General features: G+C 70.2%; 56 protein-coding genes (2 of these 56 only partly in view). 31 read left to right on the top strand and 25 right to left on the bottom strand.

What is annotated here, in order from left to right; translation table 11 throughout:
- The 9 genes from infA to BCF74_RS06140 all read left to right on the top strand — a co-directional run.
- Positions 1–81: the 3' end of a translation initiation factor IF-1 gene (gene infA / locus BCF74_RS06180; protein ID WP_006946284.1), read on the top strand. Its footprint begins 141 nt before the window's first position; the window shows 81 of its 222 coding nt (coding positions 142–222); the start codon falls outside the window, past its left edge; it ends in the stop codon at positions 79–81.
- A gap of 137 nt (positions 82–218) precedes the next feature.
- Positions 219–332: a 50S ribosomal protein L36 gene (gene rpmJ, locus BCF74_RS06175; RefSeq protein ID WP_009775928.1), complete on the top strand. Its 114-nt coding sequence runs from the start codon at positions 219–221 to the stop codon at positions 330–332.
- A gap of 218 nt (positions 333–550) precedes the next feature.
- Entirely contained in the window at positions 551–928 is a 378-nt protein-coding gene (gene rpsM / locus BCF74_RS06170) for a 30S ribosomal protein S13 (RefSeq protein ID WP_106297080.1), read from the top strand.
- A complete protein-coding gene (gene rpsK / locus BCF74_RS06165; RefSeq protein WP_106297079.1) occupies positions 928–1335 on the top strand; it encodes a 30S ribosomal protein S11 in 408 nt (135 codons plus the stop codon). The genes rpsM and rpsK overlap by 1 nt, the downstream gene beginning before the upstream one ends.
- A 29-nt stretch (positions 1336–1364) precedes the next feature.
- Positions 1365–1973 (top strand): 30S ribosomal protein S4, encoded by a 609-nt coding sequence (rpsD, locus tag BCF74_RS06160; protein WP_106297078.1) that lies wholly within the window; start codon positions 1365–1367, stop codon positions 1971–1973.
- 208 nt (positions 1974–2181) lie between these two features.
- Positions 2182–3219, top strand: a complete 1038-nt coding sequence (locus BCF74_RS06155) for a DNA-directed RNA polymerase subunit alpha (RefSeq protein WP_106297077.1) — start codon at positions 2182–2184, stop codon at positions 3217–3219.
- Positions 3220–3248: 29 nt separating this feature from the next.
- Positions 3249–4031 (top strand): 50S ribosomal protein L17, sunset domain variant, encoded by a 783-nt coding sequence (gene rplQ, locus BCF74_RS06150; protein ID WP_106297076.1) that lies wholly within the window; start codon positions 3249–3251, stop codon positions 4029–4031.
- A 241-nt stretch (positions 4032–4272) separates the two neighbouring features.
- A complete protein-coding gene (locus BCF74_RS06145) occupies positions 4273–4986 on the top strand; it encodes an HAD family hydrolase (protein WP_106297075.1) in 714 nt (237 codons plus the stop codon).
- A complete protein-coding gene (locus BCF74_RS06140) occupies positions 4983–7625 on the top strand; it encodes a glycoside hydrolase family 65 protein (protein ID WP_106297074.1) in 2643 nt (880 codons plus the stop codon). The genes BCF74_RS06145 and BCF74_RS06140 overlap by 4 nt, the downstream gene beginning before the upstream one ends.
- Positions 7626–7632: 7 nt before the next feature.
- On the opposite strand, the gene BCF74_RS06135 is transcribed toward BCF74_RS06140, so the two are convergent.
- Complete coding sequence (locus BCF74_RS06135) at positions 7633–7932, bottom strand: DUF2087 domain-containing protein (protein WP_106297073.1); 300 nt, start codon at positions 7930–7932, stop codon at positions 7633–7635.
- 67 nt (positions 7933–7999) lie between these two features.
- On the opposite strand from BCF74_RS06135, the gene BCF74_RS06130 reads away from it, so the two are divergent.
- Together BCF74_RS06130 and BCF74_RS06125 are read left to right on the top strand one after the other, a co-directional pair.
- Entirely contained in the window at positions 8000–8917 is a 918-nt protein-coding gene (locus BCF74_RS06130) for an SDR family NAD(P)-dependent oxidoreductase (RefSeq protein ID WP_106297072.1), read from the top strand.
- The gene (locus BCF74_RS06125; RefSeq protein WP_245889244.1) at positions 8914–9489 is read left to right on the top strand and encodes a carboxymuconolactone decarboxylase family protein; all 576 of its coding nucleotides are present in this window, start codon (positions 8914–8916) and stop codon (positions 9487–9489) included. The genes BCF74_RS06130 and BCF74_RS06125 overlap by 4 nt, the downstream gene beginning before the upstream one ends.
- Before the next feature lie 7 nt (positions 9490–9496).
- Here BCF74_RS06125 and BCF74_RS06120 read toward each other — a convergent pair whose 3' ends face one another.
- Positions 9497–10927: an amino acid permease gene (locus BCF74_RS06120; protein ID WP_106297070.1), complete on the bottom strand. Its 1431-nt coding sequence runs from the start codon at positions 10925–10927 to the stop codon at positions 9497–9499.
- A 37-nt stretch (positions 10928–10964) separates the two neighbouring features.
- Between BCF74_RS06120 and truA the strand changes: the two genes are divergently transcribed.
- Together truA and BCF74_RS06110 are read left to right on the top strand one after the other, a co-directional pair.
- Complete coding sequence (gene truA / locus BCF74_RS06115) at positions 10965–11804, top strand: tRNA pseudouridine(38-40) synthase TruA (protein WP_106297069.1); 840 nt, start codon at positions 10965–10967, stop codon at positions 11802–11804.
- A 203-nt stretch (positions 11805–12007) separates the two neighbouring features.
- The gene (locus BCF74_RS06110) at positions 12008–15106 is read left to right on the top strand and encodes a pullulanase X25 domain-containing protein (protein WP_106297068.1); all 3099 of its coding nucleotides are present in this window, start codon (positions 12008–12010) and stop codon (positions 15104–15106) included.
- Between the two features lie 63 nt (positions 15107–15169).
- Here BCF74_RS06110 and BCF74_RS06105 read toward each other — a convergent pair whose 3' ends face one another.
- Both BCF74_RS06105 and BCF74_RS06100 read right to left on the bottom strand, forming a co-directional pair.
- Complete coding sequence (locus BCF74_RS06105) at positions 15170–16456, bottom strand: MFS transporter (protein WP_106297067.1); 1287 nt, start codon at positions 16454–16456, stop codon at positions 15170–15172.
- Entirely contained in the window at positions 16453–17076 is a 624-nt protein-coding gene (locus BCF74_RS06100) for an ArsR/SmtB family transcription factor (RefSeq protein ID WP_106297066.1), read from the bottom strand. Before BCF74_RS06100 ends, BCF74_RS06105 begins: the two co-directional genes overlap by 4 nt.
- 238 nt (positions 17077–17314) lie before the next feature.
- Here BCF74_RS06100 and rplM point away from each other — a divergent pair, with 238 nt between their 5' ends.
- The 3 genes from rplM to glmM all read left to right on the top strand — a co-directional run bounded on the left by rplM (position 17315) and on the right by glmM (position 19988).
- On the top strand, positions 17315–17758 hold the full coding sequence (gene rplM / locus BCF74_RS06095; RefSeq protein WP_106297065.1) for a 50S ribosomal protein L13: 444 nt from the start codon (positions 17315–17317) through the stop codon (positions 17756–17758).
- A complete protein-coding gene (rpsI, locus tag BCF74_RS06090) occupies positions 17758–18276 on the top strand; it encodes a 30S ribosomal protein S9 (protein ID WP_106297064.1) in 519 nt (172 codons plus the stop codon). Before rplM ends, rpsI begins: the two co-directional genes overlap by 1 nt.
- Positions 18277–18641: 365 nt before the next feature.
- A complete protein-coding gene (gene glmM / locus BCF74_RS06085; protein ID WP_106297063.1) occupies positions 18642–19988 on the top strand; it encodes a phosphoglucosamine mutase in 1347 nt (448 codons plus the stop codon).
- 10 nt (positions 19989–19998) lie between these two features.
- On the opposite strand, the gene BCF74_RS06080 is transcribed toward glmM, so the two are convergent.
- From BCF74_RS06080 to BCF74_RS06065, 4 genes are all read right to left on the bottom strand, one after another.
- Positions 19999–20868 carry an amino acid ABC transporter ATP-binding protein gene (locus tag BCF74_RS06080; protein WP_106297062.1) on the bottom strand — a complete coding sequence of 290 codons (870 nt, stop codon included), beginning with the start codon at positions 20866–20868 and terminating at the stop codon, positions 19999–20001.
- 3 nt (positions 20869–20871) lie between these two features.
- A complete protein-coding gene (locus BCF74_RS06075; RefSeq protein ID WP_106297061.1) occupies positions 20872–21705 on the bottom strand; it encodes an amino acid ABC transporter permease in 834 nt (277 codons plus the stop codon).
- Between the two features lie 111 nt (positions 21706–21816).
- Complete coding sequence (locus tag BCF74_RS06070) at positions 21817–22650, bottom strand: transporter substrate-binding domain-containing protein (protein WP_106297060.1); 834 nt, start codon at positions 22648–22650, stop codon at positions 21817–21819.
- 138 nt (positions 22651–22788) lie between these two features.
- On the bottom strand, positions 22789–24165 hold the full coding sequence (locus BCF74_RS06065) for a GH1 family beta-glucosidase (protein WP_106297059.1): 1377 nt from the start codon (positions 24163–24165) through the stop codon (positions 22789–22791).
- 129 nt (positions 24166–24294) lie between these two features.
- On the opposite strand from BCF74_RS06065, the gene BCF74_RS06060 reads away from it, so the two are divergent.
- Entirely contained in the window at positions 24295–24723 is a 429-nt protein-coding gene (locus BCF74_RS06060) for an organic hydroperoxide resistance protein (protein ID WP_106297058.1), read from the top strand.
- Positions 24724–24785: 62 nt separating this feature from the next.
- A complete protein-coding gene (locus tag BCF74_RS06055) occupies positions 24786–25436 on the top strand; it encodes an SDR family oxidoreductase (RefSeq protein WP_106297057.1) in 651 nt (216 codons plus the stop codon).
- On the opposite strand, the gene BCF74_RS06050 is transcribed toward BCF74_RS06055, so the two are convergent.
- The 5 genes from BCF74_RS06050 to glpX all read right to left on the bottom strand — a co-directional run bounded on the left by BCF74_RS06050 (position 25423) and on the right by glpX (position 30661).
- Complete coding sequence (locus BCF74_RS06050) at positions 25423–26289, bottom strand: MOSC domain-containing protein (RefSeq protein ID WP_106297056.1); 867 nt, start codon at positions 26287–26289, stop codon at positions 25423–25425. The genes BCF74_RS06055 and BCF74_RS06050 overlap by 14 nt on opposite strands.
- A 160-nt stretch (positions 26290–26449) precedes the next feature.
- On the bottom strand, positions 26450–26983 hold the full coding sequence (locus BCF74_RS06045) for a beta-class carbonic anhydrase (protein ID WP_106297055.1): 534 nt from the start codon (positions 26981–26983) through the stop codon (positions 26450–26452).
- Complete coding sequence (locus BCF74_RS06040; protein WP_106297054.1) at positions 26980–28722, bottom strand: fumarate hydratase; 1743 nt, start codon at positions 28720–28722, stop codon at positions 26980–26982. The genes BCF74_RS06045 and BCF74_RS06040 overlap by 4 nt, the downstream gene beginning before the upstream one ends.
- A gap of 2 nt (positions 28723–28724) precedes the next feature.
- A complete protein-coding gene (locus BCF74_RS06035) occupies positions 28725–29663 on the bottom strand; it encodes a carbohydrate kinase family protein (protein ID WP_106297053.1) in 939 nt (312 codons plus the stop codon).
- Positions 29660–30661 carry a class II fructose-bisphosphatase gene (gene glpX, locus BCF74_RS06030; protein ID WP_106297052.1) on the bottom strand — a complete coding sequence of 334 codons (1002 nt, stop codon included), beginning with the start codon at positions 30659–30661 and terminating at the stop codon, positions 29660–29662. The genes BCF74_RS06035 and glpX overlap by 4 nt, the downstream gene beginning before the upstream one ends.
- A gap of 130 nt (positions 30662–30791) precedes the next feature.
- Between glpX and BCF74_RS06025 the strand changes: the two genes are divergently transcribed.
- Complete coding sequence (locus BCF74_RS06025) at positions 30792–31349, top strand: DUF4245 domain-containing protein (protein WP_245889243.1); 558 nt, start codon at positions 30792–30794, stop codon at positions 31347–31349.
- A 65-nt stretch (positions 31350–31414) separates the two neighbouring features.
- Here the strand turns inward: BCF74_RS06025 and BCF74_RS06020 are convergent, their stop codons facing one another.
- Together BCF74_RS06020 and xseA are read right to left on the bottom strand one after the other, a co-directional pair.
- A complete protein-coding gene (locus tag BCF74_RS06020; protein WP_106297050.1) occupies positions 31415–31678 on the bottom strand; it encodes an exodeoxyribonuclease VII small subunit in 264 nt (87 codons plus the stop codon).
- A 35-nt stretch (positions 31679–31713) separates the two neighbouring features.
- A complete protein-coding gene (gene xseA / locus BCF74_RS06015; protein ID WP_106297049.1) occupies positions 31714–32937 on the bottom strand; it encodes an exodeoxyribonuclease VII large subunit in 1224 nt (407 codons plus the stop codon).
- An 87-nt stretch (positions 32938–33024) separates the two neighbouring features.
- Here xseA and BCF74_RS06010 point away from each other — a divergent pair, with 87 nt between their 5' ends.
- Complete coding sequence (locus BCF74_RS06010) at positions 33025–34062, top strand: 4-hydroxy-3-methylbut-2-enyl diphosphate reductase (RefSeq protein WP_106297048.1); 1038 nt, start codon at positions 33025–33027, stop codon at positions 34060–34062.
- Between the two features lie 57 nt (positions 34063–34119).
- On the opposite strand, the gene BCF74_RS06005 is transcribed toward BCF74_RS06010, so the two are convergent.
- Positions 34120–36714, bottom strand: a complete 2595-nt coding sequence (locus BCF74_RS06005) for a glycoside hydrolase family 95 protein (RefSeq protein ID WP_218279204.1) — start codon at positions 36712–36714, stop codon at positions 34120–34122.
- 177 nt (positions 36715–36891) lie between these two features.
- Positions 36892–37596, bottom strand: coding sequence for a GntR family transcriptional regulator (locus BCF74_RS06000; protein ID WP_106297047.1), 705 nt, complete (start codon positions 37594–37596; stop codon positions 36892–36894).
- 138 nt (positions 37597–37734) lie between these two features.
- Between BCF74_RS06000 and BCF74_RS05995 the strand changes: the two genes are divergently transcribed.
- The 4 genes from BCF74_RS05995 to BCF74_RS05980 are packed head-to-tail and all read left to right on the top strand — an operon-like array spanning position 37735 to position 41367.
- On the top strand, positions 37735–39003 hold the full coding sequence (locus BCF74_RS05995; protein ID WP_106297046.1) for an NRAMP family divalent metal transporter: 1269 nt from the start codon (positions 37735–37737) through the stop codon (positions 39001–39003).
- The gene (locus tag BCF74_RS05990) at positions 39000–39797 is read left to right on the top strand and encodes a LamB/YcsF family protein (RefSeq protein WP_245889242.1); all 798 of its coding nucleotides are present in this window, start codon (positions 39000–39002) and stop codon (positions 39795–39797) included. Before BCF74_RS05995 ends, BCF74_RS05990 begins: the two co-directional genes overlap by 4 nt.
- The gene (locus tag BCF74_RS05985; protein WP_342747551.1) at positions 39794–40507 is read left to right on the top strand and encodes a 5-oxoprolinase subunit B family protein; all 714 of its coding nucleotides are present in this window, start codon (positions 39794–39796) and stop codon (positions 40505–40507) included. Before BCF74_RS05990 ends, BCF74_RS05985 begins: the two co-directional genes overlap by 4 nt.
- Entirely contained in the window at positions 40504–41367 is an 864-nt protein-coding gene (locus tag BCF74_RS05980; protein ID WP_106297044.1) for a 5-oxoprolinase subunit C family protein, read from the top strand. Before BCF74_RS05985 ends, BCF74_RS05980 begins: the two co-directional genes overlap by 4 nt.
- Before the next feature lie 355 nt (positions 41368–41722).
- Here the strand turns inward: BCF74_RS05980 and BCF74_RS05975 are convergent, their stop codons facing one another.
- Both BCF74_RS05975 and BCF74_RS05970 read right to left on the bottom strand, forming a co-directional pair.
- On the bottom strand, positions 41723–42916 hold the full coding sequence (locus tag BCF74_RS05975; RefSeq protein ID WP_170070149.1) for a DNA recombination protein RmuC: 1194 nt from the start codon (positions 42914–42916) through the stop codon (positions 41723–41725).
- Positions 42917–42957: 41 nt separating this feature from the next.
- Positions 42958–43893: a DUF389 domain-containing protein gene (locus BCF74_RS05970; RefSeq protein WP_106297043.1), complete on the bottom strand. Its 936-nt coding sequence runs from the start codon at positions 43891–43893 to the stop codon at positions 42958–42960.
- A 54-nt stretch (positions 43894–43947) separates the two neighbouring features.
- On the opposite strand from BCF74_RS05970, the gene BCF74_RS05965 reads away from it, so the two are divergent.
- The 7 genes from BCF74_RS05965 (at position 43948) to malQ (ending at position 50893) form a co-directional block, all read left to right on the top strand.
- Positions 43948–44496 (top strand): NUDIX domain-containing protein, encoded by a 549-nt coding sequence (locus tag BCF74_RS05965; RefSeq protein WP_106297042.1) that lies wholly within the window; start codon positions 43948–43950, stop codon positions 44494–44496.
- On the top strand, positions 44493–44729 hold the full coding sequence (locus tag BCF74_RS05960) for a hypothetical protein (protein WP_106297041.1): 237 nt from the start codon (positions 44493–44495) through the stop codon (positions 44727–44729). The genes BCF74_RS05965 and BCF74_RS05960 overlap by 4 nt, the downstream gene beginning before the upstream one ends.
- Before the next feature lie 12 nt (positions 44730–44741).
- On the top strand, positions 44742–45827 hold the full coding sequence (gene ychF / locus BCF74_RS05955) for a redox-regulated ATPase YchF (protein WP_106297040.1): 1086 nt from the start codon (positions 44742–44744) through the stop codon (positions 45825–45827).
- 96 nt (positions 45828–45923) lie between these two features.
- Positions 45924–46436 carry an HIT family protein gene (locus tag BCF74_RS05950; protein WP_106297039.1) on the top strand — a complete coding sequence of 171 codons (513 nt, stop codon included), beginning with the start codon at positions 45924–45926 and terminating at the stop codon, positions 46434–46436.
- Positions 46437–46568: 132 nt separating this feature from the next.
- The gene (locus BCF74_RS17690) at positions 46569–46982 is read left to right on the top strand and encodes a DUF3311 domain-containing protein (RefSeq protein ID WP_245889241.1); all 414 of its coding nucleotides are present in this window, start codon (positions 46569–46571) and stop codon (positions 46980–46982) included.
- Positions 46979–48628: a monocarboxylate uptake permease MctP gene (mctP, locus tag BCF74_RS05940; RefSeq protein ID WP_106297038.1), complete on the top strand. Its 1650-nt coding sequence runs from the start codon at positions 46979–46981 to the stop codon at positions 48626–48628. Before BCF74_RS17690 ends, mctP begins: the two co-directional genes overlap by 4 nt.
- Positions 48629–48760: 132 nt before the next feature.
- A complete protein-coding gene (malQ, locus tag BCF74_RS05935; RefSeq protein WP_106297037.1) occupies positions 48761–50893 on the top strand; it encodes a 4-alpha-glucanotransferase in 2133 nt (710 codons plus the stop codon).
- A gap of 166 nt (positions 50894–51059) precedes the next feature.
- On the opposite strand, the gene BCF74_RS05930 is transcribed toward malQ, so the two are convergent.
- From BCF74_RS05930 to BCF74_RS05905, 6 genes are all read right to left on the bottom strand, one after another.
- Positions 51060–51800, bottom strand: coding sequence for a VIT1/CCC1 transporter family protein (locus BCF74_RS05930; protein WP_106297036.1), 741 nt, complete (start codon positions 51798–51800; stop codon positions 51060–51062).
- Complete coding sequence (locus BCF74_RS05925) at positions 51793–52101, bottom strand: 4a-hydroxytetrahydrobiopterin dehydratase (protein ID WP_106297035.1); 309 nt, start codon at positions 52099–52101, stop codon at positions 51793–51795. Before BCF74_RS05925 ends, BCF74_RS05930 begins: the two co-directional genes overlap by 8 nt.
- A gap of 181 nt (positions 52102–52282) precedes the next feature.
- Entirely contained in the window at positions 52283–53527 is a 1245-nt protein-coding gene (locus BCF74_RS05920; protein ID WP_106297034.1) for an ABC transporter ATP-binding protein, read from the bottom strand.
- Positions 53524–54591 carry an ABC transporter ATP-binding protein gene (locus tag BCF74_RS05915; RefSeq protein ID WP_106297033.1) on the bottom strand — a complete coding sequence of 356 codons (1068 nt, stop codon included), beginning with the start codon at positions 54589–54591 and terminating at the stop codon, positions 53524–53526. Before BCF74_RS05915 ends, BCF74_RS05920 begins: the two co-directional genes overlap by 4 nt.
- 8 nt (positions 54592–54599) lie before the next feature.
- Positions 54600–55610 (bottom strand): ABC transporter permease, encoded by a 1011-nt coding sequence (locus BCF74_RS05910; protein WP_106297032.1) that lies wholly within the window; start codon positions 55608–55610, stop codon positions 54600–54602.
- A protein-coding gene (locus BCF74_RS05905; RefSeq protein ID WP_106297031.1) for an ABC transporter permease crosses the window boundary here: on the bottom strand, positions 55607–56022 show its 3' portion. It continues 595 nt past the right edge of the window; only the last 416 of its 1011 coding nucleotides appear in the window; its start codon lies off the right edge, out of view; it ends in the stop codon at positions 55607–55609. The genes BCF74_RS05910 and BCF74_RS05905 overlap by 4 nt, the downstream gene beginning before the upstream one ends.

Below are 56022 nucleotides of genomic sequence, written 5' to 3'. Positions count from 1 at the left end.
ATCCTCCCCGAGGACCGCGTGGTGGTGGAGCTCAGCCCCTACGACCTGACCCGCGGCCGCATCGTCTTCCGCTACCGCTGAGCGTCACGGCATACGGACCTCGTATGCCGCGAGCGCAGCTCGCGCGACCGGCTCGCCGCCGGGGAGCGCACCGCAAGAAACCGCAAGACCCGTGCCCCTCAAGGCCCGGGACGGATCGACACGACAGCAAAGGCGACATGAAGGTTCAGCCGAGCGTCAAGAAGATCTGTGACAAGTGCAAGGTGATCCGCCGCAACGGTCGGGTCATGGTCATCTGCGAGAACCCGCGCCACAAGCAGCGCCAGGGCTGACCGCAGTCTGACCGTCCCGAGAGATCGGGACCCGCACGAGGCACAGGCTTCGAGCACACGCACAAGTGAATGAGAACGCAGCGTCCGACCCCCGCGTGCGTCATCCGACAGGGATGAGCGCGGGACGTCACCCTCGGCCCGGAGGCCGAGGACCGGCACCAGTTCCGGACCGGCGTTGCACCAGACCTCCGGAAACACAGAACAGGAACCATCAACAGATGGCACGTCTCCAAGGAGTCGATCTGCCGCGCGAGAAGCGCGTCGAGATCGCACTGACCTACATCTTCGGTGTGGGCCGCTCCAGCTCCCAGAAGGCCCTCGCCGCCACCGGCGTGGACCCCAACACCCGCGTCAAGGACCTCACCGACGCCGACCTCGTCGCCCTGCGTGACTGGATCGACGAGAACCTCAAGGTCGAGGGTGACCTCCGCCGTGAGGTGCAGGCCGACATCCGCCGCAAGGTCGAGATCGGGTCCTACGAGGGCATCCGCCACCGTCGTGGCCTGCCCGTTCGCGGTCAGCGGACCAAGACCAACGCGCGCACCCGCAAGGGCCCGAAGCGCACCGTCGCCGGCAAGAAGAAGGTTGGTAAGTAATGCCCCCCAAGGGCCGTATGGCATCCGGCGCCAAGAAGGTGCGCCGCAAGGAGAAGAAGAACGTCGCCGTGGGCCAGGCCCACATCAAGAGCACGTTCAACAACACGATCATCTCGATCACCGACCCGACCGGTGCCGTCATCAGCTGGGCCTCGGCCGGGCAGGTCGGCTTCAAGGGCTCGCGCAAGTCGACCCCGTTCGCCGCGCAGACCGCCGCCGAGGCCGCTGCCCGTCGGGCGATGGACCACGGCATGCGCAAGGTCGACGTCTTCGTCAAGGGCCCGGGCTCCGGTCGTGAGACCGCGATCCGTTCCCTCACCGCTGCCGGTCTCGAGGTGGGGTCCATCCAGGACGTCACCCCGTCGCCGCACAACGGTGTCCGCCCGCCGAAGCGCCGCCGCGTCTGAGCGCCTGAGAACGAGAGAGAACTAGAACCATGGCTCGTTACACCGGCCCCATCACCAAGAAGTCGCGTCGCCTCAAGGTCGACCTCGTCGGCGGCGACAAGAACTTCGACCTTCGCCCGTTCCCGCCCGGCCAGCACGGCCGTCGCCGGATGCAGGAGAAGGAGTACCTCACCCAGCTGCAGGAGAAGCAGAAGGCCCGCTTCACCTACGGCGTCATGGAGAAGCAGTTCCGCCGCTACTACAAGGAGGCGGCCAACCGCCCCGGCAAGACCGGCGAGAACATCCTGACGATCCTCGAGTCCCGGCTCGACAACGTCATCTACCGCGCGGGCCTCGCCCGCACCCGCCGCGCCGCGCGTCAGCTCGTGACGCACGGCCACTTCGAGGTCAACGGCAAGCGCGTGGACGTCCCGTCCTACCGCGTGGAGCAGTACGACATCATCACGGTGCGCAAGCAGTCCGCCGAGTCGTTCCCGTTCCAGCTCGCCCGCGAGACCTTCGGTGAGCGCCCGACCCCGGCCTGGATGCAGGTCGTCCCGGGCTCGCTGCAGATCCTCATCCACCAGCTCCCGGTGCGTGCGCAGATCGACAGCCAGCTCACCGAGCAGCTCATCGTCGAGTTCTACTCCAAGAACTGACCGAGACCGACTGGTTGCGCGTTTCTCGCGGCGAGCGCCAGCGAGCTGCGAGAAACGCGCAACCAGTCGGAGCCGGACGTACCGAGGTGCGCACCCGGCATACAGCAAGGCTTGTCCTGGTCGCAGACAGAGGTGACCCGGGCGTCGGGGTCGACCCGGCAGTTTCACGAGGCGTCATATAGCGGTCGCCCGTGGGAAGGAAATCACCGTGCTCATCGCACAGCGTCCGATCCTCACCGAGGACGTCATCTCCGAGAACCGGAGCCGTTTCGTCATCGAGCCGCTGGAGCCGGGCTTCGGCTACACGCTCGGCAACAGCCTCCGCCGCACCCTGCTCTCGAGCATCCCGGGTGCCGCCGTGACGAGCATCCGCATCGACGGCGTGCTCCACGAGTTCTCCACGATCCCCGGGGTCAAGGAGGACGTCACCGAGATCATCCTCAACATCAAGGGCCTCGTCGTCTCCTCCGAGCACGACGAGCCGGTCGTCATGTACCTGCGCAAGCAGGGTGCGGGCGCCGTCACCGCCGCGGACATCGCGCCGCCGGCCGGTGTCGAGGTCATCAACCCCGACCTGCACATCGCGACGCTGAACGACAAGGGCTCCATCGAGATGGAGCTCACCGTCGAGCGCGGTCGTGGCTACGTCTCCGCGGCGCAGAACAAGTCCGGCGACCAGGAGATCGGCCGCATCCCGGTCGACTCGATCTACAGCCCGGTCCTCAACGTCACCTACAAGGTCGAGCTGACCCGAGTCGAGCAGCGCACCGACTTCAACAGCCTCGTCATCGACGTCGAGACCAAGCAGGCCGTCACCCCGCGTGACGCGCTCGCCTCCGCCGGCAAGACGCTCGTCGAGCTGTTCGGTCTCGCCCGCGAGCTCAACGTCGAGGCCGAGGGCATCGACATGGGCCCGTCGCCGACCGACGCCGCGCTCGCTGCGGACCTCGCCCTGCCGATCGAGGACCTCGACCTCACGGTCCGCTCCTACAACTGCCTCAAGCGCGAGGGCATCCACACCGTGGGTGAGCTCGTCGGTCGCAGCGAGGCGGACCTGCTCGACATCCGCAACTTCGGCCAGAAGTCCATCGACGAGGTCAAGGCCAAGCTGCACGGCATGGGTCTGGCGCTCAAGGACAGCCCGGCCGGCTTCGACCCGAGCCAGATCGCTTCCTACGACGACGAGTTCAGCTTCTCCGACGCGGACGCCGATGACGCGGCGTACGCCGAGGACGAGCAGCTCTGACGCGCTGACCCACATCTAGGAGAACTGACATGCCCACCCCCACCAAGGGTCCCCGCCTCGGAGGCGGCCCGGCTCACGAGCGCCTCATCCTGGCCAACCTCGCGACGTCGCTGTTCGAGCACGACTCGATCACGACCACCGAGGCCAAGGCCAAGCGGCTGCGCCCGCTCGCCGAGCGGCTCATCACCTTCGCCAAGCGCGGCGACCTGCACGCCCGTCGCCGGGTCATGACGGTCGTGCGTGACAAGGGTGTCGTCCACCGCCTCTTCGTCGAGGTCGCGCCGGACATGGCCGACCGCCAGGGCGGCTACACCCGCATCACGAAGGTCGGCCCCCGCAAGGGCGACAACGCCCCCATGGCGGTCATCGAGCTCGTCCGCGAGCCCGTCGCCAAGAAGGCCACCGTCAAGGAGGCCGAGGCTGCGACGAAGCGCGCCGCCAAGGACAAGAAGGCCGACGAGAAGGCCGAGGAGTCGAAGGCGACCGAGACCGCCGAGGCGACCGAGGCCGCCGACGCCGCTGCGCTGGCCGACGCCGGCGCTCCGACCGAGGCCGTCGACGCCGAGGGCAACGAGCTCGAGATCGCCGCCCTTCCGGAGGGTGCCGCCCCATCGAACGAGGACGGCTCCGCTCCCGAGGGCTACTCGGTCAAGGGCAACGCCGACTCGGGCAAGTACCACGTCCCCGGTTCGCAGTGGTACGACGCCACCGAGGCCGAGTTCTGGTTCAAGTCGGCCGACGACGCCAAGGCTGCCGGCTTCGAGCCGGCCGGTGGCGAGGCCAAGCAGCAGGTCGAGGGCGAAGACGCCTGAGGCGTCGACACCCCGACTGCCGGCCACCCGGCATACCGACTCAGGGCCGGTCACCTTCCCCGCGAAGGTGACCGGCCCTGAGTCGGTATGCCGTCCGCGCGCCTTCCCGAGTGAGTGTCACTCAGTGTCGGGCTGTGGCTGCCTCGGCGGGGGCTGAGCCAGCCACAACCCGACACTCGGCGCGGGGATCGGTGGGCGCGGGAGTTGGTGTCGGAAGGCCTGCGATCCGTAGGCTGAGGGGATGGACTGGAACGCCTACGACGCAGCGCTTTTCGACCTCGATGGCGTGCTCACTCCGACCGCCGAGGTGCACATGCGCGCCTGGGCCGAGATGTTCAACGCCTACCTGTCGGCGAAGGGCGTCGACGAGCCCTACACCGACCAGGACTACTTCGACCACGTCGACGGCAAGCCGCGCTACGACGGCGTCCGCGACTTCCTCGCCTCGCGCGGCATCGAGCTCCCCGAGGGCGACCCGTCCGACAGCCCGGACGCGGAGACGGTGAGCGGGCTGGGCAACCGCAAGAACGATGCCTTCAATGCGGTGCTCGAGCGTGACGGCGTCGAGCCGTATGCCGGGTCGGTGCGCCTCATCGAGGCGCTGCGCGAGCGCGGAACTGCCATGGCTGTCGTGTCGTCCTCCAACAACGCCCCGGCCGTCCTCGAGACCGCGGGCATCGCCGAGTTCTTCCCCGTCGTCGTCTCCGGTGCCGTCGCGACCGAGCAGGGCCTGCCGGGCAAACCGAAGCCGGACACCTTCCTGTATGCCGCGGAGCAGCTCGGGGTGCCCAAGGAGCGTGCCGTGGTCCTCGAGGACGCGGTGTCCGGGGTGCGCGCGGGTCGCGCGGGCGAGTTCGGCCTCGTCGTGGGAGTGGACCGCGGGGCGGGGGCCGAGGGCCTCACCGCCGCGGGTGCCGATGTCGTCGTGCGCGACCTCGAGGAGCTGCTGCCGTGAGCCTCGAGTACGGCAGCACCGACCCCATCGACAGGGAGCGCTTCCCCGTCGACGAGTGGCGGCTCGTCGAGACCTTCCCGAGCGACGGCGACCTCGGCCTCACCGAGACCCTCTTCGCCGTCGGCAACGGCTACCTCGGGATGCGCGGCACCCCGCCGGAGGGTCGGCCGAGCGAGGCGCACGGGACCTTCGTCAACGGCTTCCACGAGACGTGGGACATCCACCACGCCGAGCAGGCCTACGGGTTCGCGCACACCGGCCAGACGATCGTCAACGCGCCGGACAGCACGGTGATGAAGCTCTACGTCGACGACGAGCCGCTGCTCATCTCGATGGCCGACCTCGTCGAGTACGAGCGGGTGCTCGACATGCGCGACGGGGAGCTGCGTCGCCACCTCGTGTGGCGCACCCCGTCGGGCAAGGTCGTGCGCATCGACACGACGCGGATGATCTCCTTCACCGAGCGCCACCTCGCGATCATGACGATCGAGGTGACGATGCTCTCGGGCGATGCCCCCGTCGTCATCTCGAGCCAGATCCTCAACCGGCAGGACGGTGCCGACGAGTACCACGACCGGCACGCCCTGGCCCCGCACGTCGACCTGGCCTCGGACAGCGGCAAGGGCTCGGGTGACAAGGGCGGCTCGGGTGGTTCCGCAGGCAAGGGCGGCGAGGACGCCAAGGCCTGGGACCCGCGGCGCGCGGGTGCCTTCACGTCGAGGGTCCTTGTCCCGCAAGGGGACTGGCACAGCGAGCGCCGGATGATCCTCGGCTACCGCACCGCCCGGTCCGGCATGACGCTCGCCGTTGCGGCCGACCACTCCATCGAGACCGACGACGTCGTCGAGGAGCTCATCTCGACCGAGCCCGACCTCGGCAAGCGGGTCTACCGCATCGACGCGACCGAAGGCACGACGACCCGCATCACCAAGGTCGTGGCCTACCACACGTCCCGCGGCGTCCCGGCGCGTGAGCTCTTCGACCGCTGCCGTCGCACCCTCGACCGGGTGCGACGCGACGGCATCGCCCACTACGTCGAGGCCCAGCGCGACTGGCTGAGCACGTACTGGGACAACGCCGACGTCACCGTCGAGGACCAGCCGGCCATCCAGCAGGCGATCCGGTGGAACCTCTTCCAGATCGCCCAGGCCGCCTCACGTGCCGACCAGCTCGGGGTCGCCGCCAAGGGCGTGACCGGCAGCGGCTACGAGGGGCACTACTTCTGGGACACCGAGATCTACGTCGTCCCGTTCCTCTCCTACACCTTCCCGACGGCGGCGAAGAACCTGCTGCGCTTCCGGGTCAACCTGCTCGACCACGCCCGGCAGCGCGCCCGCGAGCTCGCCCAGCGCGGCGCGCTCTTCCCGTGGCGCACGATCAACGGTCTCGAGGCATCGGCGTACTACGCGGCCGGCACCGCGCAGTACCACATCGACGCCGACGTGGCCTTCGCCGTCGCGAAGTACTGCGACGCCACCGGCGACCGCGCGTTCCTCCGTCATGACGGCGTCGAGATCCTCGTCGAGACCGCGCGGCTGTGGGCCGACCTCGGGTTCTGGCGGGTGGACGGCGGCCGCACGTTCCACATCCATGGCGTCACCGGGCCGGACGAGTACACGACGGTCGTCAACAACAACCTCTTCACCAATGTCATGGCCCGCTTCAACCTCGAGCGTGCGGCCCAGGCGGTCCTGGACATTCGCGAAAACGACCCCACGGCATACGCGCGCCTGAAGAGTCGCCTGCACCTCAAGGACGATGAGCCGGCTGAGTGGGAGGCCTGTGCCGCGGCGATGGCGATCCCGTTCGACGAGGGGCTCGGCATCCACCCGCAGGACGAGAACTTCCTCGACCGCGAGCTGTGGGACCTCTCGCAGACGCCCGCCGACAAGCGGCCGCTGCTGCTCAACTACCACCCGCTCGTCATCTACCGCTTCCAGGTGCTCAAGCAGGCCGACGTCGTCCTCGCGCTGCTGCTCCAGGGGGACCGCTTCACCCACGAGCAGAAGCGCGCCAACTTCGAGTACTACGACCCGATCACGACGGGGGACTCGTCCCTGAGCGCCGTCGTGCAGTCGATCATCGCCGCCGAGGTCGGGCACCAGCAGCTCGCGATGCACTACTTCCTCTCCGGGCTCTACGTCGACCTCGGGGACCTGCACGGCAACACCGCCGACGGCGTGCACATCGCGTCCGCAGGTGGCGTGTGGAACTCCCTCGTCTACGGCTTCGCCGGGATGCGCGACGCCGGCGGCGACCTGTCGTTCGACCCGCGCCTGCCCGAGGCGTGGCAGCGGCTGTGCTTCAACCTGCGCGTGCGCGGGACGCGCTTCCGCGTCGAGCTCGAGGCCGAGAAGATGACCTTCGTCCACCTCGCGGGTGACGCGGTGAGCGTCACCGTGCGTGGCGAGTCGGTCGACATCACGGCGGGCGAGCCGGTGGAGGTGCCGCTGGACGGCCAAGGGCCGCGGCTCACCCACCTCGTGCCCCGGACGCCGAAGAAGATCGTCCGTCCGGACGGCACGGTCATCACGGCCGGGGTCCCGACCGACCCGGACGCCCTGGAGCGGGAGGACCGCCAGTCATCGCTCGCCACCGCCGAGCCGCCGACGGGCCCCGTCATGCCGCCGCCGAGCTGAGGCACGCTCAGACGTCGGTCGTGCCGCCGCTGCGCCAGTACGTGCCGTCGCGCCGCGTGAGGAAGCCCTCCTCGACGAGGTAGCGGCGCAGCGCGGCGAAGTCAGGGTGACGCTGCTTGAGCACCTCGTTGACGGTGCGCTCGTCGTAGATCTCGCCGAGCTCGAAATCCTGCGCGACGAGGTCGAGGACGACGAGGCGCTTGCCGATCTTCGTCGGGATCGACGCGAGCCGGCCGTCGGCGCCGACGAAGGCGCGCAGGACCGTCTCGCGGTGGCGCAGGGCGTCGGTGAGGCTGGGTCGGTCCATGCCTCCACCCTAGGGATCTCGTCGGACGCGGGCCGTGACCCCGTGCCCGGCACTACTCTCGGTATCCATGGTGACCGTCCCGGCCCTTGCTCCGCGCGCAGCCCTCACGCCGCACCTCGCCGGCAGGAGGGTCCTCATCACCGGCGCCGCCCGGGGCATCGGGCGCGGGCTCGCGCTCCTCCTCGCCGGTCACGGCGCACGCGTGGCCGTGCTCGGTCTCGAGCCCGACGGCCTGGCCGAGGTCGCCGCGAGCACCGGTGGCCCATGGCGCGAGTGCGACGTGTCCGACCCCGAGGCGGTGCGGGCCGCTGTCGCAGAGCTCGTCAACGAGCTCGGCGGTCTCGACGTCGTCGTCGCCAATGCCGGCATCGCCGCGCAGCTGCCGGTCGTCGGCGGTCGCGAGGGCGTCATGGAGAGGCACCTGGCGGTCAACCTGCTCGGGGTGTACTACACGCTGCGCGAGGCCGCGCCGCACATCGCGCACCCCGGTGGGTATGCGTTGCTCACGGCCAGTCTCGCTGCGGCCGTGCACCTTCCGCTGCTGGGCGCCTACTCGGTGAGCAAGGCCGGAGTCGAGGCACTCGGCAACACGGCGCGCCAGGAGCTGCGCGCGTCGGGCGCGCGGGTCGGGGTCGCCTACTACTCCGAGCTCGACACCGACATGACCGAACGGGGGTTCGGGACGCGGGCCGGTCAGGCACTGAGCGGGGGTCGCACCATCACCGGGGTGACGCCGGTCGAGAAGGCCCTGCGCGCCCTCGAGCGTGGCGTCGCCCGGCGCTCGCGCGTCGTCGCCGCCCCGGGATGGGTGCGGCCGGTGCTGCCGTTCCGGGCCGTGGCGCAGCGGGCGGTGGAGGCCTGGCCGCTGCCGTCGCTGTCCGAGGCGCTCGAGGTGGCGCGCACTGAGGAGGTCGACTTCACGACTCCGCAGCCGGAGCCCCTCCGCGGCGGTCGGCTCCGGCCCGGGGGCGGGAGCGAGCGGTGAGCGGGCGGCATACGCCCGAGGTGGGCGGCCGGCATACCGGACCACGGATCCCACCGGGCTCGCTGAGGGAGCTGGGGCCGTTCGGGTGGGCGTTCTCGCGGGCCGCGGGGCGAGTCATGGGGACCGAGCCGCCGGCGGTGTTCACCACGCTCGGGCGCGCGCGTGGGACGTTCACCGGATGGCTGCACTTCGCGGGCCGGCTCATGCCGTTCGGGTCGCTGTCGCGGCGCGAGGCCGAGGTCGTCATCCTCACCGTCGGGACGCGGCGTGAGTGCGAGTACGAGCTGTCGCACCATCGGCGGATCGGCCGACGGGCGGGACTCAGCGCTGACGAGGTGTCGTCGCTGACGCGCGGTGACGCGCCGCCGACCCTGAGCGAGCGGGAGGCCGTGCTGCGAGCGACAGCACTCGCGCTCGTCGAGGACCGCGATCTCGACGACGAGGCGTGGGCGCGGCTGCGGTCGGTGACGAGCGAGCGCGAGGCGGTCGAGCTGCTCCTGCTCGCCGGCAACTACGACATGCTCGCGACCGTCCTCACCACCTTGCGGGTGCAGCCGGACCCCGTGCGCTGACCCGGCCTCAGCGTGACGGGTCGCGCTCGAGGAGCGAGTGGCGGCGGGAGTAGGCGAAATAGATGAGCAGTCCGATGAGGAACCACACGGCGAACCGCAGCCACGTCTCCCAGGCGAGGAAGCTGATGAGCCACAGCGAGAAGATGACGCCGATCGCCGGGACGAACGGCACTGCGGGACAACGGAAGGTGCGCGGCAGGTCGGGCTGGGTGCGGCGTAGCACGATGACCGCGATGCACACGACGACGAACGCGAGCAGGATGCCGATGTTCGTCAGCTCGGCCGCCTCGGCGATCGGCATGAAGCCGGCAATGAGCGCGGAGAGGACGCCGGCGATCCACGTGACGCGGGTCGGGACGTGCTTCGTCGGGTGGGTCTTGGCGAACCACTGGGGGAGCAGGCCGTCGCGGCTCATCGCGAACCACACACGCGTCACCCCGAGCATGAAGGTGAACATCACCGTGAGGATGCCGATGATGGCGCCGACCGCGATGACCGTCGCGAGGCCGCTGAGGCCAACGCTCTCGAACGCCGCGGAGAAGCCCGCCTCGGGGTCGATCTCGCGGTAGTTCTGCATCCCGACGAGGGTGAGGCAGGCGAGGACGTAGAGCACCATCGAGATGGCGAGGCTGTAGATGATCGCCTTGGGCATGTGCCGGCGGGCGTCCTTGCTCTCCTCGGCCGCGGTCGACATCGCGTCGTAGCCGAAGACCGCGAAGAACACCGTCGCCGCACCGGTCATCGCACCGCCGAAGCCGAGTGGCGAGAACGGGGTGTAGTTCGCCGTCTTGATGTGGAAGAAGCCCACGACGATGACGAGCAGGACGACGGCGACCTTGAGGACGACGACGATCGTCTCGACGCGGGCGGCGTTCTTGATGCCCTGCGCGAGGAGGAAGGCGATGAGCAGGCACAGCAGCGCAGCGAAGAGGTCGACGCGGTGCCCGTCGCCCGTGCCGGGGGCGCCGAGCATCCACGCGGGCAGGTCGATGCCGAGCTGCTGCAGGAGGAAGCCGAAGTAGCCGCTGATGCCGATGGCCACGACGGCGACGATGGCGATGTACTCGAGAAGGAGGTCCCACCCGATGAGCCAGCCCACGATCTCGCCGAGGACGGCATACCCGTAGGTGTAGGCCGAGCCGGCCTTGGGGATGAGACCGGCGAACTCGGCATACGAGAAGGCCGCTGCGGCGCTCGCGATGCCGGCGATGAGGAAGCTGAAGATCACCGCCGGGCCGACGCCCTTGCCGCCCTCGGCGCCGCTCGCGACCGAGCCGGCGAGCGAGAAGATGCCAGCGCCGATGATGCCGCCGACACCGATGGCGGTGAGCTGCCACAGTCCGAGGCTGCGGCTGAGCCCGTGCTCGCCCTCGTCGGTGATGTCCTCGATGGGCTTGCGGCGGAAGATTCCCCGGGATGACGGCGTCGTCGTACTCACTCTTCTGACGGTAGACCCTGTGGCCTAGTCTCGCTCCATGGGCGAGCGGCGGATTCGGATCGACCTCGCCTACGACGGCACGGACTTCTCGGGGTGGGCGGCGCAGCCGGGGCTGCGGACGGTTGAGGGGGAGCTGTCCGCTGCGCTGACGACGCTGCTGCGCGCGCCGGAACCGGTGCGGCTCACCGTCGCCGGACGCACCGACGCAGGGGTGCACGCACGTGGCCAGGTGGTCCATGCCGACGTCGACGAGGCCGCGTATGCCGGCCTGCCGGGTCGCTCGTCCCGCTCACCGGAGGAGGCGGCCCGGTCGCGGCTCGCGGGGATCCTCCCGGGGGACGTCGCGGTGCGGTCGGTCGCTTTGGCGCCGGAGGGGTTCGACGCGCGGTTCTCGGCGCTGCGTCGACGTTATCGGTATCGGATCTGCGATGACCCGGGCGCGATGGATCCGCTGCGCCGTCGCGACACCGTGCTCGTCAAGGAGCCACTCGACGTGACCGCGATGGACGCGGCGGCGGGCCGGCTGCTCGGCCTGCACGACTTCGCGGCGTTCTGCAAGAAGCGGGAGGGGGCGACAACGGTGCGGACGCTGCTGGCGTATGGCTGGACCCGTGCCGATGACGGTGTCATCGAGGGGACCGTCGTCGCGGATGCGTTCTGCCACAGCATGGTTCGCGCACTCGTCGGCTCGGTCGTGCCGGTCGGGCTGGGGCGGGCAGAGGTCGGGTTCCCGGCCGAGGTGCTGGGCGCGGAGGTCCGGGATCCGCGCGTCAAGGTCATGCCGGCGCACGGCCTCTCGCTCGAGGAGGTCGTCTATCCCGAGGACGGCGACCTGGCGGCCCGGGCGGACGAGGCGCGCGCGACCCGCACCCTCTGAACCCTCGCCGTGTGTGCCTGGCCGGATCAGCGGGCGCACTTTGCGCGCCTGGACGCAGTTCTTCCTGCGCCATCGCGCGCAAAGTGCGGCTTGCCTCGGGCGCCCGGTGGGTGCGCAGGCTCTGGGGGTTCATGTAAAGCGTTTTCGCACCTACGCTCTGTCGAGTCCCTGCCGCGCACACAGCCGACTCACAAGGAGCAACGATGCTTCGTCCCCGCAGACTGCCTGCCGTCCTGGCGGGTGCCGCGCTCGCGGTCACCCCGCTCGTCGGAGCCGTCGCCCCGTCGGCCTTCGCGGCCACTCCGGAGTCGGTCACCCTCGCCGGCTCGCTCCAGTCCGAGCTCGGCTGCAGCGCCGACTGGCAACCCGACTGCAGCGCAACGGAACTGACTCGGGTCGGCGACTCCACGGCATACGCGAAGACCTTCACCGTCCCGGCCGGGACCTATGAGTACAAGGTCGCGATCAACGGCGGCTGGGACGTCAACTACGGCGCCGACGGCAAGCTCGACGGCTCGAACATCCCGCTCGTGCTCGAGGGGCCGGCGCGGCTGACGTTCACCTATGACGACGCGACGCACCGCACGAGCATCACGCCCGAGGGGCTGAGTGAGGGCACCACGGCGGCGGACGCCCAGCTCGCGCAGGACTCGCTGCGCTCGCCGCTCACCCAGGAGCGGTTCTACTTCCTCATGGCGGACCGGTTCGCGAACGGCTCGACCGCGAACGACCGCGGCGGGCTCACCGGCGGGCCGCTCACGACGGGCTTCGACCCGACGAACAAGGCGTTCTACCACGGTGGTGACCTCAAGGGCGTCACCGAGAAGCTCGACTACATCAAGGGCCTCGGCACGACGGCCATCTGGCTCACGCCGAGTTTCAAGAACAAGCCGGTGCAGGGCAAGCCGGGGGAGGAGAGCGCCGGCTACCACGGCTACTGGATCACCGACTTCACCCAGATCGACCCGCACCTCGGGACGAACGCGGAGATGAAGGAGCTCATCGCGGCGGCGCACAAGAAGGGGATGAAGGTCTTCTTCGACATCATCACCAACCACACGGCCGACGTCATCGACTACCGCGAGGGGCAGTACTCCTACCGCTCGAAGAAGGCCTACCCCTACAAGGACGTGAGCGGCACGCCGTTCGACGACCGCGACTACATCGGCACGCAGTTCCCGCAGATGGACCCGGCGACGTCGTTCCCCTACACGCCGTTCCTGCGCCCGGGCGACGAGGACGCCAAGACGCCGGCGTGGCTCAACGACCCGCTGATGTACCACAACCGCGGCGACTCGACCTTCGCCGGCGAGTCCTCGACCTACGGCGACTTCATCGGGCTCGACGACCTCTTCACCGAGCGGCCCGAGGTCGTCGACGGCATGGGCGAGATCTACAAGCAGTGGGTGGACTTCGGCATCGACGGCTTCCGCATCGACACGGTCAAGCACGTCAACCTCGAGTTCTGGCAGCAGTTCGTACCGCAGATCCTCGGCGAGGCCAAGCGGGTCGGCAACGACGACTTCTTCGCGTTCGGTGAGGTCTACGACGGCAACCCGGCCGTCATGTCGGAGTACACGACGCGCGGCAAGCTCCAGGCCACCCTCGACTTCGGCTTCCAGCAGCAGGGCGTCGACTTCGCCAAGGGCAAGCCCGCGAACGTCCTCGCCGACTTCTTCTCGCGCGACGACTGGTACACCGACGCCGACAGCAACGCCTACCAACTGCCGACGTTCCTCGGGAACCACGACATGGGCCGCGCCGCGATGTTCCTCAAGGAGGCGTCGAAGGACGAGTCCGAGCTGCTGGCGCGGGTGAAGTTCGCCCAGTCGCTAATGTTCGCGACGCGCGGCAACCCGGTGACGTACTACGGCGACGAGCAGGGCTTCATCGGCACCGGTGGCGACCAGCTCGCCCGCGAAGACATGTTCGCGAGCAAGGTCGACATCTACAACTCCGAGCAGGTGCTCGCCGGCCCCGAGGGCTCGCGCGACAGGTATGCGACCGACCACCCGCTCTACGAGCACATCCGCGCCCTGTCGCAGGTGCGCGCCAAGCACCCCGCGCTCGCGGACGGCGCGCAGATCCAGCGGTATGCCGCGGAGGGCGCCGGGATCTTCGCGGTCTCCCGCATCGACGCGTCACAGCAGGTCGAATACGTCGTCGCAGCGAACAACTCGACATCGGCGGCGTCGGCGAGCTTCCCGACGTGGAGCCGCGGCAAGGGCGTGGTCTTCACTCCCGTGTCGGGCACCGACACGGCCGTGAAGCCCGGCGCCGACGGCTCGGTGAAGGTGAGCGTGCCGCCGCTGACGGTGAGCGTGTGGCGGGCCAACAAGCCGATCGCGACATCCGGTGCGGCCCCGACCATCGAGCTGTCCGCCGGCACCGCGAACGGCGTCTTCGACCGGGCCGAGATCACGGCCGACGTCACGGCGAGCACCTTCGCGCAGACGACGTTCCTCTACCGCCCCGTCGGCACCTCGCAGTGGCGCACCATCGGGACCGACGACAACGCGCCGTTCCGCGTCTTCCACGACGTCGCCGGTATGCCGCTCGGCTCGGTCCTCGAGTACCGCGCGGTCGTGCGCGACGCGGCCGGGCGGGTGGCCGCCGACTCGACGTGGGCGAGCGTCGTGCAGCCGTCGACGGGTGGCTCCGCAGAGGGCGAGATCGGTGACCCGCCGGCGACGCAGCCGTCGGCCGTGTCCGTGCCGGGAACGCACAACTCGGAAATGGGCTGCGCGGCTGACTGGGAGCCGGCGTGCGACCGGGCGCAGCTGTCGCTCGACGCGAAGGACAAGATCTGGAAGGGCTCCTACACCCTGCCTGCGGGCCCCTACTCCTACAAGGCCGCCCTCGATCGGCAATGGACGGAGAACTACGGGGAGAAGGGGATTCGCGACGGTGCGAACATCTCCTACGAGACGACTGACGGCACGGTGACCTTCTACTACGACCCGACGACGCACTGGGCGACCTCGGACGAGGAGACGACGATCGTCACCGTCCCCGGTTCGTTCCAGTCCGAGCTCGGCTGCCCCGCAGACTGGTCGCCGGACTGCATGCGGCCGTGGCTGCAGGACAAGGACGGCGACGGCACCTTCACGTGGGCGACGACACAGATCCCGGCCGGCAGCTACGAGCTCAAGGTGGCGCACGGCCTGTCCTGGGCCGAGAACTACGGCTCGGACGGCATACCGAACGGCGGCAACATCACGCTCACGGTGCCGGCGGACGGCGCACGGACGAACTTCGCCTACGACTCGGCGACCCACCGCCTCACCGTCACCAGCCAGTGACCCGGGCCTCGTGTGCCTGACGCAGACGCAATGTGTCCGCGTCAGGCACACGAGACGAGGGGCTCACACCGGCGCGGCGTCGCCGGCAGGTTCGGTGCGCAGCTGCCGCTCGTGGCGCAGTGCCGGGAGGTAGAGGAACGCCCCGAGGAGGCTGAGCGCGCCGGCGAGGACCATCGCGACCTGGTTCGACGTGCGCTCGGCGAGCAGACCGAGCAGGGGCGCGACACCCGAGTAGGCCGCGAACATCATCATCGAGTTCATCGACAGCACCGTGGCCCGGTTGCGCGCCGAGGCCTCGCGGTGGAGGAGGGCGCCGTGCATGGGGCCGGCGAAACCGTGCATCGAGTAGGTGAACAGGTAGGCGACGACGAGCGCCACCGGCCCGAGCACGAGGCCCATCCACACCGCCCCGAGGGAGTTGAGGACTCGCCCGAGGATGGCCGTCCGGGTGACGCCGAGCCGCTTCGAGACGAGCCCGGCGAGACCGGAGCCGGCGGCGAAGATCGCCCAGCCCCCGGCCGCGACGACTCCCATCCAGGCGCCCGCCCGCTCCTCGCTGCCCAGCAGCTCGGCGAGCCGGATCGGCTGGAAGGTCTCGAAGACGATCATCGCGATGGACCAGAACACTTCGACGAGGACGAGGCCGCGCAGGATCCGGTTGCTGCGCAGCATGCCGAGGCCGTCGCGGACGACCCCCGGCGCCTCCTTGGCCGACGCGACGGCGCGGCGCAGCCCGGTGGAGTCCACGTGGGTCCGCGGCTCCTTGACGAGGACGACCGTGGCGACGAGGTGCACGACCGTCAACGCGACGAAGACGGCGAACGGGAGGTTGAGGGCCGACGACTGCGCGAACGGATGCCACGCGATGAGCCCGGCCGAGACGAGCGAGCCCGCCGCCATGCCGAGCCCGAGGATGGTTCCCTGCCGGGCCAGCGGCTGGTCGACGTCCGCCCCGGGGTCGGTGGCGTGCACGGCGTCGACGAACCACGCCTCGAGCGGCCCCGAGTCCAGGGCGCGGAAGACGCCGGTGAGCACCGAGCCGAGGACGAACACCCAGAACGACTGGGCGAAGAGGTAGACGAGCCCGGCCGCGACCTGCACGACGGCCGCCGCGACGTAGACCGGTTTGCGGCCGAACGCGTCGGCGAACCCACTCGTCGGCAGCTCCAGGGCGAAGACGACCCACCCCGTGAACGCGAAGGCCGCCAGCGCCTGCGCGACGCTCAGCCCGCGGTCCAGCGGCAGCAGCGTCATCATGCCGACGATGAGCCCGACCGGGAACCACCGCGTGAAGCTCAGCGCGTAGAAGACCCGGCGTGCCGCGGCGGGGGAGAGGGGCGCGGTGGTCACGACTCCTCCCCGCGCGGGACCCGGTCGAGGTCGAGCGGGTAGGTGACGTTGTAGACGGCCAGCCGCCGGGCGGCCGGGTTGCCTTGTCCCACACGGCGATAGCGCGTGACGATCTCGTCGATCTCGGCGTTCATCTGCTGCAGCTGGGCCGGGGTGGCGATGACGTAGGAGTCGTTCATGCCAGCGGCATCACGCCATTCCGGCGGCCACGTGGCCTCGACGTCGAGCCAGCGCTCGAACTGCTCGGCGAAGTGTCGCGTGTAGTCCCGGGTCAGCCAGTTGAGTGCGGTCTCGGCGTCCTCGTCGCCGGCGAAGTCGCTCGGTTCCCACTGGTGCGAGTCGGTCGCCGCCCGCCACAGCCGCCGCTTGCCCTCGCCCTCGCCGGTGTCGGCCACGAGACCGACGGACTCGAGCTTGCGCAGGTGGTAGCTCGTCGCGCCGGAGTTCGTGCCGAGGGCCGCGGCGAGGTCGGTCGCCGTCGCGGGTCCACCGCGGCGCAGCGCCGACAGCAGCCGCGATCGCAGGGGGTGGGCGAGCGTCTTCAGGGCGGTCGCGTCGAGGCGGAACCCGGTGAAGTCGGGGTCCTCGCTCGGCGGGGTGGGTGGCGTGCGAGCAGGCATGTTGTGCACAATACCTCTGCACAGTCTGTTTGCACAACTTTTCTGTATGCCGTCCGCTCGCCCGCGTTTGCGCAGGTCAGCACCCCTTTCCGGGCCTTGCTGATGCGATTTGGGCCGGGCCCACGCCGTCCGTAAACTTGATGACTGTTGTGCCGTGCGCCCTTCTCAGGGCGAGAGGACCCCCTGACGGGAGCACACGGCATACCCCATCCACTCGTTCACACGAAAAGGCAACACCGTGCGTACTTACTCCCCGAAGCCGGGCGACATCACGCGGCAGTGGCACGTCATCGACGCCACCGACGTCGTGCTCGGCCGCCTCGCGAGCCAGGCTGCCACGCTCCTGCGCGGCAAGCACAAGGCGACGTTCGCCCCCCACATGGACATGGGCGACTTCGTCATCATCATCAACGCCGACAAGGTCGCGCTCACCGGCGCCAAGGCCGAGCAGAAGCGGGCCTACCGCCACTCCGGCTTCCCGGGCGGCCTCAAGAGCCAGAGCTACACCGAGCTCCTCGACAAGCAGCCGACCAAGGCCGTCGAGAAGGCGATCCGCGGCATGCTCCCCAAGACCTCCCTCGGCCGCCAGCAGCTGACCAAGCTCAAGGTCTACGCCGGCTCCGAGCACCCCCACGCTGCCCAGCAGCCCAAGCCCTTCGAGATCAGCCAGGTGGCCCAGTGATGACCGAGAACACCACAGTCGAGACCACGGAGGAGTTCGGCACCGACGGCAACGACGTCGAGATCACCGAGTACACCTCGGAGTCGAGCACCGACGTCGCCGGCGAGCCGGCCCGTCGCCCGTCCGCGTCCGCCCCCGGCGCCGCGACCGGTCGCCGCAAGCAGGCCGTCGCCCGCGTCCGCATCGTGCCGGGCACCGGCGAGTGGAAGATCAACGGTCGCACCCTCGAGGAGTACTTCCCGAACAAGGTGCACCAGCAGATCGTCAACGAGCCGCTCAAGGTGCTCGAGCTCGACGGCGCCTACGACGTGCTCGTGCGCGTCCACGGTGGTGGCGCGTCCGGCCAGGCCGGCGCCGTCCGCCTCGGTGTCGCCCGCTCCCTGAACGGGGTCGACGAGGAGCTCAACCGTCCGGCGCTCAAGAAGGCCGGCTTCCTCACCCGCGACGCCCGCGTCCCCGAGCGCAAGAAGGCCGGTCTCAAGAAGGCCCGCAAGGCGCCCCAGTACAGCAAGCGCTGACCCTGCTCACCATGGCGGCCCGTCATGGCCGCCCCGAGCACCCGAAGTCCCGCGTCGCCCGCGTGCGGCGCGGGACTTCGCGCGTGCGAGGGCGTGCTCTGGCGGGATTGCCCGTATGCCGTCCGCGCGCCTTCGGGGGTAGGTTGGCTCGTCGGCCCATGCCGGCTCGTCCCGCTTCACCCGAGAAGGCTCGTCGGGTCGAGCAGGCCTTTATCGGGCGACCCGATACTGTCCCGCTTCACCCGAGAAGGCTTGTCGGGTCGAGCAGGCCTTTATCGGGTGACCCGATAACGCTGGGACGCGTGGGACGCGCACGAGGTGCCCACCCGGCATACGAAAAGCATCACTGAAAGGCACGACACCAGATGGCACGACTGTTCGGGACCGACGGCGTCCGGGGGCTCGCCAACGTCGACATCACGGCTGACCTCGCACTGAAGCTCGCCGTCTCGGCCGCGCACGTCCTTGGCGCGGACGCTCGGGCGGCGGGCCGCAAGCCGAAGGCGGTCGTCGGGCGCGACCCCCGGGCCTCGGGTGAGTTCCTCGGCGCGGCCGTCGTCGCCGGGCTCGCGTCCGCCGGCGTCGACGTGCACGACGTGGGTGTGCTGCCGACCCCGGCCGTCGCGTTCCTCACCGCCGACATGGACGCGCACTTCGGCGTCATGCTCTCGGCATCGCACAATGCCATGCCGGACAACGGGATCAAGTTCTTCGCCGCGGGCGGGCACAAGCTGCCCGACGCCGTCGAGGACGAGATCGCCGCCGGCCTCGACCGTGAGTGGGAGCGCCCGACGGGTGCCCAGGTCGGTCGCGTGCACTCCAACCGGGCGGGTCAGGCCCGGTATGTTGCGCACCTCCTCGACGCGATCCCGAACCGGCTCGACGGGCTCAAGGTCGTCATCGACGGCGCGCACGGTGCGGCGTCGCGGGTCTCGCCCGAGGTCTTCCGGCTCGCCGGCGCCGAGGTCGTCGAGATCGGCACCGAGCCCGACGGGCTCAACATCAACGACGGCTACGGCTCGACCCACCTCGAGCACCTCAAGGCGGCCGTCGTCGCGAAGGGCGCCGACCTCGGCATCGCCCACGATGGGGACGCGGACCGCTGCCTCGCCGTGGACGCGTCCGGTACCGAGGTCGACGGCGACCAGATCATGGGCATCCTCGCCGTGGCGCTCAAGGAGCGTGGTGCCCTCGCCGGCGACACCCTCGTCGCCACGGTCATGAGCAACCTCGGCCTGCTCCAGGCGATGGAGCGCGAGGGCATCCAGGTCAAGCAGACCGGCGTCGGTGACCGCTACGTCCTCGAGGAGATGCGCCGCTCGTCGCACTCCCTCGGCGGCGAGCAGTCCGGCCACGTCATCCTGCTCGAGCACGGCACCACCGGCGACGGGGTGCTCACCGGGCTCATGCTCGCGGCGCGCATGGCCGAGACCGGCAAGTCCATCGCCGAGCTCGGCACCGTCATGACGCGTCTGCCGCAGGTGCTCATCAACGTCAAGGGCGTCGACAAGTCCCGCGTCGAGACCGACGAGGGCGTGCAGGCTGCGGTCGGTGACGAGATGGCGCGGCTCAACGGCTCCGGTCGGGTGCTGCTGCGCAAGTCCGGCACCGAGCCGCTCGTGCGCGTCATGGTCGAGGCCAGCACGGCGGACGAGGCTCAGGCCGTCGCCGAGCGGCTCGTCACGGTCGTCAAGGACCGCCTGACGCTCTGACGCCGCGAGGTCAGTGGCCGTAGTGGCCGTGGGTGTCCTGTGGCTTCACGAAGTTGTCCGCGGCGCTCTCGGAGTCGTGGTGGCGCTTGTCGTATGCCGCGTCCTCGGCTCCCGGGTCGACGTGCGTCGGGTCGAGGACCCGTTGCAGGAAGGTGCGCGTGCGCTCCTCCTGCGGGTCGCCGATGACCCGCTCGGGTGATCCCTCCTCGACGATGACGCCACCGTCCATGAAGATCACCCGGTCCGCGACGTCGCGCGCGAAGGCCATCTCGTGGGTCACGACCATCATCGTCATGCCCTCGCTCGCGAGCCGGCGCATGACCGAGAGGACGTCCCCGACGAGCTCGGGGTCCAAGGCTGACGTCGGCTCGTCGAAGAGCATGAGCTGCGGGTCCATCGACAGCGCGCGGGCGATCGCGACGCGCTGCTGCTGGCCGCCGGAGAGCTGCGCCGGGTAGGCGTCGGCCTTCTCGGACAGTCCGACCTTCTCGAGGTTGGCGCGGGCCGTGGCCTGCGCCTCGCTCTTGCTCCGTTTGAGGACCGTCGTCTGCGCGATGGTGCAGTTCTCGAGCACCGAGAGGTGCGGGAAGAGGTTGAACTGCTGGAAGACCATGCCCATGTTGCGGCGGATCGCGTCGATGTCGCAGTCGGGGTCGGTGACCTCCTCCCCCCCGACGCGGACCGAGCCGGACGACGGCTCCTCGAGCAGGTTGATGCAGCGCAGGAACGTCGACTTGCCGGAGCCGGACGGGCCGATGACGCAGACGACCTCGCCCTCACGGACGGTGGTGTCGATGCCCCGCAGGACGTGGTTGTCGCCGAAGGACTTGTTGAGGTCCTGGACCTCAACGACGGCGGTGTTCGTGGTGGTGGCACTCATGTCTCAGCGCTCCTTCCGCTGGCGGGCTTCCATGCGCCGGACGAGGACGGACAAAGGCAAGGTGATGACGAGATAGCACAGTCCGGCCACGGTGAGCGGGGTGAGGCCGGCGGTCTGGTTGCCGAGGTCACGGCCGTACTTCGTCAGTTCGAAGCCGGTGGTGGAGATGCCAAGGATGAACACGAGCGAGGAGTCCTTGATGAGGAGGATCAGCTCGTTCGTCAGAGGCGGGATGACGATTCGCAGTGCCTGCGGGAGGACGATCTTGCGCGTGGACGCACCGGGTGTCATTCCGAGAGAACGTGCTGCCTCGACCTGGCCCTTCGGGACGGCCTGGATGCCTGCACGGATCGTCTCGGCCATGTAGGCCGAGGCGACGATCCCCAGACCGACCCAGACAGTCCCATACGGGTCGAACGGGATGACGAGGCCGGGGAAGGCGATCGACAGCGTGCCGAAGACGAGCAGGACCAGGAGTGCGGGCAGGCCCCGGAAGAACTCGATCCAAGCCGTGGCGAACCAGCGGTACGGCCCGACCGACGAGAGCCGCATGAGGGCGAGGACGGTGCCGAGAACCAGCCCGATGACGAAGGCACCGGCGGTGTAGATGATGGTGTTCTTCAGCGCCGTCCCCAGACCCGAGGTCAGGGTGAGCTTGATGTCCTCAGGGGCGAAGAAGCTGTCCCTGACTGCTGGCCAGTCGACAGTGAGAGCCAAGGCTGCGACGACGATGACCAGCAGGGCGTACTGCGCGAGGCGGAAGCGTTGGGCGCGCTTGCGTGGGGAGAGCTTGGGTCTGGTGGGCGCCTGCGGTGTCTCAGGGGTGGTCGTGGTCATCGGTCCTCCTGCCGGGACGGCGGGTCAAGGGTCCGGGACGCCGAAGGGGCAGCGGGCCGGTCGAAACCGTACCCGCCGCCCCTGCGTCGCGGAAGGGTTCTCGCGAACCCGTCACTTCGGGGCGTCGACCCCGAACCACTTCTTGTAGATCTCGTTGTAGCTGCCGTCCTCCTTGGACGCCTTGAGGACCTCGTTGGCCGTCTCGACGAGCTTCTCGGAGCCGGTCTTCGGGAACATCAGGCCGTACTGCTCACCGGTGTCGAACTCGGTGACGACCTCGGTGCTCGGGTTGTCCTTGACGTAGTCGTTGACGACGCCGTTGTCGTTGATCGCGGCGTCGACGCGACCGGCGAGGACACCGGCCATCTCGGTGGCGAGGTCGTCGAAGACGACGACGGTGTACCCGTTGGCCGCCTTGTTCTCCTCGGCGTACTGCTGGCCGGTCGTGTCGGTCTGGACGCCGACCTTCTTGCCCTTGAGGCTCGCGAGATCGGTGAAGCCCGACCCCTTCTTCGTGATGAGCGCCTGGGTGGCGTCGAAGTAGGGCTCGGAGAAGGTCAGGGCCTTGGCGCGCTCGTCGGTGATCGTCGTACCGGCGGCGGCCGCGTCGCACTTCTTCGCGGCGAAGACGGCGCCGGAGGTGATCTGGTCGAAGGAGATGTCGACGATCTCCTGCTCGAGGCCGAGCTTCTTCGCGACGAGGTCCATGAGCTCGACGTCGAAGCCGACGACCTCCGACCCCTCCTTGAACTGGAACGGCTTGTAGGGCAGGTGCGTGCAGACCTTGAGCTTGCCGGCCTCGATGGTCGAGACGCCGCTGCTGTTGCTCGCACCGGGCTCGGCGCCGTCGCCACTGTCGCTGGAACCACAGGCGGCGAGGCCGAGGACGGAGACCAGGCCGAGCGCGGCAACGGCGCTGGCCCGGCGGATGCGGTTGGGGGTCACCGGAACTCCTTGGTGGTCGGCGACGTGGTCGGCCCACGTCGGTCTGGAGGGGAACCCTACCGACGCGCGGACGGCATACGGCCGCAATCGCCGCAAGGCGAACCCAATCGTGACCTGCCGCGCGGTGGTGCCCGGACGCTACCGGCGGTGGGCCGCGATGATGCGTGCGTACTCCCGGCCGGAGTCCTTGATCGTGCGCTCCTGCGTGTCGTAGTCGACGTGGACGATCCCGAACCGCTTGCTGTAGCCGAAGGCCCACTCGAAGTTGTCCATGAGCGACCACGCGAAGTAGCCGCGCAGGTCGGCGCCGTCGTCGATCGCCTCGCGCGCCGCGCGCAGATGGCCGTGCAGGTATGCCGTCCGCTCGCCGTCGCGGACGACCTTGCGTTCGGGGTCGGCCGGGTCGGTCTCGACCACATCGGGCCAGGCCGAGCCGTTCTCGGTGACGTAGATCGGCAGGCTGGACTCCTCGGCCGAGCGCAGGAGGATGTCGTGAAAGCCCTGCGGCGAGATCTCCCAGCCCATGTCGGTGAGCGGCGGGTGCGGCGCGACCGCCTCGACCCCGTCGCAGCCGGGCATGGGGTTCGTCGCGCCCTCCTTGTGACGGACGCGGGTGGGGAAGTAGTTGTTCACGCCGAGGTTGTCGAGCGGGGCGCTGATCGTCGCGAGGTCGCCGTCGCGGATGTGCGCGTGGTCGGTGAGGTGGGCGGTGTCCTCGAGGAAGCCGCCGGGGTATGCCGCGTGGAACAGCGGGCCGAAGAAGATGCCGTTGAGGGCGTTGTCCGCGCGACGGACGGCGTCGACGTCGCGCTCGTCGGGCTGGTCCGGGCCCCACACCTGCGTCGGGTTGAGGGTGATCGACACCTCGGCGCCGGGGACGTTCTCGCGGATGACCGGCACGGCCGTGCCGTGGGCGAGGAGGAGGTGGTGGGCGGCGACGAGTGACTCGGCGGGGTCGGTGTGCCCGGGGGCGTGCTCCCCGATGGCGTAGCTGAGGATCGAGGAGCACCACGGTTCGTTGAGGGTGGTCCAGTTCGTGACGCGGTCGCCGAGACGGCCGGTCACGGCGCTGGCGTAGTCCGCGAACCACTGCGCCACGTCACGGTTGAGCCAGCCGCCCTTGTCGTCAAGGGCCTGCGGGAGGTCCCAGTGGTAGAGCGTCACGAAGGGGCGAATCCCGTTGTCCAGCAGCGTGTCCACGAGCCGGTCGTAGAAGTCGAGGCCGGCGTCGTTGGTGGCGCCGGTACCCGTCGGGACGATGCGCGGCCAGGCCACGGAGAAGCGGTAGGCGTCGAGGCCGAGCTCGCGCATGAGGGCGACGTCCTGCGGGACGCGGTGGTAGTGGTCGCACGCGATCTCACCCGTATCGCCGTCGACGGTCCGGCCGGGGGTCTGGGAGAACGTGTCCCAGATCGACGGGAGGCGCCCGTCCTCGGCGACGGCGCCCTCGATCTGGTAGCTCGCGGTCGCGGCGCCCCAGAGGAATCCGTCGGGGAAGGTCGTGTCGAAGGCCATGTGTCCAACCTATGGCCCGGACCGGGCTGTCGGAATGGGCTGCAGTGGGGCAGGGTTGGACGTGTCGAGCCGACCTGCAGTCCGCGGGTCGGCTGCAGGACACCACCTCACCGAGTCGAAGGAGTGGGCATGCCCTACGAGGCAGTCAACGAGACCGTGTACACCATCGCCGCCACCGCCAAGGGTGGCCGCACCGGACAGGTGAAGAGCGAGGACGGGGTCGTCGACCTCCCGCTCGGCAAGCCGGGCAGCACCTCCAGCCCCAAGGCCAACCCCGAGACCCTCTTCGCGGCCGGCTACGCGGCCTGCTTCAACGGTGCGCTGAACCTCGTCGCCTCCAACGAGGGCCTCGACACGAGCGAGTCCACCGTGACGGCGGACGTCACCTTCGGCAAGACCGACTCCGGCTTCGGGCTCGCCGTCGCCATCGAGGCCGCCATCCCCGGCGTCGACGAGGCCAAGGCCCAGGAACTCGTCGAGAAGGCGCACGAGGTGTGCCCCTACTCCAAGGCGACCCGCGGCAACATCGACGTCACCGTCACCGGTCGCCCGGCCTGACCTCGTCGGCACCCGGCCGACCACCCGACAGACCGATCATCCGAACTGAGGAGGCCCTCGATATGAGTGCTGTCACGATCATCGGCGGTCACGGCAAGATCGCGCTCCGGCTCGCCAAGGTGTTGAGCGAGTCCGGACACGAGGTGACCTCGTGGGTGCGCGACCCGCTGCAGGTGCCCGACATCGAGAAGGGCGGGGCGCGAGCAGCGGTCAACGACGTCGAGCGGATGTCGCCCGAGGAGATGGCCGACGCCCTCGGTGATGCGGATGTGCTCGTGTGGTCGGCCGGCGCCGGCGGCGGCAACCCCGAGCGGACCCGGGCCGTCGACCACGACGCCGCAGTGCGTTCCATGGATGCGGCCGCGACGGCCGGGGTGCCGCGCTACGTCATGGTGTCGTACTTCGGCTCGAAGCCGGATCACGGTGTGCCGCAGGACAACTCGTTCCACACCTATGCCCAGGCGAAGGCCGACGCCGACGAGGCGCTGCGCTCCTCCGACCTGGACTGGGTCGTCCTCGGGCCGAGCACGCTCACCGACGACCCGGGCACCGGACGCATCTCCGTCGGCGACGACCAGCAAAGCGGTTCGGTGAGCCGGGACGACGTGGCCGCGGTCGCGGCATACGTCATCGACAACCCCGGGATCTCGCGCCGCACGATCCGCTTCAACAGCGGGGACACCCCCATCTCCGAGGCCCTCAGGTCGGGGTGACCGCGTCGCCGACGCGGACGGTGCCCGGCTCGTCCGGGATGAGCTGGATCGCGAACCAGGTCTTGCCGTCCCAGCGGCGGTGACGCGCGAGGGTGCGGATCGGCTCGGGACCCTTGTCGAGCGTCGTCGGGTCGACGGTCGTCATGACGCAGCGGTCGACGGGCTTGGCGACGCGGAAGGTCACGTCCCCGATCCGGACGCTCGACCACGTGTCCTCGACGAACGCCTCGAGGTCGCCGTCGACGACGACGTTCGGGCGGAAGCGCTCGATCGGCAGCGGCTCGGGCAGCTGCTCGCCGCGCTCCACCGCCGTCTCGGCGACCCAGTCGTTGAGCCGCGCGAGCGATCGCAGGCTGGCGAGGGTGACGGGATAACCGTCTGCGTATGCCGTGTGGTCGCCTTCTCGTGAGTGGTCCGGGTTGAGGGCGCGGCGGGTCGGGTCGATGCAGCGGACCAGCCGCAGGCCGGCGCGACCGACGACCTTGCTGACCCACGCATCGGCCTCGGGGGAGACCAGGGCGCCCGTGAGGTCGTGCCGGTGCAGCCGGACGGGGATCTCGGCCGAGCCGTCGACGGTTCCCAACGGCGCGGGCAGGTGCAGGTCGGGCATGCCGTCGGCGCGCAGTCGGAGGCTGCTGGCGTCGACGGTGGGGTCGGTCTCAGGTGTGTCGGCGGTAATGGTGAAGAGCCGCTGCTCCTCGCGGGCGGAGACGAGCTTGCCGGTCTCGTCGACGACCATCCAGCGACGGTCGCCGGCGAAGCCGGCCCGCTCCACCACGGCGGAGTCGACGGGCCGGATGCCCCCGGACTTCACCGGGTGCACGTTGAGCCCGATCACATGGATGCCGCTCATCGAGATCCCCTCTCTCACTGGTCTGCTCCCACTGATTGCACTGGTCTGCTCCCACTGATTGCGCACAGTTCGCCTGCTCGCTGGCGCTCGCCCGCGAACTGTGCGCAATCAGTCGGGAGGGTGGTGCGGGGAACCGGCAATCAGTCGGGATGGAAGGGTGTCAGGCGCGGCGGTCGAGCAGGCCGGTGTCGACGTCATAGATGAACCCGCCGACCGCGACCGTGTCGGGGATGAGTGGGTGCGCGCGGACGGCGGCGACGTCTGCCGTCAGGGCCGCCTCCTGGTCGGCGATGACGTGGAAGCCCTGCCACGACGCGTTGCTGCCGGCCTTCTCGCCGATGACCTCGCGCAGCTCGGCCTCGCTGTACCTCGTCATCGCACATCGCGTGTGCGGGACGACGAGGATGCGCTGGACGTTGAGGAGGTGCACCCCGAGGACCATCGCCTCGAGGGCCGCCGCCGTGACGCGACCACCGGGGTTGCGGAAGATCTTCGCGTCGCCCAGCTTGAGCCCGAGCAGCCCCAGCGGGTCGATGCGGCTGTCCATGCAGGTGACGATGGCGATGCCGGCGTGGGCGACGCCGTCGAAGCCGGCGAGGTCGTGCGTATCGGCGTAGGTGCGATTGGCCTCGAGCAGGTCGTCGAAGTCGTCTGTCGCAGAAGCGGATTCGGGTGCAGCGGTCGAGTCGTTCACAGCAGTCCAGGCCTCTTCTCAATGGTCATCGCGAGCGGCTTGGTCACCGCGGCGAAGAAGTCGTTGCCCTTGTCGTCGACGACGATGAAGGCGGGGAAGTCCTCCACCTCGATCTTCCACACCGCCTCCATGCCGAGCTCTTCGTACTCGAGCACTGAGACGGACGTGATGCAGTCCTGCGCCAGCCGGGCCGCGGGGCCACCGATGGATCCGAGGTAGAAGCCGCCGTGCGCGGCGCACGCATCGGTCACCTGCTGCGACCGGTTGCCCTTGGCGAGCATGACCTTCGACCCGCCAGCGGCCTGGAACTGCTCGACGTAGGAGTCCATGCGACCGGCGGTCGTCGGACCGAACGAACCGGACGGCATACCCTCCGGCGTCTTCGCCGGCCCCGCGTAGTAGACCGGGTGGTCGCGCAGATAGGCCGGCATTTCCTCGCCGGCGTCGAGGCGCTCCTTGATCTTCGCGTGCGCGATATCGCGGGCGACGACGAGCGGCCCGGTGAGCGAGAGGCGCGTCTTGACGGGGTAGGCCGAGAGCTCGGCGAGGATCTCCTCCATCGGCCGGTTCAGGTCGACCTCGACGACGGCGCCCTTGCCGGTCGACCCGGCACCGGTGGGCAGGTCCGCCTCGTCTCCGGCGCCCCCGGACGTCAGCGACTCGTCGGTCACCTCCGGCAGGAACCGCGCCGGGTCGGTCTCGAGCTGCTCGATGAACACGCCCTCGGCGGTGATCTTGCCGAGGACCTGCCGGTCCGCGCTGCACGACACCGCGATGGCGACGGGCAGCGAAGCACCGTGGCGGGGGAGGCGGATGACGCGCACGTCGTGGCAGAAGTACTTGCCGCCGAACTGCGCACCGATGCCGAACTCGCGGGTCAGGCCGAGGACCCGCTCCTCGAGCTCGGTGTCGCGGAACCCGTGCCCGGTGGCCGCGTCGCCGCTCGTCGGGAGGTGGTCGAGGTACTTCGCGCTCGCGTACTTCGCCGTCTTGAGGGCGTACTCGGCGCTCGTGCCGCCGATGACGACGGCGAGGTGGTAGGGCGGGCAGGCAGCCGTGCCGAGGCCACGCAGCTTCTCGTCGAGGAAGCGCATCATGGCGTCCTCGTTGAGGATCGCCTTGGTCTCCTGGAAGAGGAACGACTTGTTCGCGCTGCCGCCACCCTTGGCCATGAAGAGGAAGGAGTATGCCGCGTCCGCGCCGGGTGCGGTGTTGGCGTAGAGCTCGATCTGGGCGGGGAGGTTGGAGCCGGTGTTGCTCTCCTCCCAGGTCGTCACCGGTGCCATTTGGCTGTAGCGAAGGTTGAGCCGGGTGTAGGCGTCGTAGATGCCGCGCGCGAGCGGGCGTTCGTCGTCGCCCTCGGTGAGGACGCCCTGGCCGCGCTTGCCGACGACGATCGCGGTGCCGGTGTCCTGGCACATCGGGAGGACGCCTCCGGCAGCGATACCGGCGTTCTTGAGCAGGTCGAGAGCGACGAACTTGTCGTTGCTGCTCGCCTCGGGGTCGTCGAGGATCGCACGGAGCTGCGCCAGGTGGGCCGGACGCAGGTAGTGCGCGATGTCGTGCATCGCCGTCTCGGACAGCAGTCGCAGCGCCTCCGGCGCGACGGTCAGGAAGGTGCGACCGCCGGGGCCCGCGACGGTCTCGACACCCTCCGTCGTGAGCAGCCGCCATGGGGTCTCGTCGGTCCCGTTGCCACCGGCTCCGGGCAGCAGGTGCTCGTAGGCGAAGTCGGCCACGGTCAGAGCTCCTCGCGGGTGGGGGCGTACGCGCCGTCGCGGGTCACGGTGACGGCACTCGTCGCGAGGGCGCGGTCGATCGCGGGCCAGACCTCGTCGGTGCCAGCGGTGGCGAGGCGCTCGCGTGCGCTCGCGTCGCCGAGCAGCCCGGCGTCGAGCAGGCCGGAGACGAGGCCGGCCATGAAGGAGTCGCCCGCTCCGACGGTGTCGGCGACCGTGTCGACGCGCGCCGGTGCCTCACCCGTCGTGCTGGCGCCGTCGGGGCCGCTGCGGGTGAGCCAGGTGACCCCGTCGCCGCCGCGGGTGACGACGACGAGCGAAGGCCCGCGAGACGCCCACCGGGACATGACCTCGGGAAGCGACTCACCGGCATACAGGAAGTCGATGTCGTCCTCGCTGGCCTTGACGACGTCGCTCAGCGCGACGATCTCCTCGATGCGGCCGCGGATCTCGTCGGCCGAGCCCATGATCGTCGGGCGGACGTTGGGGTCGTAGGAGACGGTGCCGTGCGGACGTGCGGCCACGAGCGTCTCGGTGACGACGGACTCGCCGGGCGTGAGGGTCGCGGCGATGGAGCCCGTGTGGACGTGGCCGATGCGTTCGAGGCCGGTGACCGGGCGCAGGTCCCAGTGCAGGTCGAAGTCGTAGGTCGCGGCGCCGGACTCGTCGAGCGTCGCGACCGCCGTGGACGTGGCGTGATTGCCGGCGTCGAGGTTGTCGATGCGGACGCCGTGGTCCTCGATCTGCTCGCGGCACCGGGTGCCGTGGTCGTCGTCGCCGAGGGTGGTCGCGAGGGTCGTCGGGTGGCCGAGGCGGGCGATGCCCATGGCGACGTTCGCGGGCGAACCGCCGACGTGCTCCGAGACGGCGCCGTCGGGAGTGTGGACGATGTCGACGAGGGTCTCGCCGACGACGAGCACGCTCGCGCCGCGCGCGCTCATGCGGGGCCCTCGGCGGGCAGGCCGGCGGTGCGGTCCACGACGTGGTGGCTCTCGATGACCCGCACGGTGCCGGACTTGCTGCGCATGACGATGGAGTTCGTCGTCGCGCGTCCGCGGGAGTAGCGCACTCCCTGCAGCAGCTCGCCGTCGGTGATGCCGGTCGCGACGAAGAAGCAGTTGTCGCTCGTGACGAGGTCGTCGGTCGTGAGGACCTTGTCGAGGTCATGGCCCGCGTCGATCGCACGCTGCCGCTCCGCGTCGTCCTGCGGCCACAGGCGGCCCTGGATGACGCCGCCGAGGCACTTGATCGCGCAGGCGGTGATGATGCCCTCCGGGGTGCCGCCGACGCCGAGGAGGAGGTCGATGCCGGTCGTCTCGCGGGCGGCGGAGATGGCACCCGCGACGTCCCCGTCGGAGATGAACTTGATGCGGGCGCCGGTGTCGCGCACCTCCTGCGCGAGAGCCTCGTGGCGCGGTCGGTCGAGCATGACGACAGTGACGTCCTCGGGCCGTTCGTTCTTGGCCTTGGCGATGCGGCGGATGTTCTCGCTCGCGGGCAGGCGGATGTCGACGACGTCGGCGACCTCGGGGCCGGCGACGAGCTTGTCCATGTAGAACACCGCGCTCGGGTCGTACATCGAGCCGCGGTCGCTCACCGCCATGACGGCGATGGCGTTGGGCATGCCCTTGGCGGTGAGGGTGGTGCCGTCGATGGGGTCCACCGCGACGTCGACCTCGGCGCCGCTGCCGTTGCCGACCTGCTCGCCGTTGAAGAGCATCGGGGCGTTGTCCTTCTCGCCCTCGCCGATGACGACGGTGCCGCGCATCTCGACGGTGGCGATGAGCGCCCGCATGGCCTCGACGGCGGCACCGTCCGCACGGTTCTTGTCGCCGCGGCCCACCCACCGGCCGCCGGCCATCGCGGCGGCCTCGGTGACCCTGACGAGCTCGAGCGCGAGGTTGCGGTCGGGGACGTTCGCGGACGGGGCGTCGGGCATCGGCAGAACCTGTCTGTTCGTCGTCGAGTCGCCACGCGGCTCGTCGCGGGCGCGCGGTCGCCTGACTCTATCGCCGCCCCGAGCCGACCCCGATATGGGGATTCCGGGGCTCATCGGCGACGATGGGGGCGTGAGCACCGCACCGCGCAAGAGCCACTACGCGAACGGGACCGTCCCCAACATGGTCCGGTCCCTGCTCGTCGTCGGTGCCCTCATGGCGCTGCTGTGGTTCATGACGCCGCGGGTGAACACGATCAGCGGTCCGAAGGTCGACGTCGCCGCGACGGCGGTCGACGTCAAGGAGCAGACCGGCTGGCCGATCGTCGCGGCCGCCGACCTCCCGCAGGGCTGGCGGGAGACCAGTGCCCGCTACGTCCGCAGCACCGGCGGGCTGATGACGTGGCACGCGGGCTACCAGACGCCGACCGGCACCTATGTCGCCGTCGAGCAGACCAAGGACGCCACGAACGAGTGGGTCGAGGCCCAGACCAACCGGGCCCGGCGGGTCGGCGAGCTTGAGGCCGCGGGTCGCACGTGGGTCAAGTACGAGCGTGGCGCCAAGGTGCAGAACAGCCTGCTCGACCGGCCCAAGGAGTCCGGGGAGCTGACGACGCTCATCACCGGGACGGCGACCTTCGACGAGATGGCCGCCTTCGCGGCGTACCTCAAGCCGGTCTCCGCCAACTGAGGCACGCTCTTCCCGTATGCCGGCCCACGCAGAGCGTGGGACCCGCGCGGCGTTCGGGGTACCGCTCAGTCGGCGGTGAGCTTGGCCTCGGCCTCGTCGAGCCAGCTGGCGCAGTGGGCGGCGAGGGCCTCGCCGCGCTGCCACAGGCCCATGCTCTCCTCGAGGCCGACCTGGCCGCCCTCGAGCCGGGCGACGATGTCGACGAGCTCGTCGCGGGCCGCCTCGTAGCTCAGCCCGGCGACATCGGCGTTGGGGTTGGCGTCGTCCGTCGAGACGGCGTCACCGTCGTCTGCGACGGCGCCCGCGCTCTTCCCGGTGTCCTTGGCCATGACGAGCACCTTAGCCCGCGGTGCGGACACCGAAGTCAGCCCGCGGTGCGGACACCGAAGTCGCCGCGCGCGACGGTGACTCGCAGCAGCTCGTCGATCTCGAGCTCGGCCGGGTCCGTGACGACCTCGCCGTCGACGCGCTGGACGATGGCGTAGCCACGGTCGAGCGTCGACTGTGGGGACAGCGTGCGGACCTGGGCGCGCAGGTGTGCGACGCCGTCCTGTGCGCGATGGACCTGCGCCTCGACCCGGCGGTGGGCACGCTCGCGCAGGGCGGTGACGACCTCACGCTGGACCCGCATGAAGGCGCCGGGGTCGGCGAGCACCGGCCGGGACCGGACCTCGACGAGGCGGCGTCGCTCGTGGTGGAGCCGCTGCTCGAGAGCGCGTCGCGAGCGCGTGCGGGCCGCGTCGACGACCTGGTGCTCGCGCTCGGCGTCGGGAACGATCGCCTTCGCCGCATCGGTCGGAGTGGAGGCGCGGTGGTCGGCGACGAGGTCGAGCAGGGGAGTGTCGACGTCGTGCCCGATCGCGCTGACGACCGGCGTGCGGGCATCGGCAACGGCCCGCAGGAGTGCCTCGTTGCTGAAGGGCAGGAGGTCCTCGACGCTGCCGCCGCCACGGGCGATGACGATGACGTCGATGTCGGGTATGCCGTCGAGCTCGCGCAGCGCCTCGCTCACCTCGGTCACGGCGGCGGACCCCTGCACGGCGACCTGGCGGACCTCGAACCGCGCGCTCGGCCACCGGCGCCGGGCGTTCTCGACGACGTCCTTCTCGGCGGCGCTCGCGCGGCCGCAGATGAGCCCGATGCGCGTCGGCAGGAACGGCAGCGGCCTCTTGCGGTCGGCGTCGAAGAGCCCCTCGCTGGCGAGGTTGCGCTTGAGGTACTCGATGCGGGCCAGCAGCTCGCCGACCCCGACCGGGCGGATCTGCCGGCCGTCCATCATGAGGGTGCCGCGCTGGGTCCAGAACGACGGCTTGGCCTGCACCACGACGCGCGCACCTTCGGTGAGCGGCCCCGCCATCGCGTCGAGCGCGTTGACCTGGATCGCGACCGAGAGCGACATGTCGACGTCGGCGTCGCGGAGGGTGAGGTATGCCGTCCGCGCACCTGGTCGTCGGTTCAGCTGGACGACCTGGCCCTCCACCCAGAGCACGGACATCTTCTCGACGTAGTCGGCGATCTTCATCGAGAGCAGCCGCACCGGCCACGGCTGGTCGGCCGTGGTGTCGGCAGCGCGCTCGGGAAGGGCCATGGCGCTCAGCGTAGGCGCGCCCCCCGACTGCGGCGGCGAGCGGACGGCATACAGGCGCGACTCAGGTGCGCACGTACGATTGGTGCCATGACCGCTGCAACCGCCGGGACCACCGACCAGGCCACCAAGCGCGTGCTCCTCGCGGCGCCGCGCGGCTACTGCGCCGGCGTCGACCGGGCCGTCGTCACGGTCGAGAAGGCGCTCGAGCTCTACGGCCCGCCCGTCTACGTCCGCAAGGAGATCGTGCACAACAAGCACGTCGTGACGACGCTGGAGAAGCGCGGCGCGATCTTCGTCGAGGAGACCGACGAGGTACCCGAGGGCGCCACCGTGATCTTCTCCGCGCACGGCGTCGCGCCCGTCGTCCACGAGGAGGCCAAGTCGCTCGGGCTCAAGACGATCGATGCGACCTGCCCGCTCGTGACCAAGGTGCACCGCGAGGCCGTCCGCTTCGCCAGCGACGACTACGACATCCTGCTCATCGGCCACGAGGGCCATGAGGAGGTCATCGGCACCTCCGGCGAGGCGCCCGAGCACATCACCCTCGTCGACGGCCCGGACGACGTCCCGAACATCGAGGTCCGCGACCCCGAGAAGGTCGTGTGGCTCTCGCAGACCACGCTCTCGGTCGACGAGACGATGGAGACGGTGCGCCGGCTGCGCGAGCGCTTCCCGGCATTGCAGGACCCACCGAGCGACGACATCTGCTACGCCACGCAGAACCGCCAGCTCGCCGTGAAGCACATGGCCCCCGACACCGACCTCATGATCGTCGTCGGGTCGCGCAACTCCTCCAACTCGGTGCGCCTCGTCGAGGTCGCGCTCGAGCACGGCGCCCGCGCCGGGCACCTCGTCGACTACGCCGACGAGATCGACGAGTCGTGGCTCGACGGCGTCTCGACGGTCGGCGTGACGTCGGGTGCGTCGGTGCCGGAGATCCTCGTGCGCGGCGTCCTCGACTACCTCTCCGAGCGCGGCTACGACGACGTCAAGCCGGTCATCGCGGCCGAGGAGTCGCTGATGTTCTCGCTGCCCAACGAGATCCGCCGCGACCTCAAGGCTGCCGGGATGTCCGACAAGATGCGCCACGACGGCGCTTTCGCCGAGGCCGGCTCGCTGCACTGATCCCCGCGGGTCCGCCTTGCGAGAACGGTTGTCCCACAGGCTTTTTCCGTATGCCGGTCAGCGCCAGGTGATCGTGTAGCTCCCGCCCTTCGTCGTGGGGAACGAGATCCTGTCCGCACCGTCCTTCGACGCGGCGACCACGGCGCCGCTGGCGTCGCGCACCGTCGCCCGCGACAGGCCGGCATACGAGCCGACGAAGGTGCCCCCGGCACGCGAGGTGACCCGCAGCTCGGTGGCCTTGCCGCCCGCCCAGTCCATGCCGACGACGAAGTTGCCGCGGGCGACGAGGCCGTCGACGCTGCCGTCCTTCCACGCGCTCGGGAGGGCCGGCAGGAACTGGGTGTACCCTGCCTGGCTCTGCAGCAGCATCTCGGTCATGCCGGCGGTGAGGCCGAAGTTGCCGTCGATCTGGAACGGCGGGTGCGAGTCGAGGAGGTTGTCGAGCAGGCCGTTGGTGTTGCCGGCGAGCATCGCGCGCACCATCGAGTAGGTGTCGTCGGCGAGGCCGGTGCGGGCGTACATATTGATCTTCATCGCCTTGGACCAGCCGGTGCCGTAGAGGCTGCGCTGCTTGAGCGAGACGATCGCCGCATCCATCCACTCCTTCGTGTCCCGGGTGATGAGGGTGCCGGGGAAGAGGCCGACGAGCTGGGACGTGTGCCGGTGCACCGACCCCTGGTTGGCGCTGCCGCCGGCGCCGAAGTTCCAGATCGGCTCCTCGGGCAGGTCACCGGCCTGGGCGCGCCCGAGGGTGGTCTCCTCGTACCACTCCTTGACCTGGCCCTGCTCGCCGATGATGACCGGGTCGAGCTGGGCCTGCTTCTCGCGCCACGTCGCCCGCAGGTCCGCGTCGACGCCGAGGGTCTCGGACGCCTCGATCGCCATCCGGTACAGCTCCCACACGAGCTGCTGGTCGTAGGTCGTGCCGACCGCGGTGGGCCCGTGCTCGGCCGAGACGCCGGGCGCGACGGTGAGCCGCTGCTGGTAGTCGCTCCACCAGAGGTAGCGGTTCCAGAAGGCCGCCATCTCCTTGAGGAGCGGGTATGCCGTCTCCTTGAGGAAGGTGCGGTCGCCGGTGAACTCGTAGTAGTCGTAGACGTTCTGCAGGGCCCACGACGAGCCGCCGATGTTCCAGCCGTACTCCTGGGAGCCGATGGGGGCCGTGTGCCCGAACGGGTTGACCTGGGTGTTGATGAGGAAGCCGTCGCCGCTGCCGACGGGGGTGCTCGCGAAGTTCTCCGTCTTCACGGCGGCGGAGCGTTCGGCGGTGAGCCGTCCCGGGACGACGAGGGAGGTGACGTATTCGTTGAACGGCACCTGGGTCTCGGCGAGGTTCGTCGTCATCGCCGGCCAGTAGTTCATCTGGACGTTGACGTTGAAGTGGTAGTCGGCACCCCAGAAGCGGCCGGCGTCGCCGATCATCCACATCCCGACGAGGTTCGTCGGGAGGTCACCCTTGCGCGACCCGGCGATGCTGAGGTAGCGGCCGAACTGGTAGGCCAGCTCGTCGACGGCGAGGTCGTACTTCCCGGCGCGGTAGGCGCGCATCAGCTCGTCGGTGGGGATGGTCGGCTTGCTGCCGCCGACGTCGAACCGGACCCGGTCGAAGAGCTCGCGGTAGTCCGTGAGGTGACGGGCGAGGAGCTTGCGGTAGCCGAGCTTGGTGGCCGCGTCGACCCGCGCGGTCACCTTCGCGTGGGGGTTCTCACCCCGGTATGCCGGGTAGCGGTTCGCGTAGTTCGTCCCGGTCGAGTAGGCGAGGGTGACCTCGTGGGCGCCGGTGACGGTGAGGCTCCTGCCGTCGGTGCTCGTGACCTTGCCTCCGCGGTTGTCGAGCCGCAGCTGCATCTCGGCCTGCAGCTGGTTGTCGTCGACGGTGCCGGCGAGGGTGATCCGCTTGGCCTTCGCGTCGGCGGTGGCGGTGGTGGTGAGCCCTGCCGCCGCGCTGGTCGAGGTCGTGAAGGACAGCGCCCCGGGATTGTCGGCGCTGAGCCGGACGACGGCGACCTGGTCCGGGTAGCTGACGAAGTACTCGCGGGTGTAGCGAATCCCGTTGTGCTGGAACCGAACCGTGGACACGGCCGTGTTGAGGTCGAGGTCCCTTGTGTAGCCCGTCGCCGTGGCGTCGGTGATGCCGCTCGCCGCGAAGTCGAGGGAGATGTCTCCGAAGTCCTGGTACTGACCCATGCCGACGCCGTCGCCGAACATCAGCCCGGTGAGCTGCGCGTTGGCGCCCGTCGGGCCGGTGGCGGGGAGGCCGAAGACGTACCGCGACTTGTCGTCGAGGGCGCGACGGTAGGTCTCCAGCTGCTGCGGCGTGACGCCCACCTTGCGGTTGCCGCCGATGTAGTCCCGGCCGGGGGCAGGGCCGCCGCGCCAGAGGGTCTTCTCGTTGACGTGCAGGCGCTCCTTGCCGGGGTTGCCGAACGCCATGAGGCCGGTCGTGCCGTTGCCCTGGACAAGGGCGTCGTTCTCCCAGTTCGCGACCGGCTTCTCGTACCAGAGCCGCAGCGAGTCGTCGGCGTCGCGCGTCGGGGCTGTCCTCATGGCCTCAGCTTCGATGTCGGTGGTGCGGGCCACGGCCGAGGCCGGTGAGCCGGCGGCGGGAACCGTCGCTCCCAGGAGGAGGGCGGCCGCTCCGAGGGCGGCCACGGGAACCAGGCTGTGTCTCATCGTCGAAACACCTTCGTCGAGGGGAGCAGGCCGTCGGGCCGCGCTGTCGTCCTCGCCGAGTCTGGTCGATCCGGTTCGCCGCGTCAACGCAGTGATCGGATGTTCTGCGGAGGTGAGCTCAGTGTGGGTGCCGGTGTTGTCAGCTGGGGCGTCGATTCATCGGGTCGATGCGCGACGTGTGAGGGCGTCACGGAGCTGGTCGCGCGCACGCGTCAGGTAGTCCCGCAGGACGGCTGCGGCCTCGGCGCGACGGCCGGCGCGCAGGTGCGCGGCGATGGTCGCGTTCTGGTCGAGGTAGGGGCGGTGGAACGACTCGGGACCGGTCATCTCGTTGAAGAAGAGCCGCATCTCGGCGAGCAGCAGCTCCATCTCGGCGTCGAGCCGGGAGCTGCCGGCGAGCGCCACGAGTGCGCGGTGAAAGTGCTGGTTCGCGCTCGCGACAGCGGGCCAGTCCTGTGCCTCGGTGGCGTCTCGGCCTTCGGCGACGGCGCGGTCGAGGGCGGCGAGCCGTTCCTCGTCGTGCATCGTGCCGTCGAGGACGGCGCCGACCTCGATGACGAGCCGGGCCCGATAGACGTCGGTGACGTCGTCGGCGTCCGGCGTGGCCACGACGACGCCGCGGTGCGGCTCGCGCACGAGGATCCGCTCGGCGACGAGCTGGCTCAGGGCCTCCCGGAGCGTGTTGCGGGAGACGCCGATGGCCTGGGCGAGCGCCGCCTCCGGCAACCGGGTGCCGGAGCGGAGTGCGCCCTCGGTCACCTGCTCACGGACGACGGACGCCGCCCGGTCGGCGGTCGTGCTGAGGACCGTGCGTTCCTGGCGGCGGCGCTTCTCCAGCGTGGTGAGGACGTCTTCGAGCATGACGCGAGTGTAGAGACCGTTCGCCGCATTGTTCGACGAATGTATTGCCGGATTGTAGAACAATCCCTACTCTGGTCGGCGGTCCATCCCTGAACGACGCGGCGACGCGTCCCCGACCGACTCAACGAGGAGTCCCGCATGACCCCGCCACCTGCACACCGCGAGGCGACCCCCGAACCGGAGGCGGACGGCATACCGTCCGCGGGCGAGGCGGTGGCTGCCGCGTCCAAGCGGTCCGCCCTGCTCGGCGCGATCTTCCTCATGGCGACGAGCGCCGTCGGCCCCGGGTTCATCACCCAGACGGCCCAGTTCACCCTCCAGCTCGGCGCGGCGTTCGCGTGCGCCATAGTCCTCTCGATCATCGTTGACATCGCCGTGCAGCTGAACGTGTGGCGGGTCATCGGCATCTCGGGGCTGCGCGCCCATGAGCTCGCGGGTCGCGTCCTGCCCGGAGCCGGGTGGGCGCTCGCCGGACTCGTCGTCCTCGGCGGGCTCGTCTTCAACATCGGCAACGTCGCCGGCACCGGGCTCGGCCTCGACGCGCTGCTCGGCGTGAGCCCCAAGGTCGGTGGCGCGATCTCGGCCGTGGTGGCGATCGCGATCTTCCTCAGTCGCCGGGCGGGGGTCGCGTTGGACCGCATCGTCGTCGTCCTCGGCATCGTCATGGTCATCGCGACGTTGGTGATCGCCGTGACCTCCCGTCCGCCCGTGGGTGAGGCTCTCGTCAATGTCGTTGCGCCAGAACAGTTCTCGTTCCTCGCGGTGACGACGATCATCGGCGGCACCGTGGGTGGCTACATCACGTATGCCGGTGCGCACCGGCTTCTCGACTCCGGCACCACCGGGGTCGAGAGCGTTCGTGACATCACCCGCAGCTCGGTGACCGGGATCCTCGTCACCGGTGTCATGCGGATCCTGCTCTTCCTCGCGATCTTCGGGGTCATCGCCGGCGGCGCCGCGCTCAACCCGGACAACGTCGCCGCGAGCGCGTTCGAGTCCGCGGCCGGCGAGTTCGGGCTGCGCGCCTTCGGGCTCATCCTCTGGACGGCGGCCATCACGTCCGTCATCGGCGCGTCCTACACGAGCGTGTCCTTCATGACGACGTCGGCCACGCCCGCGCGCACTCGCAACCTGCTCACTGTCGGGTTCATCGCGGTGACGTCGGTCGTCTTCCTCCTCATCGAGAAGACGCCGACGGAGCTGCTCATCTTCGCCGGGGCGTTCAACGGGATGATCCTGCCGCTCGGGTTCGGCCTGCTGCTGTGGGTGGCGTGGCGGCGCCGCGACCTCCTCGGCGGCTACCGCTACCCGGGGCTGCTCCTGGGCGTCGGCGTCCTGGCCTGGCTGCTCACGCTCTATCTGGCGTACCGGTCGTTCCTGCCGCTGTGGGAGCTGTGGTTCTCGTGACGGACCCGGCAGTGGAGGGGGGCGCGCGTTCGGGCGCCGCGACCGTCGACCTCAACAGCGACGTCGGGGAGTCCTTCGGTCGCTGGGAGCTCGGCGATGACGCCGCGATGCTCGAGCTCGTGACCAGCGCCAACGTCGCGTGCGGGTTCCACGCCGGTGACGCGTCGACGCTGCGGCGTACGTGCGACGTCGCAGCGGAGCGGGGAGTGAGCGTCGGCGCCCAGGTGGGGTATCGCGACCTCGCGGGGTTCGGGCGGCGGTTCATCGACATGGACCCGGTCGAGCTGCGCGACGACGTGACCTACCAAATCGGGGCTCTCGCCGGGCTCGCGCGTGTCGCCGGGACCTCGGTGCGCTACGTCAAGCCGCACGGGGCGCTCTACAACGCGGCCGTGCACCACGAGGCTCAGGCCCAGGCGGTCGTCGACGCGGTCGTCGCGTATGACGCGTCGTTGCCGTTGCTCGGTCTGCCCGGTTCCGCGCTGCTCGCCGCGGGGGAGCGCGCGGGGCTGCGCACGGTCCGGGAGGCGTTCGCCGACCGGGCCTACACGCCCGAGGGGACGCTGGTGTCGCGGCGCGAGCCGGGGGCGGTGCTGCACGACGCCGATGCCGTCGCGGACCGGGTCGTGCGGCTGGTCACCGAGCGTCGGCTCACCGCCATCGACGGCACCGACGTCACCGTCGACGCGGACTCGATCTGCGTGCACGGGGACTCGCCGGACGCCGTGGCCATGGCCGCTCGCATCCGGGAGCGCCTGGCGCAGGAGGGCGTCGCCGTCGAGGCATTCGCGTGAGCGGGCTCGACGTGTCCGGTCGGTCCGGGTCGGACGACCTGCCGCCCACCGGTTCACCCGGTCGGCCGACGGTGCTGCCCTACGGTGACCGCGCCCTGCTCGTCGAGCTGGGCGATGTCACCGAGGTGGTGCGGTGGGTCGACGCTGTGCGGTCTGCGGACCTCGATGCCGTCGGTGACGTCGTCTCGGCGGCCCGCACGGTGCTCGTCAGCGCTCGTGACGGGGCATCCGTCGCGACGCTGCGCGCCCAGCTCGGTGAGGTGGACCCTCAAGGTGCGCGGACGGCATACGAGAACGGTCCCGGACTGCTCGCGGACTCCGGTGGTGAGGTGGTCGAGATCCCGGTGCGCTACGACGGTCCGGACCTGGCGGACGTCGCTCGGCTGACCGGGCTGAGCGAGCGGGAGGTGGTCGAGGCACATACGGGTCGTCCGTGGCGGGTGGCGTTCGGGGGGTTTGCGCCCGGGTTCGGCTATCTCGTCGGCGGCGACCCGCGGCTCGAGGTACCGCGACGCGGTGAGTCACGCACGTCCGTGCCGGCCGGGTCGGTGGCGCTCGCGGACACCTTCTCGGGTGTCTATCCGCGGTCGTCGCCGGGTGGGTGGCAGCTCATCGGGACCACCGACGCCGTGATGTGGGATCTGGACCGTGACCCTCCTGCGCTGTTGGCTCCGGGTGCGACGGTTCGGTTCGTCGAGGTGCGGTCGTGACCCGGTCGCTCGTCGTGCGTCGCGTCGGAGGGCAGTGTCTCGTCGAGGACCTGGGTCGGCGGGGGATGTCGGACATCGGGGTGGGGCGCTCGGGGGCCGCGGACCGCGGGGCGCTGCGGCTCGCGAACCGGTTGCTGGCCAACCCTGACCATGCCGCGGCCGTCGAGGTGGGCATCGGGGGTCTCGAGGTCGAGGTCGCCGGAGGGGCGGTGACGTTCTGTGTGACGGGAGCGCCGGCCCCGGTGCTCGTGGACGGCCAGGCGGTGGGATCGCACGCTCTCGTGGTGGCCGGCGCGGGGTCGCGCATCGAGGTCGGTATGCCGGCGAGCGGCCTGCGTTCGTATCTTGCGGTCCGTGGCGGGGTGCACGTGGCTCCCGTGCTCGGCTCGCGCAGCCGGGACGTGCTGGCCGAGCTCGGGCCGGCGCCGTTGGCCGAGGGTGACGTGCTGCCGGTCGGGGAGAGGCCGACGGAGCAGCCCTCGGTGGACCAGGTCGCGCCGCCGTCGTTCGAGGCGCCGGCGACGCTGCGGCTCGTGCGCGGTCCCCGGGATGCGTGGGTGCGCGACGTCGAGCTGTTGGTGCGTGGCTCGTGGACGGCGTCGGCGAAGACGAACCGAGTCGGCATGCGGCTCGAGGGCCCGGCACTGGCGCACGCCGAACCGGGGCGGCAGCTGCCCAGCGAGGGGGCGTGGCGTGGGGCGGTGCAGGTGCCGCCGGACGGTGACCCGGTGCTCTTCCTCGCGGACCATCCGGTGACCGGCGGCTATCCGGTGGTTGCCGTCGTCGTGGATGCCGACGTGGACCGGGCGGCGCAGGTCCGCCCGGGCGAGCCGGTGCGCTTCGTCTGGGCACGCGGCTGAGGCGAGCGCAGCTCGCGTGTCCGGCCCGGCCCGGGGCCAATCGGTGAGGCTCGGAAAGGTGCCTTTGCTCCCGCATACGGAAGCAAATGTGGTTGTTTGCTCCGAGGGGCTGGAGCAAGTGTGGTTATTTGCTCCCGCATGCTGGAGCAAGTGTGGTTGTTTGCTCCGAGGGGCTGGAGCAAAGGCACCTCTCGGGGAGGGGTGGGTTGTGGCGCGTGTGGGCCCGGAACGGGTGGCGCGAGTCGTGTCTGCGTCCGCACCGGAACGCGAGCGGAACGTCTTGCCTGCGGCGGCACCGGGACGGGTGGCGAGAGTCGCGTGCGCGCCGGCACCGGGACGGGTGCCGAGCGTCGTGTCAGCCGAGGCGGTCGCGGCGCTCGCGGTCGGTCGGCGGGGGCACGTCGAGGAGCAGCTCGGGACGGTCCTCGGTCTCGCTCACGGCGTCGAGCAGCTCGACGGCGGTGAGTACCCGCGGCGCCGCCTCGACCGGCGTCAGCTCGGGCAGCTCGTCCGAGACCACGTCGAGCTCCTGCATGCGTCGGGCCGTGACGAGCACCCGCGACTCGAGCGCGCCGACGAACTGGTTGTAGCCCTCGACCGCCGAGTGCAGCGACCGCCCCATCCGCGACACGTGCGTCCCCAACGTCGCGAGCCGGCGGTGCAGCTCCTGTCCGAGCTCGAGCAGCTCGCGGGCACTCGTCGACAGCGACTCCTGCTGCCAGCCGTGCGCGACCGTGCGCATCAGGGCGAACAGCGCACCCGGCCCGACGAGGACGACGCGCGCCGCCATCGCCCGCTCGTGCAGCCCCGGGTCCGCATCGAGCGCCGCACCGAGCATCGCGTCGCTCGGCACGAAGCACACGACCATCTCGGGCGACTGGGTGAACGCCGACCAGTAGTCCTTCGCCGACAGCGCCTGCACGTGCTGGCGCAGCGCCGACGCATGCTCACGCAGCAGCTGCGCCCGCTCGTCACCGTCGAGGTCCTCCGCCTGCGCGTCGAGGAACGCCGACATCGGGGCCTTCGCGTCGACGACGAGCACCCGCTCCCCGGGGAGCCGAACGACGACATCGGGTCGCACCTCGCGCTCGTGACGCGACCGGGCGCGCACCTGCTCGTCGAAGTCGCAGCGCGCGAGCATCCCCGACGCCTCGAGCACCCGCCGCAGCTGCACCTCACCCCACGATCCGCGCACCGACGATGACCGCAGCGCCCCCGCGAGCGAGGCCGTCGCCCGCCCGAGGTCCTGGGTCTCGGACTCGACGCGGGCCATGACCGAGCGCAGCGAGCCGAACTGCTCGACCCGGTCGCGCTCGAGCACCCCGACCTGGCGCTCCACCCGCCCCAGCGCATCCCGCAGGGGAGCGAGGAGCGAGGCCGTCTCGAGGTCCTCGGCCAAGGACGCCTCGAGGTCGACGACCCGCTCGCGCAGCAGGTCGCGTTCGGTCTCCACGGAGGCCGCGCGGACGGCATACGCCCCGCGAAGCACGACGAAAGCGACACCGGCGCCGACGAGCGCACCGACCACGAGGGTGATCCACGGGTTCATGGCGACCACGGTGCCAGCCGGCACCGACACAGCGGGGGAGGTCAGGGGTGGCGGCGCCGGTACTGGGGCCGGAACGCCCGCTGCAGCAGCAGGGTGACGACACCCGCGACGACCATCCCGGCGATGTTGACCGCGAGCTGGCTCGCCGAACCGCGGATCTCGTCGACGTCGAGGACCGCGAGCCCGAGCGCGAGGTTGCCCAGCGCCGGGGTCGTCGTCACCGAGATGAACACCCCGACCATGGCCGACGACTTCGCCGTCGTCGTCGCGAGTACGCCCGCGGCGCCGGCGAGGAGCGCGACGATGAACGACCACCGGTCCGGGTGCCAGATGAAGCCCGTTTGGGGCCGGGGCCGGGACACCTCCTCGGCGGTGAGGATGCCGAAGATCGCCGCGAGATACGCCAGCGCCACGACGACGATGATCGCGATGATGAAGCCCACCATGAGGCGCCGGAAGATCGTCGCGGCCACCGACCACTCGCGGAACACGAGTGCCACGCAGATCCCGGCGATCGCCGCGAACTCCGGCCCGACGACCATCGCCCCGACGACGAGGACGGCCGAGTCGGTGATGACCGCGATGGCGGCGAGGAGCGTGGCGAGGATGAGGAAGGACAGATACGTGACGCTCGGCCGCTCGGCGGTGCGGGCCCGGGCGAGGACGGTGTCCCACAGCACGGCGTCGTCGGGATCGCCGGGGGCAGCGCGCTCCACCTCCGCTGCGGCGTCGAAGCGGGTGCCGTCGATGTCGTCGAAGATGAGCCCACCGACGTGGGGGAGCCCGGTTGCGCAGATCTCGTCGATGACGTCGTTCGCCGCCTCCCGCGCAACGTCGGCCTCGATGACGTCTCCGGCGGGCTGCAGCGACGCGCCCTTGAGGACGACGACGTTGGTGACGCGCTCGTCCGGCAGGAGCAGGTCGGTGATGGATGCGGAGAGGTCGGGAGGGACGTTCATCCGCAGGTGCACGAGCATGGTCCGCAGGGTATGCCGTGCGCTCACCTCCGTGCCCCGGGATAGCCTCGGATCATGGCCGACCGCGAGCGACCCGACACCTCGACGGAGAAGGGGCGGCGCTCGTTCATCCACGTCCTCAACGCCAGGCTGCCCCGCAAGCGGGCCATCGCTCAGGGGCTGCTGCGCAGCGAGGCCGGCGAGATCCTGCTCTGCGAGCTGACCTACAAGAGCGAGTGGGACCTGCCCGGCGGTGTCGTCGACCCCAAGGAGTCGCCCGCGGCCTGCGTCGTCAGGGAGATCAGCGAGGAGCTCGCTGCCGTCGTCGACGTGCGCGGTCTCGCCGCCGTGAACTGGCTGCCGCCGTGGCGCGGGTGGGACGACGCCGTGCTCTTCCTCTTCGACCTCGGAGTCGTGCCGGCGTCGTTCACCGACGACCTCACCCTGTCTCGGCGCGAGCTCAAGGGCGTCCACTGGGTCGCGCCCGCCGACATCGCCTCGCACGTCGCGCCCTACACGGCCCGGATGCTCGAGCAGGTGCTCGCCGAGCTCGGTGAGTCGGACGCGGATGGCGCGCGGACGGCATACCTCGAGAACTCCGAAAACCCTTGGGGCACAACGTGAACGCGGGAACCTTCTTCGGTGCGCTCGTGGCGATGTTCGTCGGCGCGCTGTTGCTCGTGTGGACGTTCGTCAGCGCGGCCGCGCTCGTCTTCGCGCTCGCGCAGGGGGACGGTGGGGCCGCGGCTCTGTATGCCGGGTTCACCGTCGCGGGCGTGCTCGCCTGCCTGCTCGGGGCCTGGGTCGCCCGGCGGGTGGTCCGGCGCGTGGCGAGGAGCCGGGCGCGGCGCCAGTAGACTCCTGACCCCGTGGCACTCACCATCGGAATCGTCGGGCTCCCGAACGTCGGCAAGTCGACGATGTTCAACGCGCTCACCAAGAACAACGTCCTCGCCGCGAACTACCCCTTCGCGACGATCGAGCCCAACGTCGGCGTCGTCCCGCTGCCGGACGCGCGGCTGTCGAGGCTCGCGGAGATCTTCGGGTCGGAGAAGATCCTGCCCGCGACGGTGTCCTTCGTCGACATCGCCGGCATCGTCCGCGGCGCGTCCGAGGGGGAGGGGCTCGGCAACAAGTTCCTCGCGAACATCCGCGAGGCCGACGCGATCTGCCAGGTGGTGCGGGCGTTCGAGGACGGCGACGTCGTGCACGTCGACGGCAAGGTGTCGCCGGAGTCCGACATCGAGACGATCCACACCGAGCTGATCCTCGCCGACCTGCAGACCCTCGAGAAGGCCGTGCCGCGGCTCGAGAAGGAGGCGCGGATCAAGAAGGACGTGGCGCCGGTGCTGGCCAATGCGCTCGCCGCGCAGAAGGTGCTCGAGGAGGGAAAGACGCTGTATGCCGCGGGTTCGGCCGGCGGCGTTGACCTCGCCGAGGCGAAGGCGCTGGGGCTGCTGACGACGAAGCCGTTCATCTATGTCTTCAACCTCGACGAGGACCAGTTGGCCGATGCCTCGCTGCATGGGCGGCTGGCGGAGCTGGTGGCACCGGCCGATGCGGTGTTCCTCAACGCCAAGCTCGAGATGGACCTCATGGACATGTCGCCAGAGGACCAGCGCGAGATGCTCGAGGGGTTCGGGGCGAGCGAGTCCGGGCTCGACCAGCTGGCGCGCACCGGGTTCCACACGCTGGGGCTGCAGACCTACCTGACCGCCGGGCCGAAGGAGTCGCGGGCGTGGACGATCCGCCAGGGGTGGACCGCTCCGCAGGCGGCCGGCGTCATCCACACCGACTTCGAGAAGGGCTTCATCAAGGCCGAGGTCGTGTCGTTCACGGACCTCGACGAGCTGGGGTCGATGGCGGCCGTGAAGGCGGCTGGCAAGGCCCGGCTCGAGGGCAAGGACTACGTGATGGCCGACGGCGACGTCGTGGAGTTCCGCTTCAACGTGTAGAGCCGCGGTCCTCACAAGGGCGTGAAATACGCCGCTTTTGCGAGGACCAGGGCAAGGTGGCAGTGCGCGACTGGCAGAGCGGCATACGGTCGACGCATGGGTGACCGACAGGACTGGCGAGCTGACCGCATCACGGCGGCGTTCGAGGGCCGCAATCCTGGAGTCATGGCCGAGCTGGACGCGTCGTATGCGGTCATCGGCGACGTCCAGTTCCTGCCCGGCTACTCGCTCGCGCTGACGAAGCGGCCCGGCGTCGAACGTCTCACGGACCTGCCTCGCGCCGAGCGGCTGCGCTATCTCGCCGACGTCGAGCTCGTCGCCGAGGCGGTCGAGACCGTGTGCCGGCGGCTCGACCCGGCCTTCAGGCGGGTCAACATCGAGATCCTCGGCAACACCGACCCGTTCCTGCACTGCCACATCTGGCCGCGGTACGAATGGGAGCCGCCGGAGATCGTGGGCAAGCCGGTGTGGCTGTACGACGCCGCGCGCTGGCAGGACCCCGTGACCGCGCTCGGGCCCCAGCACGACGACCTGCGCGCGGCCCTGACGGCGGAGGTGCTGCGGCTCAAGGTCATGCCGGACCCGTCAGATCTGCCGCCTTCGGCATGACGTTGTGCCGCCGCGGCGAGGCAACGCGCGGTATGCCGGCCGCGCGAGGCGCGCGGCCGGCATACCGAATCGGTGTCCGCTCGCCGGAATGCGTGACGCAAGGCACACCGAACCTCTAGGGTTTCGCCCGGCGTGAGCAACGATGCGCGCGCGGAGGAACAGCAGAAGAGAGGTGCACTCGTGGCCGACGGCACACGTGGCAGACACGACGAGGTGGACCACGACACGGTCCCACCGGCAAACACAGGACTGCTCGTCGCAGCCGGGATCCTGCTCCTGATCCCCATCGTGGCCCTCATGTGGGTCAGCTCCTACGCCAAGGTCGAGCCGAAGCTCTGGGGCTTCCCGTTCTTCATCTGGTACCAGTTCCTCTGGGTCTTCATCTGCTCCGCGATGACCTTCACGGCCTACAAGCTCGTCCTCAAGGCACGCCCGCACCGACCCATGACGGACGGGCGCGGACCGCGCGTCGGCGACGAGCGTGACACCGACCTGCACGACGGCAATCCGTTCGACGCCGACGACCCGCGGGGAGGCACTCGATGAGCAACGTGAACTGGACCGCCCTCATCGTCCTCGTCCTGCTCTTCGCGCTCGTCACGGGCATGGGCTTCTGGGCCACGCGCTGGCGCCGCCCGAGCAGCATGGAGTCCCTCGACGAGTGGGGCCTCGGCGGCCGCTCGTTCGGCACCTGGGTGACCTGGTTCCTCCTCGGAGGCGACCTCTACACGGCATACACGTTCGTCGCGGTGCCGGCCGCGATGTTCGCGACCGGCGCGGTCGCGGGCTTCTTCGCCGTGCCGTACACGATCGTGCTCTATCCGATCATCTTCGTCTTCATGGCGCGGCTGTGGTCGGTGAGCCACCGGCACGGGTACGTCACCCCGGCGGACTTCGTCCGCGGACGGTATGGCAGCCGCGAGCTGTCCCTCGCGGTCGCCGTCACCGGGTTCCTCGCGACGATGCCGTACATCGCGCTGCAGCTCGTCGGCATCCAGGCGGTGCTCGAGGTCGTCGGCCTCGGCGGCGGCAGCAACATCATCGCCAAGGACGCGCCGCTGTTCATCGCGTTCGCGCTGCTCGCGGCCTACACGTACTCGAGCGGTCTGCGCGCCCCGGCGGTCATCGCGTTCGTCAAGGACACGCTGATCTACCTCGTCATCATCGTCGCGATCATCTACCTGCCCTCGAAGGTCGGCGGCTGGGACGCCGTCTTCGGCGCGGCCCAGGAGAAGATGACCACGGTCAACGAGGCGACCGGCAAGCCGACGGGCGCGTTCGTCCCCGGCAGCCAGCAGATGTGGGCGTATGCGACGCTCGGGCTCGGCTCTGCGTTGGCGCTCTTCATGTACCCGCACTCGATCACGGCGACGCTGTCGGCGAGCAGCCGCAACACGATCCGGCGCAACGCCTCGATCCTGCCGGCGTACTCGTTCGTCCTGGGTCTGCTGGCGCTGCTCGGGTGGGTCGCGATCGCGGCCGGTACCAAGCCGGTCGGGCTCGACGGCAAGCCCAACGCGCAGCTCGTCATCCCGCAGCTGTTCGAGGACATGTTCCCGTCGTGGTTCGCGGGAATCGCTTTCTCCGCCATTGCGATCGGTGCTCTCGTGCCCGCGGCGATCATGTCCATCGCGGCCGCGAACACCTTCACCCGCAACATCTACAAGGAGTGGATCCGCCCCGACGCCAGCCCGGCCCAGGAGGCCAAGGTCTCCAAGCTCATCTCGCTCATCGTCAAGGCGTTCGCGCTCGTCTTCGTCCTCGCGCTGGACAAGCAGAACGCGATCAACTTCCAGCTCCTCGGCGGCATCTGGATCCTGCAGACGTTCCCCGCGATCGTCTTCGGGCTCTACACGAAGTGGTTCCACCGCTGGGGTCTGCTCCTCGGCTGGGCCGTCGGCATGGTCTACGGCACGTGGCAGGCGTACAACGTCGTCAACCCCGTCACCGGCGCCCACTTCGGCGGCTCGCTGGCGAACATCCCCGGCATCGCGCAGATGGGCTACATCGCCCTGACGGCGTTCGTCATCAACCTCGTCATCGCCGCGATCGTCAGCGCGGTGCTCAACGCGATGAAGGTGTCCAACGGCACCGACGAGACGATCAAGGGCGACTACTTCGCCGACGCCGGGGACCCGCGCGTCGAGAAGACGCTGCCCACCGGACCACACGAGGTGACGCCCAGCCCGTGACCGGCATACGGCACCTCTGAGCACGACGAACGGGCCCGGAGCAGGAGAGCTGATCTCCTCCTCCGGGCCCGTTCCATGGGCAGGGCGCGGAAGGGGTCCGGGTGGGCGAACCCCGTCGGGCAGGATGGGCACATGACCTCGGCCGCCCCGTCCGACGCCCTGCTCGAGCTCGCCCGCGCCCATGGTGTGGCGACGGACTTCACCGACTGGACCGGTGAGCACCGCGTCATCGGCGAGGCGTCCCTGCGGTCGGTCCTCGATGCGCTCGGTATAGACGCGTCGACGCCGGATGCGGTGGACGCTGCCCTGGTCGCTGCGGCCGATGCGCCGTGGCGGCGGACGTTGCCGCCGACCGTCGTATGCCGTGAGGGCTGGACTCCGTGGGTCCACGTCCATGTGCCCGACGGCTCGGGGGTCCGTCTCACCGTCGAGCTCGAGGACGGCTCGACGCGGGAGGTCGCGCAGGTGGACCGGTGGGTGCACCCGCGCACCATCGACGGGCGCGAGATCGGGGAGGCGACCTTCGAGCTGCCCGGTGACCTGCCGCTCGGCTGGCACCGCATCGTCGCGCACCTCGACGAGCCGGCCGTGACCGAGGGCACCGACAGCGCCACGCTCATCGTCACCCCGGGCGCGCTCGAGGTGCCCGAGGTGCTGCGCCACGGCGGCGCGACCGGGCTGATGACGCAGATCTACCAGGTGCGGTCGGCGTCGTCGTGGGGGATCGGAGACCTCGGCGACCTCGGTGACCTCGCCTCGTGGGCCGGGACCGACCTCGGGGCCGAGTTCGTCCTCGTCAACCCGCTGCACGCGGCCGAGCCGGTCGCACCGATGGAGGCTTCGCCCTACCTGCCGACGACGCGTCGCTTCGTCAACCCGATCTACCTGCGGGTCGAGGACATCCCGGAGCTCGCCCGGGTCGACGCCGAGGGGCGGGCTGCGGTGGAGCAGCTGGCTGCGGATGCGCGCGAGCTGAACGACGACGACACGATCGACCGGGACGCGGCATGGGAGCTCAAGCGCGAGGCGCTCGAGATCGTGCACGAGGTCGGGCTCGAAGGGCGCCGAGCGAGGGACTTCGAGCGGTTCCGGGAGCGCGAGGGTGAGGGGCTCGCGACCTTCGCGACGTGGTGCGCCATCGCCGACCGCTACGGACTGCCGTGGTCGGAATGGCCGAGCGAGCTGCACGACCCGCGAAGTGCCGCGGTAGCCGAGTTCGCCTCTGCGCAAAGGGATCTCGTCGACTTCCACATGTGGCTCCAGTGGCTGCTCGACCGCCAGCTTGGGGAGGTGCAGCGTGAGGCGCGAGAGGCGGGAATGTCCCTCGGCGTCGTGCACGACCTCGCCGTCGGGGTGCACCCGCGCGGTGCCGATGCGTGGGGTCTCGCGGATGCCCTCGCGTCGGGCGTCACGGTCGGCGCACCGCCGGACCAGTTCAACCAGCTCGGCCAGAACTGGTCGCAGCCACCGTGGCATCCCGAGCGCCTCGCCGAGCTCGGGTACGCCCCGTTCCGGGACATGGTGCGCACCGTGCTCCGCGACTCGGGTGGCATCCGCGTCGACCACGTCATCGGGCTCTTCCGGCTGTGGTGGATCCCCGAGGGTCTCACCCCCGCGGACGGCACCTACGTCACCTACGACCACGAGGCGCTCATCGGAATCCTCTGCCTCGAAGCCCAGCGGGCCGGCGCCGTCGTCGTGGGCGAGGACCTTGGAGTGGTGCCATCGATCGCGCGCGAATACCTGCGCGAGAGAGGGATTCTCGGCACGAGCATCATGTGGTTCGAGACCACGGACGGGCAGCCGACGCCGCCGGAGGACTACCGCGAGTTGTGCCTGTCGTCCGTGACGACGCACGACCTTCCGCCGACGGCGGGATTCCTCACGCTCGAGCACGTCGCGATCCGCGAGCGGCTGGGGTTGCTCACCCGCCCGGTCGAGGAGGAGCGGGCCCACGAGGAACGCACCATCGCCACGGTGCGGGATGCCCTGGAGGCGCGTGGATGGTTGACGCCCGGTGCCGGGCTCCCATCGGTCATCGAGGCGATGCACCGTTGGCTCGGCCGCACACCGAGCGTGCTGCGCGCCGTCTCACTGGCCGATGTCGTGGGCGATCGGCGGGCCATCAACCAGCCGGGCACGGAGGACGAGTACCCCAACTGGCGCATCCCGCTTGCCGGGCCCGATGGGCAGCCGGTCTCGCTGGAGCAGGCGACGGAGGCGGAGTTCGCCGACGTGCTCTTCCGCGCCACGGCCGGCGACTGACCTGCCCACCCGGGCGAGGTCTGTCCGAAATGTGCGACTGATTGCGCACAGTTCGCATCCTTGCTCCGCCGCGGATGCGAACTGTGCGCAATCAGTGGGGGTGGGAGTGACCAGAACGGGCAATCAGTGGGGGTCGGGGTGACCAGAACGGGCAATCAGTGGGGACTCAGTGGACCTGGGTGCCGACGAGGGAGCCGATCGCGTAGGTGACGGCCATGGCGAGCAGGCCACCGATGACGTTGCGCCGCACCGCCGGTCCCACGGGCGCCGAACCCAACCGGGCGCTGGCATACCCCGTCACGAGCAGCGCCACGACGACCGCGGCCACCGTCACCGGCACGCGAGCCGAGACACCGACGACGAGGATCGCGACGAGCGGCAGCAGCGCCCCGACCGTGAAGGACACGAACGACGCGAAGGCGGCCTGCCACGGGTTCGTCAGCGCCTCCGGGTCGATCCCGAGCTCGGTCTCGGCGTGGGCCGCGAGCGCGTCGTGCGCCGTGAGCTGCTCGGCCACCTCGCGGGCGAGGTCGGGGGAGAGGCCCTTCTCGGCATACATCTCGGTGAGCTCGTCGAGCTCGGCCTCCGGCTCCTCACGCAGCTCACGCCGCTCCTTGGCGAGCAGAGCCCGCTCGGTGTCGCGCTGGGTGCTCACCGAGACGTACTCACCGACGGCCATGCTCATCGCTCCCGCGGCGAGGCCGGCGAGCCCGGCGGTGAGGATGGCCGGGCGCGACGTCGTCGCGGCGGCGACACCGATGACGATGCCGGCCGTCGAGACGATGCCGTCGTTGGCTCCGAGGACGCCGGCACGCAGCCAGTTGAGGCGCTCGCCGATGGTGGAGTCGTGCGGCTCGTCGTGGCCGGGGACGGGAGGCGGGCCGGCCGTCGTGGCCGGTTCAGCCATCGACGTCGACGCCGTGTCGGCGCGCGATCTCGACGATCCGGTGGGCCTGCTCGATGTCGAGCTGGGTCAGCCCGCCGGCGTCGTGGGTCGTGAGCAGCCACGTCGTCGTCCGCCACCGGATGTCGATGTCCGGGTGGTGGTTCATCTCCTCGGCGACCTCGGCCACCTCGTCGACGATGCGGATGGCGGCGGGGAAGTCCGGCGCCTCGATCGTTGCGACGATGGCGTCTCCGTCACGCGTCCAGAGCGGCAGGTCCGCGAGCTGGCGCTCGATCTCCTCGTCGGTCAGCTGTCGTGCCATGACACCACTCTGGCACGACGCGCCACCCGGCGGGCGACCGGCGGGTGCCCGCGCAGCCGCGCCGTTAGCCGCGTCGTCAGCGGCGCAGGTCGTGGCCAGGGGCGCACCCATGGCTGCGCCCCTGACCAGCGTCTGCTCCGGTGGCGCCACCGGCGCAGCAGATGCCGCCGACCTGCCCGCGTCAGCCGCCGCCGCCGCCACCACCGGCGGTGTTGCCCGGGTGGTGGACCATCGCCTCGACGGCCGTCGCCGGGCCCATGAGCGAGCCGTCGCCGCCACCCGCGTGCTGCTCGACGAACTCGGCCGTCACCTCGTGCGGCTGGATCTCGCCGGACTCGATCTGCTCTGCCCAGTGGCAGGCCACCCGGTGGTCGGCCGCGACGCCGGGGATGTCCGGCACGCGCAGCACCGGCCGCTCCGTGTCGCACTTCGTCTCCTGCCGCCACGGGCACCGCGTGTGGAAGCGGCACCCGGAGGGCGGGTTGGATGGCGAGGGCAGGTCCCCGGTGAGGATGATCCGTTCGCGTCGGTCCTCGACGAGCGGGTCGGGCACCGGCACGGCCGACATGAGCGCCCGCGTGTAGGGGTGCAGTGGCGTCGCATACAGCGCGTCGGCCGGTGCCTCCTCGACGATCCCGCCGAGGTACATGACCCCGATGCGGTCACTGATGTGCCGCACGACGGCGAGGTCATGGGCGACGACGAGGTAGGTCAGCCCGAACTCCTCCTGCAGGTCCTCGAGCAGGTTGATGACCTGCGCCTGGACCGACACGTCGAGCGCGGACACCGGCTCGTCGGCGACGATGAGCTTGGGGTTCACCGACAGCGCCCGGGCGATGCCGATGCGCTGGCGCTGGCCGCCCGAGAACTCGTGCGGGTACTTCTTCAGCGCCGCGACCGGCAGCCCGACTGCGGACAGCAGCTCGCGCAACCGCCGACTCGCCTCGGTGCCGTCCTTGGTCAGGCCGTGCGCCTTCATCCCTTCGAGGAGCAGCGACTCGACGGACTGGCGCGGGTCGAGACTGCCCATCGGGTCCTGGAAGACCATCTGGATGTCCTGGCGCTTGCGCCGCAGCTCCTCGCCCTGGAGCGAGGCGATGTCGATGCCGTCGAACTCGACGCTGCCCTCGGTCGGCGGCTCGAGGTTGAGGATCGCGCGTCCGAGCGTGGACTTGCCGGAGCCGGACTCGCCGACGAGCCCATAGGTCTCGCCGCGCCGGATCTGCAGGTCGATGCCGTCGACGGCGTAGACGTGGCCGACCGTCTTGTCGAAGATGACGCCGCGCTTGATGGGGAAGTGGACCTTGACCCCGCGGACGTCGACGAGGACGTCGTCGTTCCGGTCGTCGTGTCCGTATGCCGTGTGCGCGCCGTCCGTGGACTGCGCACCACTCGTATCGGTGGCGCTGGGTTGCACCCCGCTCATCGGGTCACCTCCGAAGTGCCTCTGGTGGTGTCGGCATCGGGCGATGGCCGCCCGTGCTGGATCGGGTTGAAGCACCGCAGCGACCGGCCGTGATCTTCGACGAGCTCCGGTGTCCGCTGGGTGCACACCTCGATGGGCTGCGAGCAGCGCGGCGCGAACGCGCAGGCGCTCGTCCACGGCAGGTTGTCCGAGACCGAGCCGGGGATCGGGTTGAGCCGCTCGCCCCGAGCGCCGTCGAGGCGCGGGATCGACTGGAGCAACCCCCACGTGTAGGGGTGGCGTGGGTCGGCGAAGAGCGGGTGCCGCTCCGCCGCCTCGACGACGCGGCCGGCATACATGACGTTGACGCGGTCGACGAGACCGGCGACGACACCGAGGTCGTGCGTGATCATGATCATCGCGGTGCCGGTGTCCTCGACGAGGTCCTTGAGGACCGCGAGGATCTGCGCCTGGATCGTCACGTCGAGGGCCGTCGTCGGCTCGTCGGCGATGAGGACGCGCGGCGCGGCGGCGAGGGCCATGGCGATGAGGGCGCGCTGGCGCATGCCGCCGGACAGCTGGTGCGGGTAGTCCTTGAGCCGCCGGTCCGGGTCCGGGATGCCGACGCGGTCGAGCATCTCGCGGGCGAGGGGAGTGGCTGCCTTGCGGGACATGCCGCGGTGCCGCTCGAGGACCTCGGTCACCTGGACACCGATGGGGACGACCGGGTTCAGCGACGAGAGCGGGTCCTGGAAGATCATCCCGAGCTCCGCGCCGCGGCGGTCGCGCATCTGGTCCGGGCTGAGCGTCAGCAGGTTGGTGCCGTTGTAGAGCACCTCACCTTCGACGCGCACGCCGCGCTTCGGGAGCAGGCCCATGATGGCGAGCGAGGTGACGGACTTGCCCGAGCCGGACTCGCCGACGATGCCGAGCGTGTCGCCGGGGCGCAGGTCGAAGCTCACGCCGTCGACGGCGACGAAGGGCTCCTCACCGGAGCGGTGGAACGTGACCCTGAGGTCACGGACGGAGAGCAGCGGCGTGTCGTCGTTGCGGTGCTGCTGGCTGGTGCTGAGGGTGTCGGTCATCGCCGAGGTCACCTCCGGCTCTTGGGGTCGAGTGCCTCACGCAGCGACTCACCCATGAGGGTGAAGCCGAGCGCGACGACGATGATGCAGAGGGCCGGCCACACGGCCAGGGCAGGGTGGTCGTAGATGTACGGCTGGGCCTTGCCGAGCATCTGGCCCCACTCCGGCTGCCGGTCGTCGGGGTTGCCCAGCCCGAGGAAGGAGAGGGCTGCCGCGTCGATGATCGACGTGGCCACGACGAGCGTCGACTGGACGATGACCGGGCCGAGTGAGTTCGGCAGCATGTGCCGGAAGACGATCGCCGACTCCTTGACGCCGAGAGCGCGCGCCGCGAGCACATGGTCGCTGGCTCGTTGGGCGAGCATCGACCCGCGCAACAACCGGGCGAAGATCGGCACCTGCACGACGGCGATGGCGATGATCACCGTCCACTGGCTCGCGCGGGCCGCGATGGCCGCGATCGAGAAGGCGAGCAGCAGGGAGGGGATCGAGAGCATGACGTCCACGACGCGCATGACGACCGAGTCGACCCACCCACCGAAGGCGCCGGCGAGCGTGCCGAGGGTGAGTCCGCCGAGCAGCCCGAAGAGCGTCGCCATGACGCCGACGACGAGGGTCTGCCGGCTGCCGACGATGAGGCGGGAGAGGATGTCGCGACCGGCGTTGTCGGCGCCGAGCGGGAAGCCCTCGCGGGCCGGCGGGATGGGGTTCGTCTGCGGGCGCACCTCGGGTAGCAGGATCGGGTCCGCCGGGTCGTGCGGCGCGATGAGCGGCGCGAAGATCGCGAGCAGCACGAACAACGTCGTGATCGTCAGACCGATGAGGAACACCGGGTTGCGGCGCAGCCGCTGCCAGGCGCTCGCCACCAGGGAGACACCGGTGCTCTCCTCGACGTGACCGGCGTCGTCCACGGTCGCGACGGCCACGCCGCCGCCCGAGGTGTCGGCGCTCGTCGCGGCGAGGGCGTCGATGCGTTCCTTCTTGCCACGCGGGTTCAGGGGGTTCGGCACGCGGGTCACCTCGTCCGCACTCGGGGGTCGATCACGGCATACGCGATGTCGACCAGCAGGTTGATGACGACATAGGTGACCGCCGCCATGAGGATGCACACCTGGAGCACCGCGTAGTCGCGGCGCTGGAAGGCGATCGCCAGCGCGTCGCCCAGACCGCCCCACGAGAACACCCGCTCGGTGAGGACGGCGCCGACGAGGAGCCCGCCGGTCTGGAGGCCGATCGTCGTGACGACCGGGAGCAGCGCGTTGCGCAGCACGTGCCGACCGCGGATGATCCGGTTCGTCAGGCCCTTGGACTCGGCGGTGCGCACGTAGTCCTCGTCGAGCACCTCGAGCACCGAGGCGCGGGTGATCCGGAAGATGACGGCGAAGGGGATCGTCGCGAGCGCGAGCGACGGCAGGATGAGGTGCTTGAGCG

The sequence above is a fragment of the Knoellia remsis genome (assembly GCF_003002895.1).
GTDB lineage: Bacteria > Actinomycetota > Actinomycetes > Actinomycetales > Dermatophilaceae > Knoellia > Knoellia remsis.
The sequence above is the reverse complement of the archived record's forward strand: the minus strand, read 5'-3'. Positions and strand labels throughout refer to the sequence as shown.

Coding starts and splice junctions, on each gene's coding strand:
- BCF74_RS06035 (WP_106297053.1), bottom strand. CDS start 29,663: ATGAGCGCGCGCGGCGCGAGCGTGCTCGTCGTCGGCGAGACCCTCGTC.
- rpsM (WP_106297080.1), top strand. CDS start 551: ATGGCACGTCTCCAAGGAGTCGATCTGCCGCGCGAGAAGCGCGTCGAG.
- BCF74_RS05965 (WP_106297042.1), top strand. CDS start 43,948: ATGGCCGACCGCGAGCGACCCGACACCTCGACGGAGAAGGGGCGGCGC.
- BCF74_RS06135 (WP_106297073.1), bottom strand. CDS start 7,932: ATGGACCGACCCAGCCTCACCGACGCCCTGCGCCACCGCGAGACGGTC.
- BCF74_RS06000 (WP_106297047.1), bottom strand. CDS start 37,596: ATGCTCGAAGACGTCCTCACCACGCTGGAGAAGCGCCGCCGCCAGGAA.
- BCF74_RS06060 (WP_106297058.1), top strand. CDS start 24,295: ATGCCCTACGAGGCAGTCAACGAGACCGTGTACACCATCGCCGCCACC.
- BCF74_RS05995 (WP_106297046.1), top strand. CDS start 37,735: ATGACCCCGCCACCTGCACACCGCGAGGCGACCCCCGAACCGGAGGCG.
- BCF74_RS05970 (WP_106297043.1), bottom strand. CDS start 43,893: ATGCTCGTGCACCTGCGGATGAACGTCCCTCCCGACCTCTCCGCATCC.
- mctP (WP_106297038.1), top strand. CDS start 46,979: ATGAGCAACGTGAACTGGACCGCCCTCATCGTCCTCGTCCTGCTCTTC.
- BCF74_RS06010 (WP_106297048.1), top strand. CDS start 33,025: ATGACCGCTGCAACCGCCGGGACCACCGACCAGGCCACCAAGCGCGTG.
- BCF74_RS06130 (WP_106297072.1), top strand. CDS start 8,000: ATGGTGACCGTCCCGGCCCTTGCTCCGCGCGCAGCCCTCACGCCGCAC.
- BCF74_RS06145 (WP_106297075.1), top strand. CDS start 4,273: ATGGACTGGAACGCCTACGACGCAGCGCTTTTCGACCTCGATGGCGTG.
- rpsD (WP_106297078.1), top strand. CDS start 1,365: ATGGCTCGTTACACCGGCCCCATCACCAAGAAGTCGCGTCGCCTCAAG.
- xseA (WP_106297049.1), bottom strand. CDS start 32,937: ATGGCCCTTCCCGAGCGCGCTGCCGACACCACGGCCGACCAGCCGTGG.
- BCF74_RS06020 (WP_106297050.1), bottom strand. CDS start 31,678: ATGGCCAAGGACACCGGGAAGAGCGCGGGCGCCGTCGCAGACGACGGT.
- BCF74_RS06055 (WP_106297057.1), top strand. CDS start 24,786: ATGAGTGCTGTCACGATCATCGGCGGTCACGGCAAGATCGCGCTCCGG.
- BCF74_RS05920 (WP_106297034.1), bottom strand. CDS start 53,527: ATGAGCGGGGTGCAACCCAGCGCCACCGATACGAGTGGTGCGCAGTCC.
- rpsK (WP_106297079.1), top strand. CDS start 928: ATGCCCCCCAAGGGCCGTATGGCATCCGGCGCCAAGAAGGTGCGCCGC.
- BCF74_RS06110 (WP_106297068.1), top strand. CDS start 12,008: ATGCTTCGTCCCCGCAGACTGCCTGCCGTCCTGGCGGGTGCCGCGCTC.
- BCF74_RS05930 (WP_106297036.1), bottom strand. CDS start 51,800: ATGGCTGAACCGGCCACGACGGCCGGCCCGCCTCCCGTCCCCGGCCAC.
- rpmJ (WP_009775928.1), top strand. CDS start 219: ATGAAGGTTCAGCCGAGCGTCAAGAAGATCTGTGACAAGTGCAAGGTG.
- BCF74_RS05975 (WP_170070149.1), bottom strand. CDS start 42,916: ATGAACCCGTGGATCACCCTCGTGGTCGGTGCGCTCGTCGGCGCCGGT.
- glmM (WP_106297063.1), top strand. CDS start 18,642: ATGGCACGACTGTTCGGGACCGACGGCGTCCGGGGGCTCGCCAACGTC.
- BCF74_RS06065 (WP_106297059.1), bottom strand. CDS start 24,165: ATGGCCTTCGACACGACCTTCCCCGACGGATTCCTCTGGGGCGCCGCG.
- rpsI (WP_106297064.1), top strand. CDS start 17,758: ATGACCGAGAACACCACAGTCGAGACCACGGAGGAGTTCGGCACCGAC.
- truA (WP_106297069.1), top strand. CDS start 10,965: ATGGGCGAGCGGCGGATTCGGATCGACCTCGCCTACGACGGCACGGAC.
- BCF74_RS06075 (WP_106297061.1), bottom strand. CDS start 21,705: ATGACCACGACCACCCCTGAGACACCGCAGGCGCCCACCAGACCCAAG.
- BCF74_RS05915 (WP_106297033.1), bottom strand. CDS start 54,591: ATGACCGACACCCTCAGCACCAGCCAGCAGCACCGCAACGACGACACG.
- glpX (WP_106297052.1), bottom strand. CDS start 30,661: ATGCCCGACGCCCCGTCCGCGAACGTCCCCGACCGCAACCTCGCGCTC.
- rplQ (WP_106297076.1), top strand. CDS start 3,249: ATGCCCACCCCCACCAAGGGTCCCCGCCTCGGAGGCGGCCCGGCTCAC.
- BCF74_RS06080 (WP_106297062.1), bottom strand. CDS start 20,868: ATGAGTGCCACCACCACGAACACCGCCGTCGTTGAGGTCCAGGACCTC.
- BCF74_RS06100 (WP_106297066.1), bottom strand. CDS start 17,076: ATGCCTGCTCGCACGCCACCCACCCCGCCGAGCGAGGACCCCGACTTC.
- BCF74_RS05950 (WP_106297039.1), top strand. CDS start 45,924: ATGGGTGACCGACAGGACTGGCGAGCTGACCGCATCACGGCGGCGTTC.
- BCF74_RS06050 (WP_106297056.1), bottom strand. CDS start 26,289: ATGAGCGGCATCCATGTGATCGGGCTCAACGTGCACCCGGTGAAGTCC.
- BCF74_RS05925 (WP_106297035.1), bottom strand. CDS start 52,101: ATGGCACGACAGCTGACCGACGAGGAGATCGAGCGCCAGCTCGCGGAC.
- malQ (WP_106297037.1), top strand. CDS start 48,761: ATGACCTCGGCCGCCCCGTCCGACGCCCTGCTCGAGCTCGCCCGCGCC.